General features: G+C 60.8%; 61 protein-coding genes (2 of these 61 only partly in view). 21 read left to right on the top strand and 40 right to left on the bottom strand.

Annotated elements, in window-relative coordinates:
• The 3 genes from lgt to rppH form a co-directional block, all read right to left on the bottom strand.
• Positions 1 to 190 carry the 5' end (the start) of a prolipoprotein diacylglyceryl transferase gene (gene lgt, locus AB5Y47_RS09835; RefSeq protein WP_043153049.1) on the bottom strand. The gene continues 635 nt to the left of window position 1, outside the view, so only the first 190 of its 825 coding nucleotides appear in the window; it begins with the start codon at positions 188 to 190; the stop codon falls past the left edge of the window.
• Between the two features lie 66 nt (positions 191 to 256).
• A complete protein-coding gene (gene ptsP, locus AB5Y47_RS09840) occupies positions 257 to 2,536 on the bottom strand; it encodes a phosphoenolpyruvate--protein phosphotransferase (protein ID WP_041214477.1) in 2,280 nt (759 codons plus the stop codon).
• Between the two features lie 13 nt (positions 2,537 to 2,549).
• Positions 2,550 to 3,077, bottom strand: a complete 528-nt coding sequence (rppH, locus tag AB5Y47_RS09845; RefSeq protein WP_010673089.1) for an RNA pyrophosphohydrolase — start codon at positions 3,075 to 3,077, stop codon at positions 2,550 to 2,552.
• Between the two features lie 731 nt (positions 3,078 to 3,808).
• Between rppH and mutH the strand changes: the two genes are divergently transcribed.
• Both mutH and AB5Y47_RS09855 read left to right on the top strand, forming a co-directional pair.
• Entirely contained in the window at positions 3,809 to 4,483 is a 675-nt protein-coding gene (mutH, locus tag AB5Y47_RS09850; RefSeq protein ID WP_042014896.1) for a DNA mismatch repair endonuclease MutH, read from the top strand.
• A gap of 83 nt (positions 4,484 to 4,566) precedes the next feature.
• Entirely contained in the window at positions 4,567 to 4,896 is a 330-nt protein-coding gene (locus AB5Y47_RS09855; protein ID WP_010673087.1) for an isoamylase early set domain-containing protein, read from the top strand.
• A 102-nt stretch (positions 4,897 to 4,998) separates the two neighbouring features.
• Here AB5Y47_RS09855 and rplS read toward each other — a convergent pair whose 3' ends face one another.
• The 5 genes from rplS to ffh all read right to left on the bottom strand — a co-directional run bounded on the left by rplS (position 4,999) and on the right by ffh (position 8,516).
• Positions 4,999 to 5,346, bottom strand: coding sequence for a 50S ribosomal protein L19 (gene rplS / locus AB5Y47_RS09860; protein ID WP_005313505.1), 348 nt, complete (start codon positions 5,344 to 5,346; stop codon positions 4,999 to 5,001).
• A gap of 32 nt (positions 5,347 to 5,378) precedes the next feature.
• Positions 5,379 to 6,128 carry a tRNA (guanosine(37)-N1)-methyltransferase TrmD gene (trmD, locus tag AB5Y47_RS09865; RefSeq protein ID WP_049636462.1) on the bottom strand — a complete coding sequence of 250 codons (750 nt, stop codon included), beginning with the start codon at positions 6,126 to 6,128 and terminating at the stop codon, positions 5,379 to 5,381.
• Positions 6,129 to 6,162: 34 nt separating this feature from the next.
• On the bottom strand, positions 6,163 to 6,684 hold the full coding sequence (gene rimM / locus AB5Y47_RS09870) for a ribosome maturation factor RimM (RefSeq protein ID WP_039039979.1): 522 nt from the start codon (positions 6,682 to 6,684) through the stop codon (positions 6,163 to 6,165).
• A 24-nt stretch (positions 6,685 to 6,708) separates the two neighbouring features.
• The gene (gene rpsP / locus AB5Y47_RS09875; RefSeq protein WP_010673084.1) at positions 6,709 to 6,957 is read right to left on the bottom strand and encodes a 30S ribosomal protein S16; all 249 of its coding nucleotides are present in this window, start codon (positions 6,955 to 6,957) and stop codon (positions 6,709 to 6,711) included.
• A gap of 179 nt (positions 6,958 to 7,136) precedes the next feature.
• Positions 7,137 to 8,516, bottom strand: coding sequence for a signal recognition particle protein (ffh, locus tag AB5Y47_RS09880; protein WP_010673083.1), 1,380 nt, complete (start codon positions 8,514 to 8,516; stop codon positions 7,137 to 7,139).
• Positions 8,517 to 8,801: 285 nt separating this feature from the next.
• On the opposite strand from ffh, the gene ccsA reads away from it, so the two are divergent.
• Entirely contained in the window at positions 8,802 to 9,593 is a 792-nt protein-coding gene (gene ccsA, locus AB5Y47_RS09885) for an inner membrane protein YpjD (RefSeq protein ID WP_039040017.1), read from the top strand.
• 39 nt (positions 9,594 to 9,632) lie between these two features.
• Positions 9,633 to 10,913, top strand: coding sequence for an HlyC/CorC family transporter (locus tag AB5Y47_RS09890; RefSeq protein WP_010673081.1), 1,281 nt, complete (start codon positions 9,633 to 9,635; stop codon positions 10,911 to 10,913).
• 30 nt (positions 10,914 to 10,943) lie between these two features.
• Here the strand turns inward: AB5Y47_RS09890 and AB5Y47_RS09895 are convergent, their stop codons facing one another.
• The gene (locus tag AB5Y47_RS09895) at positions 10,944 to 11,411 is read right to left on the bottom strand and encodes an Rrf2 family transcriptional regulator (protein ID WP_039039978.1); all 468 of its coding nucleotides are present in this window, start codon (positions 11,409 to 11,411) and stop codon (positions 10,944 to 10,946) included.
• A 111-nt stretch (positions 11,412 to 11,522) separates the two neighbouring features.
• Here AB5Y47_RS09895 and hmpA point away from each other — a divergent pair, with 111 nt between their 5' ends.
• On the top strand, positions 11,523 to 12,716 hold the full coding sequence (gene hmpA / locus AB5Y47_RS09900; protein WP_049636463.1) for an NO-inducible flavohemoprotein: 1,194 nt from the start codon (positions 11,523 to 11,525) through the stop codon (positions 12,714 to 12,716).
• A gap of 82 nt (positions 12,717 to 12,798) precedes the next feature.
• Here hmpA and AB5Y47_RS09905 read toward each other — a convergent pair whose 3' ends face one another.
• The 6 genes from AB5Y47_RS09905 to AB5Y47_RS09930 form a co-directional block, all read right to left on the bottom strand.
• Complete coding sequence (locus AB5Y47_RS09905) at positions 12,799 to 13,452, bottom strand: tetratricopeptide repeat protein (RefSeq protein WP_223931817.1); 654 nt, start codon at positions 13,450 to 13,452, stop codon at positions 12,799 to 12,801.
• A gap of 402 nt (positions 13,453 to 13,854) precedes the next feature.
• The gene (gene mdh, locus AB5Y47_RS09910; RefSeq protein ID WP_010673076.1) at positions 13,855 to 14,790 is read right to left on the bottom strand and encodes a malate dehydrogenase; all 936 of its coding nucleotides are present in this window, start codon (positions 14,788 to 14,790) and stop codon (positions 13,855 to 13,857) included.
• A gap of 242 nt (positions 14,791 to 15,032) precedes the next feature.
• Positions 15,033 to 15,695 carry an arginine ABC transporter permease ArtM gene (gene artM / locus AB5Y47_RS09915; protein ID WP_010673075.1) on the bottom strand — a complete coding sequence of 221 codons (663 nt, stop codon included), beginning with the start codon at positions 15,693 to 15,695 and terminating at the stop codon, positions 15,033 to 15,035.
• A gap of 2 nt (positions 15,696 to 15,697) precedes the next feature.
• Complete coding sequence (gene artQ, locus AB5Y47_RS09920; protein WP_042014905.1) at positions 15,698 to 16,348, bottom strand: arginine ABC transporter permease ArtQ; 651 nt, start codon at positions 16,346 to 16,348, stop codon at positions 15,698 to 15,700.
• 3 nt (positions 16,349 to 16,351) lie between these two features.
• Entirely contained in the window at positions 16,352 to 17,089 is a 738-nt protein-coding gene (locus AB5Y47_RS09925; protein ID WP_010673073.1) for an arginine ABC transporter substrate-binding protein, read from the bottom strand.
• A gap of 24 nt (positions 17,090 to 17,113) precedes the next feature.
• Entirely contained in the window at positions 17,114 to 17,854 is a 741-nt protein-coding gene (locus AB5Y47_RS09930; RefSeq protein ID WP_041214472.1) for an ATP-binding cassette domain-containing protein, read from the bottom strand.
• A gap of 200 nt (positions 17,855 to 18,054) precedes the next feature.
• Here AB5Y47_RS09930 and argR point away from each other — a divergent pair, with 200 nt between their 5' ends.
• Positions 18,055 to 18,525 (top strand): transcriptional regulator ArgR, encoded by a 471-nt coding sequence (gene argR / locus AB5Y47_RS09935; RefSeq protein WP_005308670.1) that lies wholly within the window; start codon positions 18,055 to 18,057, stop codon positions 18,523 to 18,525.
• 79 nt (positions 18,526 to 18,604) lie between these two features.
• On the opposite strand, the gene AB5Y47_RS09940 is transcribed toward argR, so the two are convergent.
• From AB5Y47_RS09940 to glnK, 5 genes are all read right to left on the bottom strand, one after another.
• Entirely contained in the window at positions 18,605 to 19,510 is a 906-nt protein-coding gene (locus AB5Y47_RS09940; protein ID WP_049636465.1) for a Dyp-type peroxidase, read from the bottom strand.
• A gap of 89 nt (positions 19,511 to 19,599) precedes the next feature.
• Complete coding sequence (locus AB5Y47_RS09945) at positions 19,600 to 20,634, bottom strand: ABC transporter ATP-binding protein (RefSeq protein ID WP_049636466.1); 1,035 nt, start codon at positions 20,632 to 20,634, stop codon at positions 19,600 to 19,602.
• Between the two features lie 40 nt (positions 20,635 to 20,674).
• The gene (locus AB5Y47_RS09950) at positions 20,675 to 22,300 is read right to left on the bottom strand and encodes an ABC transporter permease (protein WP_368220195.1); all 1,626 of its coding nucleotides are present in this window, start codon (positions 22,298 to 22,300) and stop codon (positions 20,675 to 20,677) included.
• A gap of 39 nt (positions 22,301 to 22,339) precedes the next feature.
• A complete protein-coding gene (locus tag AB5Y47_RS09955) occupies positions 22,340 to 23,347 on the bottom strand; it encodes a Fe(3+) ABC transporter substrate-binding protein (protein WP_039039971.1) in 1,008 nt (335 codons plus the stop codon).
• 228 nt (positions 23,348 to 23,575) lie between these two features.
• Complete coding sequence (glnK, locus tag AB5Y47_RS09960; protein ID WP_005332325.1) at positions 23,576 to 23,914, bottom strand: P-II family nitrogen regulator; 339 nt, start codon at positions 23,912 to 23,914, stop codon at positions 23,576 to 23,578.
• 201 nt (positions 23,915 to 24,115) lie between these two features.
• Here glnK and arfB point away from each other — a divergent pair, with 201 nt between their 5' ends.
• The gene (gene arfB / locus AB5Y47_RS09965; RefSeq protein ID WP_010673067.1) at positions 24,116 to 24,532 is read left to right on the top strand and encodes an alternative ribosome rescue aminoacyl-tRNA hydrolase ArfB; all 417 of its coding nucleotides are present in this window, start codon (positions 24,116 to 24,118) and stop codon (positions 24,530 to 24,532) included.
• A 26-nt stretch (positions 24,533 to 24,558) separates the two neighbouring features.
• Complete coding sequence (locus tag AB5Y47_RS09970; RefSeq protein ID WP_223953916.1) at positions 24,559 to 25,053, top strand: methylated-DNA--[protein]-cysteine S-methyltransferase; 495 nt, start codon at positions 24,559 to 24,561, stop codon at positions 25,051 to 25,053.
• 606 nt (positions 25,054 to 25,659) lie between these two features.
• On the opposite strand, the gene AB5Y47_RS09975 is transcribed toward AB5Y47_RS09970, so the two are convergent.
• The 7 genes from AB5Y47_RS09975 to AB5Y47_RS10005 form a co-directional block, all read right to left on the bottom strand.
• Positions 25,660 to 26,856 (bottom strand): NupC/NupG family nucleoside CNT transporter, encoded by a 1,197-nt coding sequence (locus tag AB5Y47_RS09975; protein WP_041214468.1) that lies wholly within the window; start codon positions 26,854 to 26,856, stop codon positions 25,660 to 25,662.
• 182 nt (positions 26,857 to 27,038) lie between these two features.
• The gene (locus AB5Y47_RS09980; RefSeq protein WP_039039969.1) at positions 27,039 to 27,974 is read right to left on the bottom strand and encodes a LysR family transcriptional regulator; all 936 of its coding nucleotides are present in this window, start codon (positions 27,972 to 27,974) and stop codon (positions 27,039 to 27,041) included.
• Between the two features lie 82 nt (positions 27,975 to 28,056).
• Positions 28,057 to 28,593, bottom strand: a complete 537-nt coding sequence (locus AB5Y47_RS09985) for a glutathione peroxidase (RefSeq protein WP_010673063.1) — start codon at positions 28,591 to 28,593, stop codon at positions 28,057 to 28,059.
• 59 nt (positions 28,594 to 28,652) lie between these two features.
• Complete coding sequence (locus tag AB5Y47_RS09990; protein ID WP_244812359.1) at positions 28,653 to 29,216, bottom strand: NnrU family protein; 564 nt, start codon at positions 29,214 to 29,216, stop codon at positions 28,653 to 28,655.
• Positions 29,217 to 29,477: 261 nt separating this feature from the next.
• Positions 29,478 to 30,611: a glycerate kinase gene (locus tag AB5Y47_RS09995; protein ID WP_368220196.1), complete on the bottom strand. Its 1,134-nt coding sequence runs from the start codon at positions 30,609 to 30,611 to the stop codon at positions 29,478 to 29,480.
• Positions 30,612 to 30,620: 9 nt separating this feature from the next.
• Positions 30,621 to 31,883: a GntP family permease gene (locus tag AB5Y47_RS10000; RefSeq protein ID WP_368220197.1), complete on the bottom strand. Its 1,263-nt coding sequence runs from the start codon at positions 31,881 to 31,883 to the stop codon at positions 30,621 to 30,623.
• 119 nt (positions 31,884 to 32,002) lie between these two features.
• Positions 32,003 to 33,118 (bottom strand): sugar diacid recognition domain-containing protein, encoded by a 1,116-nt coding sequence (locus AB5Y47_RS10005; RefSeq protein WP_039039965.1) that lies wholly within the window; start codon positions 33,116 to 33,118, stop codon positions 32,003 to 32,005.
• Between the two features lie 206 nt (positions 33,119 to 33,324).
• Between AB5Y47_RS10005 and AB5Y47_RS10010 the strand changes: the two genes are divergently transcribed.
• The 3 genes from AB5Y47_RS10010 (at position 33,325) to AB5Y47_RS10020 (ending at position 35,041) form a co-directional block, all read left to right on the top strand.
• A complete protein-coding gene (locus tag AB5Y47_RS10010) occupies positions 33,325 to 33,699 on the top strand; it encodes a YacL family protein (protein ID WP_039039964.1) in 375 nt (124 codons plus the stop codon).
• A gap of 49 nt (positions 33,700 to 33,748) precedes the next feature.
• Positions 33,749 to 34,039 carry a hypothetical protein gene (locus tag AB5Y47_RS10015; RefSeq protein WP_039039963.1) on the top strand — a complete coding sequence of 97 codons (291 nt, stop codon included), beginning with the start codon at positions 33,749 to 33,751 and terminating at the stop codon, positions 34,037 to 34,039.
• A 171-nt stretch (positions 34,040 to 34,210) separates the two neighbouring features.
• Positions 34,211 to 35,041, top strand: coding sequence for a lysostaphin resistance A-like protein (locus AB5Y47_RS10020; protein ID WP_368220198.1), 831 nt, complete (start codon positions 34,211 to 34,213; stop codon positions 35,039 to 35,041).
• 75 nt (positions 35,042 to 35,116) lie between these two features.
• Here AB5Y47_RS10020 and AB5Y47_RS10025 read toward each other — a convergent pair whose 3' ends face one another.
• From AB5Y47_RS10025 to AB5Y47_RS10045, 5 genes are all read right to left on the bottom strand, one after another.
• Complete coding sequence (locus AB5Y47_RS10025) at positions 35,117 to 35,536, bottom strand: DUF4426 domain-containing protein (protein WP_049636470.1); 420 nt, start codon at positions 35,534 to 35,536, stop codon at positions 35,117 to 35,119.
• Between the two features lie 18 nt (positions 35,537 to 35,554).
• A complete protein-coding gene (gene yggU, locus AB5Y47_RS10030; protein ID WP_010673054.1) occupies positions 35,555 to 35,854 on the bottom strand; it encodes a DUF167 family protein YggU in 300 nt (99 codons plus the stop codon).
• Positions 35,854 to 36,405 carry a YggT family protein gene (locus AB5Y47_RS10035; protein WP_010673053.1) on the bottom strand — a complete coding sequence of 184 codons (552 nt, stop codon included), beginning with the start codon at positions 36,403 to 36,405 and terminating at the stop codon, positions 35,854 to 35,856. The genes yggU and AB5Y47_RS10035 overlap by 1 nt, the downstream gene beginning before the upstream one ends.
• A gap of 23 nt (positions 36,406 to 36,428) precedes the next feature.
• On the bottom strand, positions 36,429 to 37,253 hold the full coding sequence (proC, locus tag AB5Y47_RS10040; protein ID WP_368220199.1) for a pyrroline-5-carboxylate reductase: 825 nt from the start codon (positions 37,251 to 37,253) through the stop codon (positions 36,429 to 36,431).
• A 125-nt stretch (positions 37,254 to 37,378) separates the two neighbouring features.
• Positions 37,379 to 38,080: a YggS family pyridoxal phosphate-dependent enzyme gene (locus tag AB5Y47_RS10045; protein ID WP_223953919.1), complete on the bottom strand. Its 702-nt coding sequence runs from the start codon at positions 38,078 to 38,080 to the stop codon at positions 37,379 to 37,381.
• A 39-nt stretch (positions 38,081 to 38,119) separates the two neighbouring features.
• Between AB5Y47_RS10045 and tapT the strand changes: the two genes are divergently transcribed.
• The 3 genes from tapT to yaaA are packed head-to-tail and all read left to right on the top strand — an operon-like array spanning position 38,120 to position 41,093.
• Positions 38,120 to 39,154 (top strand): type IVa pilus ATPase TapT, encoded by a 1,035-nt coding sequence (tapT, locus tag AB5Y47_RS10050; RefSeq protein WP_010673050.1) that lies wholly within the window; start codon positions 38,120 to 38,122, stop codon positions 39,152 to 39,154.
• A gap of 23 nt (positions 39,155 to 39,177) precedes the next feature.
• Complete coding sequence (locus tag AB5Y47_RS10055; RefSeq protein ID WP_041214461.1) at positions 39,178 to 40,287, top strand: PilT/PilU family type 4a pilus ATPase; 1,110 nt, start codon at positions 39,178 to 39,180, stop codon at positions 40,285 to 40,287.
• 32 nt (positions 40,288 to 40,319) lie between these two features.
• Positions 40,320 to 41,093, top strand: a complete 774-nt coding sequence (gene yaaA, locus AB5Y47_RS10060) for a peroxide stress protein YaaA (RefSeq protein ID WP_069652225.1) — start codon at positions 40,320 to 40,322, stop codon at positions 41,091 to 41,093.
• Between the two features lie 187 nt (positions 41,094 to 41,280).
• Here yaaA and srmB read toward each other — a convergent pair whose 3' ends face one another.
• Positions 41,281 to 42,501 (bottom strand): ATP-dependent RNA helicase SrmB, encoded by a 1,221-nt coding sequence (srmB, locus tag AB5Y47_RS10065; protein WP_171864936.1) that lies wholly within the window; start codon positions 42,499 to 42,501, stop codon positions 41,281 to 41,283.
• 127 nt (positions 42,502 to 42,628) lie between these two features.
• On the opposite strand from srmB, the gene AB5Y47_RS10070 reads away from it, so the two are divergent.
• Together AB5Y47_RS10070 and brnQ are read left to right on the top strand one after the other, a co-directional pair.
• Positions 42,629 to 43,339, top strand: coding sequence for a tRNA1(Val) (adenine(37)-N6)-methyltransferase (locus tag AB5Y47_RS10070; RefSeq protein ID WP_171864937.1), 711 nt, complete (start codon positions 42,629 to 42,631; stop codon positions 43,337 to 43,339).
• Positions 43,340 to 43,574: 235 nt separating this feature from the next.
• Complete coding sequence (brnQ, locus tag AB5Y47_RS10075; protein WP_050485178.1) at positions 43,575 to 44,837, top strand: branched-chain amino acid transport system II carrier protein; 1,263 nt, start codon at positions 43,575 to 43,577, stop codon at positions 44,835 to 44,837.
• A 90-nt stretch (positions 44,838 to 44,927) separates the two neighbouring features.
• On the opposite strand, the gene AB5Y47_RS10080 is transcribed toward brnQ, so the two are convergent.
• From AB5Y47_RS10080 to zur, 3 genes are read right to left on the bottom strand one after another with little or no spacing between them, the layout of a single operon-like run.
• The gene (locus tag AB5Y47_RS10080) at positions 44,928 to 45,155 is read right to left on the bottom strand and encodes a hypothetical protein (RefSeq protein WP_039039956.1); all 228 of its coding nucleotides are present in this window, start codon (positions 45,153 to 45,155) and stop codon (positions 44,928 to 44,930) included.
• A 5-nt stretch (positions 45,156 to 45,160) separates the two neighbouring features.
• Entirely contained in the window at positions 45,161 to 45,622 is a 462-nt protein-coding gene (locus AB5Y47_RS10085; RefSeq protein ID WP_010673043.1) for a chemotaxis protein CheX, read from the bottom strand.
• On the bottom strand, positions 45,612 to 46,070 hold the full coding sequence (zur, locus tag AB5Y47_RS10090) for a zinc uptake transcriptional repressor Zur (protein ID WP_039039955.1): 459 nt from the start codon (positions 46,068 to 46,070) through the stop codon (positions 45,612 to 45,614). The genes AB5Y47_RS10085 and zur overlap by 11 nt, the downstream gene beginning before the upstream one ends.
• A 136-nt stretch (positions 46,071 to 46,206) precedes the next feature.
• Between zur and dusA the strand changes: the two genes are divergently transcribed.
• Both dusA and AB5Y47_RS10100 read left to right on the top strand, forming a co-directional pair.
• Entirely contained in the window at positions 46,207 to 47,193 is a 987-nt protein-coding gene (dusA, locus tag AB5Y47_RS10095; RefSeq protein WP_266109758.1) for a tRNA dihydrouridine(20/20a) synthase DusA, read from the top strand.
• 2 nt (positions 47,194 to 47,195) lie between these two features.
• Entirely contained in the window at positions 47,196 to 47,345 is a 150-nt protein-coding gene (locus AB5Y47_RS10100; RefSeq protein WP_080944170.1) for a hypothetical protein, read from the top strand.
• Between the two features lie 83 nt (positions 47,346 to 47,428).
• Here AB5Y47_RS10100 and AB5Y47_RS10105 read toward each other — a convergent pair whose 3' ends face one another.
• Both AB5Y47_RS10105 and hupA read right to left on the bottom strand, forming a co-directional pair.
• Positions 47,429 to 47,854, bottom strand: coding sequence for a hypothetical protein (locus AB5Y47_RS10105; protein WP_029313758.1), 426 nt, complete (start codon positions 47,852 to 47,854; stop codon positions 47,429 to 47,431).
• Between the two features lie 113 nt (positions 47,855 to 47,967).
• Positions 47,968 to 48,240 carry a nucleoid-associated protein HU-alpha gene (gene hupA / locus AB5Y47_RS10110; RefSeq protein WP_005305063.1) on the bottom strand — a complete coding sequence of 91 codons (273 nt, stop codon included), beginning with the start codon at positions 48,238 to 48,240 and terminating at the stop codon, positions 47,968 to 47,970.
• Between the two features lie 338 nt (positions 48,241 to 48,578).
• Between hupA and AB5Y47_RS10115 the strand changes: the two genes are divergently transcribed.
• Together AB5Y47_RS10115 and AB5Y47_RS10120 are read left to right on the top strand one after the other, a co-directional pair.
• The gene (locus tag AB5Y47_RS10115) at positions 48,579 to 49,061 is read left to right on the top strand and encodes an Rsd/AlgQ family anti-sigma factor (protein ID WP_029313757.1); all 483 of its coding nucleotides are present in this window, start codon (positions 48,579 to 48,581) and stop codon (positions 49,059 to 49,061) included.
• A 102-nt stretch (positions 49,062 to 49,163) separates the two neighbouring features.
• Positions 49,164 to 49,550 carry a PilZ domain-containing protein gene (locus AB5Y47_RS10120; RefSeq protein ID WP_029313755.1) on the top strand — a complete coding sequence of 129 codons (387 nt, stop codon included), beginning with the start codon at positions 49,164 to 49,166 and terminating at the stop codon, positions 49,548 to 49,550.
• Positions 49,551 to 49,603: 53 nt separating this feature from the next.
• Here AB5Y47_RS10120 and radA read toward each other — a convergent pair whose 3' ends face one another.
• On the bottom strand, positions 49,604 to 50,968 hold the full coding sequence (gene radA / locus AB5Y47_RS10125; RefSeq protein ID WP_010673036.1) for a DNA repair protein RadA: 1,365 nt from the start codon (positions 50,966 to 50,968) through the stop codon (positions 49,604 to 49,606).
• A 100-nt stretch (positions 50,969 to 51,068) separates the two neighbouring features.
• Here radA and AB5Y47_RS10130 point away from each other — a divergent pair, with 100 nt between their 5' ends.
• Complete coding sequence (locus tag AB5Y47_RS10130) at positions 51,069 to 53,444, top strand: PilZ domain-containing protein (RefSeq protein WP_266109757.1); 2,376 nt, start codon at positions 51,069 to 51,071, stop codon at positions 53,442 to 53,444.
• 56 nt (positions 53,445 to 53,500) lie between these two features.
• Here AB5Y47_RS10130 and AB5Y47_RS10135 read toward each other — a convergent pair whose 3' ends face one another.
• Positions 53,501 to 54,188, bottom strand: the 3' portion of a protein-coding gene (locus tag AB5Y47_RS10135; RefSeq protein WP_041214455.1) for an alpha/beta fold hydrolase. The gene runs 218 nt beyond the window's last position; the window shows 688 of its 906 coding nt (coding positions 219-906); its start codon lies beyond the right edge, outside the window; it ends in the stop codon at positions 53,501 to 53,503.

A 54,188-nucleotide genomic window follows, 5' to 3' on the forward strand; every position in this document is an offset into this window, starting at 1 on the left:
AAAACAGCAGGTCGGATACCTCGTTGCGGGTCCAGCCGCTATTGGGTGCATCGGCACGGCGACCAGCCAGCCACATGGCGAAGGCAAAACCGAACAGGTACATGAGACCATACCAGCGTACCGATAATGGTCCCAAACTGAATGCTACGGGATCAATCTGCGAGAAAACCCAATATCCGTCGTGCTGCATAGGCGGCCCCAATCATAAGAAAAGCCGCATTCTCCGATCATTCTTACGCAGTAACAAGGTGGAATATCAATCGGGCAGCCTGACCTTGTGCCCAGCCCGCAGCAATCCGCCCAGACCGTGTTCTTCCAGATAGCGGGCAAACAGGCCGCGCAGCACGTGAGGATTGTCATGCTTGAGACCATCCGCCATCAGCGCCTTCAACTCACCAAGGTCGGATTGCCGCAGCACGTATTTGATACGGGAGATGTTGTGGGTATTCATGCTGAAACGGCGATAGCCCATGGCCAGCAGCAGTAGCACACCGACCGGATCGCCAGCCAGCTCGCCACAAACAGAGACCGGCTTGTGATAGCGCCGGGAGGCATCGACCAGCAGTTGCAAAGCGCGGATCACAGCGGGATGGAAGGCATCGTAGATGCTGGCGACACGGGCATTGTTGCGATCCACCGCCAGCAGGTACTGGGTCAGGTCGTTGCTGCCCACCGACCAGAAGTCGATGAGCGGCGCCATCTCCGGCAGGATGTACAGCGCGGAGGGGACTTCGATCATCACCCCGAGACTGGGGTAGCGGATCACCGCATCGCGGCTGGCCGCTTCTTCCGACACCTCGCGCCACGCCTGATCCAGCAGACGACGGGAGGCCTTGATTTCACTGACGCTGCTGATCATCGGCAGCATGATGGCCAGATTGTCCAGCCCTTCGCTGGCCCGCAACATGGCCTTGAGCTGAACCAGGAAGAGCTCGGGGTGATCCAGGGTGAGCCGGATCCCCCGCCAACCAAGGAAGGGATTTTCCTCCACGATGGGGAAATAGGGCAGTTGCTTGTCCCCCCCCACGTCCAGAGTCCGCATGCAAACCGGGCGATCCCGATAGGTTTCCAGGATCCCGCGATAGCGGGCAGTCTGCTCCCACTCCGAAGGGAAGCTGTCCTGCAGCATGAAGGGGATCTCGGTGCGATAGAGCCCGACCCCGTCCGCCAGATGATTGAGGGAGATCTCGGTATCCGCACTCAGCCCTGCGTTGAGCAGCAGAGAGACCTTGGTGCCGTCGGCAGTCTCGGAGGGCTGGTTGTCGACGCTGCGCACCAGGGTGTCGAGTGCCCGCTCCTCACTCAGCAGTTGCCGGTACTCGGTCAGGATCACTTGGTTGGGTTCGATGAAGAGATCGCCGCTGTAGCCATCGATGACCAGAGTGCGACCGCCGATGTCACCGAGAGGCAGATCCACCCCCATGATGGCCGCCACCCCCATGGCACGGGCCAGGATGGCGGCATGGGAGTTGGTCCCGCCCTTGAGCGACACCACACCGCTCAGAAATTCCCTCGGGATCTCCGCAAGGATGGTGGCCGTCACTTCATCGGCGACCAGCACCACGGGTTCGCCGATGGTGAGCTGCTCGGGTTCGTCCTGCACCAGCCGGCTGATGAGCCGCTGGGCGATGTCTTTCACATCGGTGGAACGCTCCCGCAGATAGGGATCCTTCATCCCCTTGAACTGCTCTATCAGCCGATCGCTGATGAGTTTGACCGCGGAGATGGCGGTCCAGTGTTCCTTGCTGACCTTGTTGCGGATGGGCTTGATGTAGCCGGGATCGTTCAACAGGTGCAGATAGATGTCGAAGATGGCGACCGAGTCCTGGCTGTAGCTCTCGCGAAAGCGCAGTGCCAAGCTCTCCAGATCGTGGCGCACTTCCTCCACCGCCAGCTCGAGACGGGCAAGCTGCTTGGCATGATCCTCGTCCTTGCGCGGCGTGATGGTATTGAGCGCCTTGCGCGGACGCCACACCCAGGCCTTGGCGATGGCGATGCCACTCGCCCCGGCAATACCGCGCAGCGGCTTGCTCCAGTCGGTCTTCTGCAGCCACCCCTTGGCCTGGGCCTGGGCGATGCGGGCAGCCAGCTGAGCCGCCAGGGTGACCATGAAGGACTCCTCCCCCTCATCGAAGAGGCGGCTCTCCTTCTGCTGCACGACCAGAATCCCCACCACCTGACGCTGATGCATGATGGGAGCGCCGAGGAAGGAGCGAAACGCCTCTTCCGCCACATCGGGCAGGAACTTAAAACTGGGGTGAGAGGGGGCATCGGCCAGGTTGATCAGCTCTTCACGCTGACCCACCAGGCCGACGATACCCTGCTCGAACGGCAGGGTGGCCTTGCCCACGGCCGATTCGGCCAGACCATCGGTCGCAGCCAGTCGATAGCGGCGCATGTCCGGCTCGGCCACATAGACGGAGCAGCAGTCCACCGTCATGGCGAGCCGGGTCTGGCTCACCAATGCTTGCAAGGCCTGTTCGAGGGTGTTGGCCTCGGCCATGCTTTCCACGATGCGTCTGAGTTCCGTCAGCAACTAGTTATGCTCCTTAACGCGAGCGGTTGCGCCGCCCATCTTTTCGGTTAGCCTGCACCACGGGGACTGGCATGGCCAGCGGGGCAAACTCTTTCATCACCCGGCGGTAAACCTCCCGCTTGAAGGAGACGACCTGACGAACCGGGTACCAGAAGCTGACCCAACGCCAATCATCAAATTCCGGGTGACCATGACAGCCAAACTGGATCCTGGACTCTTTGCCAGGATCGAGCTGCAACAAAAACCATTTCTGCTTCTGGCCAATACAGACCGGTGAACTGTCCCAGCGGACGAGTCGTTTGGGTAAGCGATACTTCAGCCAGTTGCGACTGGTCGCCAGTATGGTCACATCGTCCTGCTTGAGGCCTATCTCCTCATACAGCTCACGATACATGGCCTGTTCCGGCGATTCACCATCATCAACCCCCCCCTGCGGAAACTGCCAGGAGTGCTGCCCATAGCGCTTAGCCCACAATACTTGTCCGTCACGGTTACAGATCACGATGCCGACATTGGGACGAAATCCGTCACCATCTATCACGTGATCACCTTATAAAGGCTGAATCTATAACGAGATTGTTCCACATTCACCCCGTGGCGGCAAACAGGGACTGTCATCTTCCATTCATGAATAACTTGGCATTTCAAGCAAAGTTATAAACAAATTGAAGGTTCATGCTAGGCAAGTTGCCCACCCAGACTGTGCATAAACCTGTGATCAAGCAGGTATATACAGTAGTTTTATACTGTGGCATTGCACGGAAGCATATCATACCCGATTCACTTAAAAACAAAATATACATTTAAATACATAAGGTTATAGTTTGATTGCTGGATCAAGATCCATGTCTTTTGCCTAAGAGGATCCAGCCTGTCAATTGTGAACAAGTTCGACTGCTCAAAGATCCACCAAGACGGATTTATCCACAGATATGGCGCATTATCTGCACCGAAATGGCGCTGAAAATCGGCGTACTCTCACATTTATTTCTGGTGCCACGCTTCCTTTCACCACTTTACGCCAGTTATCCAAGATTTCTGTGGATAACTGTGTGCAACAGCTCGCACAAACCCTTGGACAACTCGTTAATGCGGGGATCCGGCGTGTCGATATACTGGATAAAGAAAGTAAATCCCTTTAAAATCATTTGGATATGTTGAATTTGGCCATCCATGTCTCCCTGTGTATAGTCGGGCGAGGATCGGTTATAAAATCAGCGATACCATGCAAGGATCCGTATTGCGATGTCTATTATCTCCAGAGGAGCCCTCATGCCTGCCAATCCCCAGTCAGAACAAGAGCTGCTCAGTCGAGCCTACGCCATGGCTGGCTTCACTCTGGCCCAGCTTGCCGCAACGGCGGGCATCCCCGTACCGCGGGATCTCAGACGTGACAAGGGCTGGACAGGGCAGTTGATCGAGTGGCAGCTGGGGGCCAGTGCAGGTAGCCGTCCCGAGCAGGATTTTCCGGATCTCGGTATCGAGCTCAAGACGATCCCCGTCGATCCTCAAGGGCGCCCGCTGGAAACCACCTTTGTCTGCGTGGCCCCCCTCATCGGGGTCAGCGGCCAGCGCTGGGAGGAGTCGAACGTGCGCAACAAGCTGTCGCGGGTGCTCTGGATCCCGGTGGAAGGCAGCCGCGACATCCCTGTCGGCGACCGTCGCGTCGGCATGCCGCTGCTATGGAGCCCGAATGAAGAGGAAGAAGGACTGCTGCGCCAGGACTGGGAAGAGCTGATGGACATGATAGTGCTGGGGGAAGTGGAGCAGATCAGCGCCCGCCACGGCCAAGTATTGCAGCTGCGCCCCAAGGCGGCCAACAGCAAGGCGCTGACCCGCGCCATCGGCCGCAATGGCCAACCCATCATGACGCTACCACGGGGCTTCTACCTCAAGATCGAGTTCACCCATCAACTCCTGCAGCGCCATTTTGCCCTCCCCCTTTGATCCTGCTTATCAACATCCTTGTCATAAAGTGATATAAAAATAACCAGCGCTACTTTCTTCGCAGCCAGTGACAAGGAGTCCATATGCCGATCAACAAGCAATTCCTCAAATCCCGTCCCGAGGTCAAGGTGACCTTTGCCGTCGAAAAGGAGGCCGCCGGTGATGCCGAGCAGGTCTTGCTGCTGGGTGAATTCAGCCAGTGGCAGCCCATTGAACTGAAGAGGATGAAAAACGGGGAGTTCAAGGCGACACTCAACCTGCCGACCGATGGCCCCAGCCATTTCGAGTATTGCTATCAGCTAGTGCAACCCGATGGTGAAACCCTTTATGACAACGACTGGGAGGCGGACGACTATGTGCCTGGCCCCTTCGGGCGTGACAACTCGGTGGTGCGGGTCAGCCAGCCCGGTTGAGCCAATACCCCGCACACGGATACAAAAAAGGCTCGCCATTGGCGAGCCTTTTCACTACCTGTCGAGCTTTTCGCCGACATACCGACACCAATTCGAATCGAATTAGTTGAGCTTCTCTTTGATACGAGCAGCTTTGCCGGACAGGTTGCGCAGGTAGTACAGTTTGGCGCGGCGAACATCACCACGACGCTTCAGTTCTACACTGTGGATCAGCGGAGAGTGAGTCTGGAATACACGCTCAACACCTTCGCCGTTGGAGATCTTGCGAACGGTGAAAGCAGAGTGCAGACCGCGGTTACGCTTGGCAATCACGATGCCTTCGAAAGCCTGCAGACGCTCTTTACCACCTTCTTTAACACGAACTTGAACACGTACGGTGTCGCCCTGGGCAAAAGCCGGGATGTCGGTACGCAGTTGCTCTTGTTCAAGCTGCTGAATAATCTTGCTCATTGTCTTTCCTTACCTAGGATAAACTGAAAACTCTACTTAACGCTGTCACGCACTTCGCGGACATACTCGGCAAGAAGTGATTCTTGCTCGTCAGTCAGAGCTAGGTTGTTAATAAGTTCCGGCCTTCTCTGCCAGGTTCGTCCGAGCGATTGCTTGAGTCGCCAGCGCCGAATCACTTCGTGATTGCCGCTTGTCAGCGCCTCGGGCACCGTCAGCCCATCCAACACCTCCGGCCGAGTATAGTGGGGATGATCCAGCAGCCCATCCGTGAAGGAGTCCTGCTCGGCACTGGCCTGATCACCCAAGACCCCCGGGACCAGACGCGAAACCGCATCGATCAGGGTCATGGCAGGCAACTCGCCACCACTTAACACGTAATCCCCGATAGACCACTCTTCGTCGACTTCGGTTTGTATCACGCGCTCATCGATACCTTCGTATCGACCGGCGACCAGAATCAGTTTCTGATTCATCGCCAACTCGGTCACGCCCGCTTGAGTCAGCTTGCGTCCCTGAGGAGAGAGATAGATGACTTTCGCCCCGTCTCCCGCCGCTTGCTTGGCTGCATGAATGGCATCACGCAGCGGCTGAACCATCATCAACATGCCGGGCCCACCACCATAAGGACGATCATCGACCGTACGGTGTTTGTCGTGGGTGAAGTCCCGAGGGTTCCAGCACTCAATCTGCAGCAGGCCACTCTTGACGGCCCGACCCGTTACCCCGTGCTCGGTAATGGCTCGGAACATTTCCGGGAAGAGGCTAATGACCCCAATCCACATAAGAAACCTCCGGCACCCGTGTTAGCGCGGGAAACTAGAAACCAGGATCCCAATCAACTTCGATTGTTCGAGCAGTCAGATCAATATTCTTGATCACCTGCTCTTCCAGGAACGGTATCAACCGCTCCTTTGCACCAAAGGCATCTTTTACATTGGCTTCAACCACCAACACATCGTTGGAGCCGGTTTCCATCAATTCGGTCACCTTGCCCAGGTCGTATCCCTTGGTGGTTACCACGGTGCAACCAATGAGGTCACGCCAGTAGAACTCCCCTTCGGGCAACGCAGGCAACAGATCGGCGGGGACGCCAATCTCGACGTTGGTCAATGCCAGGGCATCCTCACGCACATCGATACCATCGAGTTTGCAGATCAGACCCTTGTTGTGACGCTTCCAGGATGACACCCGGATTTCACGCCACGCCCCGTTCTGATTGATCAGCCAGGGGTTGTAATCGAAAATCGCTTCGGCAACATCGGTGAAGGAGTTCACTTTAAGCCAGCCCTTGATCCCGTAAACGGTTCCCAGGGTGCCCAGAACTACAGGTTTTTCCACCTTAACTCCCTACCGTTTGGCTGATTAAGCAGCTTTGGCAGCGTCTTTGATCAGCTTGGCAACGCGGTCAGAAACAGCGGCACCAGTAGCAACCCAATGCTCGATACGAGCCAGGTCCAGGTTCAGCTTTTCAGCGTTACCAGCAGCAACCGGGTTGAAGAAACCGACGCGCTCGATGAAACGACCGTCACGGGCGTTACGGCTGTCAGCAACTACTACCTGGTAGAACGGACGCTTTTTCGCGCCACCACGTTGTAAACGAATGGTTACCATATCGTCCTCATAAACATCTAATGAACAAGGCCTGCAAATACGCAGACCCTAGCTTAAAATAAGCCGCGTAATTCTACTTGGATTCGTAATAATTGCAACCAAGCCAGCTATTTTTTGCGCAGGAATTGGCATGAAAAAGGCTCACCAGGGTGAGCCTTTCTACCTGACCAGCAGGAAAATCAGAACGGACCGCGACCGCCACCACCGAATCCGGGGGGCAGCATGTTCTTCATCTGGCCCATCATCTTGCGCATGCCGCCCTTGCCGGACATTTTCTTCATCATGCGCTGCATCTCGGTGAACTGCTTGAGCAGCTTGTTCACATCCTGGACCTGCATGCCGGAGCCCGCAGCGATGCGGCGCTTGCGGGAGCCCTTGATGAGATCGGGATGGGCACGCTCTTTCGGCGTCATGGAGCTGATGATGGCCTCCATCCGCACGGTGAGCTTGTCATCCATCTGATCCTTGATGTTGTCCGGCAGGCCGGACATGCCAGGCAGCTTGTCGAGCATCCCCATCATGCCACCCATGTTGCGCATCTGGGCCAGCTGCTCACGGAAGTCTTCCAGATCGAAGCCCTTGCCACTCTTGACCTTGCTGGCCAGCTTGGCCGCCTTCTCTTTATCGACGTTGCGCTCCACCTCTTCGATGAGAGAGAGCACATCCCCCATACCGAGGATGCGGGAGGCGAGACGATCCGGATGGAACGGCTCCAGCGCGTCGGTCTTCTCGCCCATACCGATGAACTTGACCGGTTTGCCGGTGATGTGGCGCACCGACAGTGCGGCACCACCGCGGGCATCACCGTCTGCCTTGGTAAGGATCACACCGGTGAGCGGCAGCGCCTCGTTGAAGGCCTTGGCGGTATTGGCAGCATCCTGGCCTGTCATGGCATCCACCACGAACAGGGTTTCGACCGGCTTGATGGTGGCGTGCAGATCCTGGATCTCCGCCATCATTTCGCCATCGACGTGCAGACGACCGGCTGTATCGACGATCACCACGTCATAGAACTTCTTGCGCGCCTGATCGATGGCGGCAGTGGCAATGGCGATCGGTTTCTGGCTGGCATCACTCGGGAAGAAGTCGACACCGATGTCGCCCGCAAGGGTCTCAAGCTGCTTGATCGCCGCCGGACGGTAGACGTCCGCACTGACCACCAGCACCTTCTTCTTGCTGCGCTCCTTGAGCAGTTTGGCCAGTTTGCCGACCGTAGTGGTCTTACCGGCCCCCTGAAGACCTGCCATCAGGATGATGGCCGGCGGCTGGGCAGCCAGGTTGAGCTGTTCGTTGGCCTCCCCCATCACGGTGACCAGTTCGCCATGGACTATCTTGATGAAGGCCTGGCCCGGGCTCAGGGATTTGGCCACTTCCTGGCCCACGGCTCGTTCCTTGACGCGCGCCACAAAATCGCGCACCACCGGCAAGGCGACGTCCGCCTCGAGCAACGCCATGCGGACTTCGCGCAGGGTATCCTTGATATTCTCTTCGGTCAGACGGCCGCGGCCGCTGACGTTGCGCAGGGTGCGCGAGAGTCGTTCAGTCAAATTCTCAAACATGACGCTTTCCGGTTCTTGGCGTGACACTGGGGGCATTATACCCCGGTCAGCACTCTAGGGACGATTACTCGCCGCTTGCCGCGGCGGCCTGCCATCGAACGGGCAGGTCAACAAATGGAGGGCAGTATACCCCAGTCAACGCCGGAGGACGATTATTCGCCGCACGGTGACCATCAACGCCTACTTATATGTGGGCAGTTAGCCTCTGGCACAACTGGCGAGCATATCTTGTGCAAGGTATACTGCCCCTCTTATCCATAAAGCTTGTTTGACAACGACCTGGTTATGATCGTGATCTCTGTTCTGGCCCTGGCGTTTTACCTGCTGGCCATCATCGCCTCACTGCACCTGCTGCTCAGCGCCAAGCCCGTCGGGCAAGTATCGCTGTTCGCCTGTGTCGGCCTGGCCCTGACCGCCCATGGCATGGCGGTGGGCAGCGAAGTGCTGGCCACCCATTCCGGCCAGAATCTCAGCATGTTGAACGTGGCGTCCCTGGTCAGCCTTATCATCAGTTGCTTCATGACCTGCGTCACCCGACGCTTCAACGGCTGGATCCTGCTGCCCGTCGTCTACAGTTTTTCAGCCCTGCTGCTGGCAGCCAGCGCGCTCATTCCCGGGCGCTACATCACCCATCTGGAAGCGCACCCCCAGTTACTGCTGCACATAGGCCTCGCGCTGATGGCCTATTCGGTACTGATGATCGCCTGCTTGTTTGCCCTCCAGCTTGCCTGCCTGGACAGGCAACTGAAATCCAGAAAGATCAGCCACCTGCCAGCCATGCCACCCCTGATGACGGTGGAGAAGCGTCTGTTTCAGCTCATTTCCGCAGGTCTGCTGCTGCTGACTCTCTCCATCGCATCCGGCCTGTTCTTCCTGGAAGACATGTTTGCCCAGGGCAAGTCCCACAAGGCCATCCTCTCTATCCTGGCCTGGTGCGTCTACGCTCTGCTGCTCTGGGGTCACCATACCCGTGGCTGGCGCGGCCGCAAGGTCATCATGCTGAGCCTCATCGGCAGCTTCATCCTGACACTGGCCTATTTTGGCAGCCGTTTCGTCAAGGAAGTGCTGCTTAGCTGACACACGAACATTCCCCAACCATCCTTACAGGAGCCCTTCTTGGACAGTATCTCAACGAGTACATTGCTGATTGTTCTCGTTATCTTGATCCTTTTGTCAGCCTTCTTCTCCAGTTCCGAAACAGGTCTGATGTCGCTCAACCGCTACAAGCTGCGGCATCTGGCCCAGACCAAGCACAAGGCTGCCCGCCGGGTCGAGAAGCTGCTGGCCAGGCCGGACCGCCTGCTTGGCCTCATTCTCATCGGCAACAATCTGGTCAACATCCTGGCCTCCGCCATCGCGACCATCGTCTGCATCCGGCTGTTCGGGGATCTCGGCGTCGCCATTGCCACCTTCGGGCTGACCCTGGTGGTGCTGGTATTCGGGGAAGTCACCCCCAAGACACTGGCGGCCATGTTCCCCGAGCGGATAGCCTACCCTGCCTCTTGGATCCTCAAGGGGCTGATGGTGCCGTTCGCCCCCCTTGTCTGGCTCATCAACAGCATCACGAACCTGCTGCTGAAACTCTTGCGTCTCGAGCACAACAAGGATGATTCCCTCAATTCCGAAGAGCTGCGCACCATCGTCAACGAGGCGGGCAATCTCATTCCCAAGCACCACCAGGAGATGCTGATAAGCATCCTGGATCTCGACAAGATGACGGTGGAGAACATCATGGTCCCGCGCAGCGAGATCTCCGCCATCGACATCAATGACGACTGGAAGATCATACTGCGCCAGCTGGCCCACTGCGCCCACACCAAGATCCTGCTCTATCGCGACAACATCGATGACGTCGTCGGCTTCCTGCACTCACGGGATGCCCTGAGACTGGTCGCCCGGGATCAGTTCAGCAAGTCCAGCCTGCTGCGGGAAGTCGACCCCATCTATTTCATCCCCCAGGGGACCCCCCTCAACGTGCAGTTGGCCAAGTTCCAGCGCAACAAGGAGCGAATTGGCCTTATCGTCGACGAATATGGCGATATTCAGGGGCTGATCACCCTGGACGACATCCTGGAAGAGATTGTCGGTGACTTCACCACCTCCATGACACCGACCCCGAGTGACGAGATCCATCCCCAGCCGGACGGCTCCTTCCTGGTCGAAGGCTCCGCCAGCATCCGCGAGCTGAACAAGGAGATGGACTGGCACCTGCCCATGGACGGCCCACGGACCCTCAATGGCGCAATCCTGGAGTACCTTGAGGAGATCCCCCAACCCAACATCAGTGTCAGGCTGGCGGGCTACCCTATCGAGATTCTCGAAGTGGAGAACAACATGGTGAAGATGGCGAGGATCATGCCGCACCTGTACCGGGACGATTCAGGGTACGAGGATTGAAAAAAGGCTGCCAATGGCAGCCTTTTTGTTTCACTCGCTCTCGTCATCCGGCTCCAGCACCAGAGTGGGGATGAGCTCACCGAACACCTGCTGCAACTCGTCACGGTTTGCCAGCAAATCCTGCAGCGTATAACCATCCATCACCGCGAGGAAGGCGTTCATCGCCTCCTTCAAGGCACTCTTGAGCAGACAGACGGAGACGATATGGCAGACCGGGGAGCTGCAGTCGATCCCGTCCAGATTGCCTTCCAACGCCCGGATCACTTGCCCGATATTGATCTCGTCGGGGGAGCGCGCCATGCGGATGCCACCATTCTTGCCGCGTTGTGACTGCAGATAGCCCAGTTTTACCAACTGGTTCACCACCTTCACCATGTGGTTGCGGGATACGTCGTACAAGGCGGATACCTTGGCCACGCTCGACAGTTCCCCCTCCGGCAGGGTGGCCAGATAGAGCAGGGCTCTCAATCCAAAATCGGTATAGCTCGTTAGTCTCATAGTGCCTGTAGCGCCTAGCGCGAAGAATTGATGATTGATCCAGATCAATTAAACATTTAGGATGCAACTTAATAAATGACATTCCAGATGTTCAATTAGAAAGGACCTCCTATGTTAGACCAAGCCACCATCGCCGTCATCAAGAGCACCATTCCTTTGCTCGAATCGGCGGGCCCTGACCTCACACGGCACTTTTATCAGCGCATGTTCAGCCACAATCCCGAGTTGAAGGATGTCTTCAACCTGGCTCACCAGCGTAGCGGGGGGCAACCCTTGGCACTGTTCAGTGCGGTGGCGGCCTATGCCAGGAACATCGACAATCTGGGGGCCCTGGCCGGAGCCGTTGAACGCATCGCCCACAAACACACGGGTTTCCTGATCCAGCCGGAACAATATCACATTGTGGGTAGTCATCTCTTGGCCACGCTCAAAGAAATGGGTGGCAACGCTGTCACGGAGGAGGTCCTTACCGCCTGGGGCAAGGCGTACGGTGTGCTGGCCGACATCTTTATCGGCCGGGAGAGCGAGCTCTATCGGGAGAAGGCAAGCCAGGACGGTGGTTGGCAGGGAACCCGCTCTTTCATCATCAAGGAGAAGCGTCAGGAGAGTGAACTCATCACCTCTTTCGTCCTGGCCCCCCTCGATGGCAACCCCGTGTTGCGTTTCAAACCGGGGCAATATCTCAGTATCAAGCTGGTTCATCCCGCCCTCGAGCATCAGGAGATCCGCCAGTATTCCCTCTCGGACGCCCCCAATGGCCGCGACTACCGCATCAGCGTCAAGCGAGAACCCAGGGGTCAGGCCTCCAACCTGTTGCATGATCATCTTCACATCGGTGACACGCTCGACATCATGCCGCCGGCCGGCGACTTTTTCCTGCAAGAGGAGACAGACACGCCTGTGGTGCTGATCTCCGCCGGGGTCGGCCTCACCCCCATGCTGAGCATGCTCAACCACTTGCTGGCCGATGGCCCGGATATGGATATTCGCTGGCTTCACGCCTGCGAACATGGCGCCCACCACGCGTTCAGGGACGAGATCCGGGCAAAGAGCAGGCAACACGGGAAACTGGAGAGCCGGATCTGGTATCGGGAGCCGGGGGAGCAGGATGTCAAAGGAGAGGATTACGACTTCAGTGGCACTCTGGCACTGGAGCAGGTCACCGACCTCATTCCGGCCGACGCCCACTACTATTTCTGCGGCCCTGTCCCGTTCATGAAGGCAGTCAAAGCTCAGCTGGAGAATGTGGGCGTGCCTGCCGAGCGGATGCACTACGAGGTCTTCGGCCCCCATCAGGGCCTCTGATCCCTCCCCTGACCGGGAAAATGCACAAGGCCCACAAGCACAGCTTCGTGGGCCTTGTAATATCAAAGCGGGCTACCAGCACTCAGTGCATCGCCTTGGCACGGGCGATGGCATTGGCGGGCATCCGGTTGCCGAGCCGGCTGAGCAGGCTCGCCGCCTTCTGGTGCATGGCCTTGTCGCCGATGACGGCGCCGTGCAGCCAGTGATACGCCTCCTCGTAATCCAGGGGACTCCCCATGCCCTGCAGCAACATCTCCACCCACTCCATCTGTGCCCGCAAGAAGCCGAGGCTCGCGGCTTCCCGCATCAGGGTCTCGGCCCGCACCAGATCTTTCTGGACCAGGATCCCCTTCCAGTAATAGCGGCCAAGCTGTTCCAGCGCCGGTGCCAGCCCCTGGTTGGCGGCCTCCCACATGTACTGCACCCCGATCTGGGCGTCCGGCTTGGTGCAAACTCCCCAGGCCAGCATGTCCCCCCAGAGGAACTGATAGGCAGGGATCTTCATCACCGAGGCCCGCGCCTCGATATCCTGGGTGAGCTGGCACCTGTCCTGTTTCACCCGGGCCAGATGGCGCCCCTGCTCTATCCAGTTGAGCAGTTCGTCCTGGCGATAGAGCGGCACGGCCTGCAACTCTCCCGCAGCAGCGGATGCCTGCGTCGTCGCCCTGGGCAGCGGCGCCGGGGCCGGGGCAGATGCCACGGGGGCGGCAGCGGCCGGCACCGCGGTTGACGGCATGGGAGCTGTGGCCACACTGGCCGAGGACTCCGCAACCGGTGCTGGGACCGGGGCGGTCGATGGCAAGGCCGCCGAGGGCGTCGGTGCTGTGGCCGGACTGGCCGAGGGCTCCGCAACCGGTGTTGGGACCGGGGCGGTCGATGGCAAGGCCGCCGAGGGCGTCGGGACGGGAGCGGCCGTGACCGCCGTCGACTGGGGTTGCGCAGCGGCCGAGGTGGGCTCCGCACCCTGCAAAGGGAAGCTGCACACACCGATAATGGCGATGAGGGTTCTTGGTTTTATCATAGGGATCTCCTGCTGCCTTCTGTTATCGGCAGCCAGAGCCATCTCCTTAGCCCGCTACACCCAACCCCGAAAATGACAAAGGGGAGCCTGGGCTCCCCTTGCGGTCGACGTAGCAACTTACTTGACGAAGTCGACGCCCAGCTGGATGTCGGCCTTCAGGGTGGCCAGCATGCTGTCCATCGCTTCCTGCTCGAAGGCGCTCAGCTTGCCGTAGTCCAGCACGGTTTCGACACCGTTCTTGCCGAGCAGCACCGGCTGCGCGAAGAAGGTGGCGTGCTCTCCGTTGCCTTCCACATAGGCACACTCGATGACGTTGGCTTCCCCTTGCAGACCCTTGATGAGCGACAGACCGAAACGGCAGGCTGCCTGACCCATGGAGAGAGTGGCGGAACCGCCACCGGCCTTGGCTTCCACCACTTCGGTACCGGCATTCTGGATGCGCTTGGTCATGGCAGCCACTTCCTCAGCGGTGAAGCTGGCGCCTTCAACCTGGGAGAGCAGCGGCAGAATGGTCACGCCACTGTGACCGCCGATGACGTTGACGCGGACCTTGTCAACGTTCAGGCCCTTGGCTTCGGCCACGAAGGTCTCGCCACGGATCACATCCAGGGTGGTCACGCCGAACAGGCGACGCTTGTCATAGACACCGGCTTTCTTCAGCACTTCGGCGGCGATGGCGACCGTGGTGTTGACCGGGTTGGTGATGATGCCGATCAGTGCTTTCGGGCAGGAAGCGGCACACTTTTCCACCAGGTTCTTGACGATACCGGCGTTGATGTTGAACAGGTCGGAACGGTCCATGCCGGGCTTGCGCGCCACGCCGGCAGAGATCAGCACGACATCGGCGCCGACCAGAGCCGGGCTCGGATCTTCACCGCAGAAACCTTTTACTTTCACGTCAGTCGGGATGTGGCTCAGGTCCGCCGCCACGCCCGGAGTGACCGGGGCAATGTCATACAGGCTCAGTTCGGAACCGGCAGGCAGGCGGTTTTTCAACAGCAGAGCGAGGGCTTGGCCGATGCCACCGGCGGCACCCAGAACGGCAACTTTCATGATCAACTCCATGTCTAAGCGTAGGTTTAAGGTTGTTTCTAGTTGGGTTAACGCTGATTCTTATTGTGCGCCTCACCTTAAAGGATCCCCTCCTAAAAAACAATCTGATAACAGTTGTAATCACGGGTTCTGTGAGCCAGGGAACAAGCGGCGATGAAAGCGGAGAGGAATATGCGATAAATGGGAGGAAAGACACAGATTTCCTGTGCTCCCCTCACCATTAAGAGGTAAATGTGACTGCTTCAGGACTGGAAAGCCAGTGCTCGACGCTCACACCAGCGGAAACCAATTGTTAACAATCCATTCATGGTCAGATAGAGCGCTCCGGCCACAGTGAACACCGCCAGAGTGTCATAGGTCTGGGCATTGAGACGCTGGGCCAGCCCCATGATGTCCATGATGGTGATGGTACTGGCGAGCGAACTCCCCTTGAGCACCAGGATCACCTCGTTGGAATAGGCGGGGACCAGCCGACGGGCGGCATGGCGGGTCTTCATCCACAGGGTCTGTCCGGCCGAGAAGCCGAGCGCACGGCAGGCCTCCACCTCACCGGCGGGGATGGCGTCGAGCGCCCCCTTGAACAACCGGGTGGAGTAGGCTGCGGTATTGAAACCGAGCGCCAGCACGGCGCAGAACCAGGGTTGCTTGAGCAGCGGCCAGAGCGGCCCCGCCTTGAGCCATTCAAACTGGCCAGGCCCGTAGTAAATGAGAAAGATCTGGATGAGCAGCGGCGTACCGGTAAAGACCAGTACCCAGAGCTGCACCAGCTGGGTCGCCACCGGAATGCGACGCTCCAGCACCCAGGTCATGCCGGCCGCCATCAGCACGCCCAGCAACAAGCTGAACGCGGTGAGCTGCAGGGTGATCGCCAGCCCTCCCAGCAGGGTCATCAGGTAATCCTGCATGGTCAGCCTCCGTAACGGCGGGTATAGCGGGACGCCTGCTTCAAGCCGAATTCACTCACCAGACTGATGGCCAGATAGATGAGGGCGGCAGCGGCGTACCAGGTGAAGGGTTGATAGGTGCTGGCCGAAGCCATCTGTGCCTGACGCATCATCTCGTTCACCCCGATGAGAGAGACCAGGGCGGTGTCTTTCAACAGCACCAGCCACTGGTTGCCGAGCCCGGGCAGGGCGTGACGCCAGGCCTGGGGCAGCACGATGCGAAAGAAGGTGTGCCCCTTGCCTAGGCCGAGCGCCTGCGCCGCCAGCCGCTGCCCAGGGGGCACCGCATTGAGGGCGGCACGCAGGGTCTGGGTGGCGTAGCTCGCAAACAGCAGGGAGAGCGCCAGCACACCGCAGGCGAACGGGCTGAACTCCACATACTCCCCGGTGATGAGGAACAGCACCTGGGTCGAGCCGAAGTAGATGAAGAGCACCACCAGCAACTCGGGCAGACCACGGATCAAGGTGGTCAGGGTGGCCACGGGCCACACCAACGCACGCTGCTTGCTCAACTCAGCCGCACTGAATGCCAGTGCCAGCACCATGCCACCGACCAGGGATGCCAGGGCCAGCCCGAGGGTCATCCAGGCTGCATCCAACAACAGGCTCAACATGGCTTACTGCGCGAAGTACTTGTCATAGATCTTCTGATAGGTGCCGTTGGCCTTGATCTCGGCCAGCCCCTTGTTCAGCTGGGTCAGCAGCTCCTGGTTGCCCTTGGCCACCGCGATGCCAAAACCGGTACCGAAGTACTTGGCGTCGGTCACCGGGGTACCGACCACGGCGTATTCCTTGTGCTGCTTGAGCCAGTCCGCGGCCACCGCCGTATCGGCAAACACGCCGTCAGTGCGGCCATTCATCATGTCGAGGAAGGCGCTCTGGTAGCTGGCGTAGGGCACGGTCAGCAGACCCTTGCTCACCCAGTTGTCCACCAGATAGGACTGGTGAGAGGTGCCGTTCTGCACGCCGACTGTCTTGTCCACCAGATCGTCCGGCCCCTTGAAGGTCTCTTTCTTGGCGACGAACACCGCGGAGTTCTCGTAATAGATATCGGAGAAGTCGACCTGGGCAGCCCGCTCCGGGGTCACGTCCATGGCGGCGATGACGGCATCATAGCGACGGAACTTGAGGCTGGGGATCAGGCTGTCGAAGGCCTGGTTGTGGAAGCTGCACTCCAGCTTGGCCTGCTCGCAGACAGCGCGGGCCAGATCGATGTCAAACCCCTGGAACTCGTTCTTGTCATCCAGGTATTCGAACGGCGCATAGGTTGCCTCGGTGGCGAACTTGATCTCTTTGGCCAGCACAGAAGTGCTCAGCAGACCCATGGCGGCGATCAGCAACAGACTCTTTTTCATGACAGCTTCCTTATCGACTCAATATCAATGCATCAAGAATTCGGCAAACCGGCTGGTTTGCGGGGACTGGAAGATGGCGGCGGTGCCAGATTCGATGATCCGCCCCTTCTCCAGATAGATCACCTGACTGGCCACCTTGCGGGCGAACTCCACCTCGTGGGTCACCACTACCTGGGTGATGCCGGTCTGGCTCAGGGTGCGGATGATCTCCGCCACCTCTTTGGTAATTTCGGGATCCAGGGCAGCCGTCGGTTCGTCAAACAGCAGCACCTGGGGATCCATCATCAGGGTCCGGGCAATGGCGACCCGCTGCTGCTGGCCACCGGAAAGCCGTGCGGGCCAGGCGTCCCGTTTGTCGGCCAGTTGCAGCTGGGCCAGCAGATAGGCCCCTTTCTCGATGGCCGCCTCGCGGCTCATGCCGAGCACCTTGACGGGCGCTTCAATCAGATTCTCCATCACGGTGAGGTGCGGCCACAGATTGTACTGCTGGAACACCATGCCCACCTTGCGGCGCAGCGCCTGTGCCTGACGGTTGAATTCGGCAGTAGAGAGGCTGGACGGGAAAGAAAATTCACTGTCTGCGATGCGCAACACACCGGCATCCGGCGTGTCCAGCAAGTTCATCATGCGCAGCAGAGAGCTCTTGCCTGCCCCGCTCGGGCCCAGCAATACCAAGGTCTCGCCGGGAGCAGTCCGAAAGCTCACCTGCTGCAGTACCGGCACCTTGTGCCAGGATTTTTCGATGCCGATTAATTCGATACCCATACAGCCCAATTGAATAAGTTTTCAAAATTTCGTCCTGATTCTAGCGTCAGCATAAGTTGATGCAAGCTATATTTGAATCAATATGCAGAACAAGCGCCGCTTCCTTGCCAAAACAGGCATATGAATGCAAAATAGCAGCGCTGTTCGTATCTGCCGCCTGAGCGTGACAGGCGGTCACTCCCCTCATTCGTGAGTCCAAGATGAAACATAACGACAAGCAAGAAAAACTGGCCAAGGCCTTTAAAGCCTTGCTGAAAGAGGAGCGTTTCGGCTCCCAGGCAGAGATAGTGACTGCCCTGCAAGAGATGGGCTTCGAGAACATCAACCAGTCCAAGGTCTCGCGCATGCTGAGCCGCTTCGGCGCCGTTCGCACCCGCAATGCCAAGATGGAGATGGTCTACTGTCTGCCGGTGGAACTGGGCGTGCCCACCACCTCCAGCCCCCTCAAGAACCTGGTGCTGGATGTCGACCACAACGGCGCTCTGGTGGTGATCCACACCAGCCCCGGCGCAGCCCAGCTGATCGCCCGCCTGCTTGACTCCCTCGGCAAGGCCGAAGGGATCCTCGGCACCATCGCCGGTGATGACACCATCTTCATCACCCCGACCAGCGATACCGACATCGAGGAGCTCTACCTCTCCGCCCTCGAGCTGTTCGAGCAGACGCCCTGATCCGGTCGCCTTGGGCGATCCGCACAAAAATCCCGGCCTTGGCCGGGATTTTTTGTTTTGAGCGGTCGGTAGGCCGGGCTTATTTGCCCTCGGCCACCAGAAAATCGACGGAAGGGGCGAAGAAGGCCGCGCCGGTCACCGCCCGGGTGAAGCGCAGCAGGTGATCGAAGTGGCTCCCCTCCCCCTTGTACATACTGGCCAGCATGGCGTTGAAGTGCAGCGGCGTGCGGCAGCAGGAGATGAAGTAGAGCCCCTGCTCGCTCATGGTGCCCCAGGGCATGCTCTGGCGCAGGATCTCCATGGACTCCCCCTTCGGGGTCTTGAGGTTGACCCGCTTGATGTGGGAAGTGAGCGGCTTGTCGGCGGACTCGTATTCGATGTTGTCGACCTTGGTGCGACCTATGATGTCTTCCTGCTCCTTCAGGGCCAGCTTCTCCCAGTCGCTCATGGCGTGGACCCAGCGCTGCACGTGGATATAGGAGCCACCGGCGAACTCGCCGCCGTCCAGCAACGCCACCTCGGCGCGGTGCTCATCCTGCGGGTTCTCGGTGCCGTCGACGAAACCGGTCAGATCCCGGCAATCCTGGTTGCGAAAACCACGGACTTCCTCGGCCAATTCAACAAGCCCGGCCAGCAGGGCCATGACGCGATGACCGGCATGATGCAGCACGTCCACCCGATCAGCACGCAATTGTACGAAGAGATCGAACGGGGTATTGGGGGCCTCCTGACCGTTGGCGGATTGCGCCATGAAACCGCGGAACTGGGGCGGCCGGGCGACAGGATAGAGATCATCCCAGGCGTCGGCCCCGACGGCGACCAGACCGCTGAAGGCCGCATCGGGGAAGTCGGCGCTCACCGCCTCCCAGAGTGCTGGCAGGCTGGCCAGGCGGGAGGTCAGGGCAGCGGCGTCACCGGTGCGATTGAACATCAGATAGAGGGCGTGCAGATTCGGCTCTGCGCAGATCCCGGCTTGGGCTTTCATGTCTCTCTCCAAGTGCGTTGGCTATGGGCGTGGCGCGATTATAAACCAGCGCGCTTCCAGTTCATTGATTTCACGACAATACCACGCACTCAGGGCAAGGGGTCAAACAACACCAGGGCATGAGGCGCCACGGTCACCCGCGCGCGCTCCCCTTCCAGAGGCTCACCGATGCTGGCTTCCAGTTGCTGGCCGCCACACTCCACCAGTACCCGGCAGTGATGGCCCAGGAACTGTTGCTCACGCACCCGGAGCTCACCGTCATCCGCCGCCGTCAGCGCCAGTTGCTGGGGTCTGAGCATGAGCTGCAACCGCGCCCCCACCGCGCGGCCATGGGGCTCCTGACCGCAGATGGTCCCAAGGAGGGTCTGCACGCAGTGGCTGTCCACCACCTCGGCCGCCAGATAATTGACCCCGCCGAGAAACTCCGCCACGAAGCGGTTCCCGGGTCGGCGATAGAGCTGCTCCGGCTCCCCCACTTGCTCGATGCGACCGGCGCGAAACAGGGCCAGCCGATCGGCGAAGGCGAAGGCCTCTTCCTTGCTGTGGCTGACGAAGATGGCACCAATGCCCTGCTGTTTGAGCAGGGCGCGGATCTCGAGGATCAGCTTCATCCGCACCTGGGTGTCGATGTTGGAGAAGGGCTCGTCCAGCAGCATCAGGCGCGGCTTGCACACCAGGGCGCGGGCGATGGCCACCCGCTGCTGCTGGCCGCCGGAGAGCTGATGGGGATAGCGCTCCCCCAACCCCTGCAGATTGACCAGCGCCAGCGCCTCTTCCACCTGCTGCTGGCGGCTGCCGCGATCCTGCCCGGTCAGGCCGAAGCCGACGTTCTCGGCCACCGTCAGGTGAGGAAAGAGAGCGTAATCCTGGAAGATCATGCCGATATGGCGGGCCTCCGGCGGCACACTCACGCCGGGAGCATCGAGCAGGGTCTCTCCCAGCCGGATCTCCCCCTGGGCCAGGGGCAGCAGACCGGCCACCGCCTTGAGCAGCGTGGTCTTGCCACAGCCGCTGGCCCCCAGCAGACAGACTATCTCGTTGTCGGCCACCTGCAGGGAGAGCTGCTCCAGCACGGGGCGGCCATTGTAGTGACAGCTGACCTTCTCGATATTCAGGCAGGACAAGGTTCTTTTCCTCTCGCGTAGTGATGCCGGACGGGGCCGCTCAATGGCCTGGACCATCCAGGGTACGGTTGATCCACAGCAGGGGAATCAGCCCCACCAGCACGATGACGATGGCACCGAGCGCCCCCCGCTCCAGCATCTCGTCCGAGACGAACTGATAGACGTGGGTCGCCAGGGTTTCGAAGTTGAACGGCCGCAGCAGCAGGGCGGCGGGCAGCTCCTTCATGGATTCGATGAACACCAGCATGGCGCCGGCAAAGAGGCCGCGCCGTACCAGCGGCAGGTGAATGCGACGCAGCATGCCGCCCGCCCCCTGCCCCAGAGAGCGGGCCGCCATGTCGAGGCTGGGGGAGATCTTGCTCATGCTGCTCTCCACCGACCCGATGGCGATGGCCACGAAGCGCACCAGATAGCCGAACACGATGGCGGCGAGGGTGCCGGTCAGGAGCAGACCGGGGCCCGGCATCCCGAGCCACTCGGCCAGATCGTTGATGCCAAAATCAAGGGCCGTGAGCGGCACCAGCACGCCGATGGCCAGCACGGTCCCCGGCATGGCATAGCCCATGGCGGCGAGGCGCAGGGGCAGCAGGCTGCGAGTCCCCCCATCGAGGCGACGGAAGAAGCCGAGCAGCAGGGCAATGGCCATGGCCAGCAGGGCGGTCAGGGCCGAGATGGCGAGGCTGTTGCCCGCAAAGCGCACGAATTCGGGCGTCCACGACAGCGCGAAGTAACGCACCCCGTAATCGAACAGGATGACGAACGGCAGGGCGAACCCCGCCAGCACCAGGCCCCAGCACCAGAGCCCGGCCAGCACGCCCCTCAGGCCCCTGAGTGGGTAACGCAGGGGCTGCTCGAAGCCCATGGACTTCTGGAACACCTGCTGGCGCTGGCGGGAGCGGCGTTCCAGCGCGATGAGCAGCACCACCGCCAGCAGCATCAGACAGGAGAGCTTGGCGGCGGTCGCCAGGCTGCCGTAGCCGAGCCAGGTGTCGTAGATGGCGGTGGTCAGGGTGTTGATGGCAAAGAAGTGGACGGTGGCAAAGTCCGCCAGAGTTTCCATCGCGACCAGAGATGCCCCCACCATGATGGCCGGGCGGGCCAGGGGGAGGCTCAGGCGGCGAAAGCTCTGCCAGGGGGTGCAGCCGAGCAGACGGCTGGAGTGAATGAGGCTGACCGACTGCTCCAGGAAGGAGGCCCGTGCCAGCAGATAGACATAGGGGAAGAGCACCAGCGCCAGCACCCAGGCGGCGCCCCCGAGGGAGCGAATGGCCGGGAACCAGTAGTCGGCCGGTCCCTGCCAGCCAAACAGGGCACGCAGCCCCGCCTGCAGCGGGCCCGAGTAGTCGAGCAGGTCGGTATAGACGTAGGCAACGATATAGGAAGGCATCGCCATGGGCAGCATCAGCGCCCATTGCAGGGCGCGGCGCCCCGGCACCTCGCACATGGCCACCAGCCAGGCGGTGGGCACCCCGAACAGCAGGCTGAGGCAGACCACCCCCAGCACCAGACCGGACGTGTTTCGCAGATAGTCGGGCAGTACGGTATCGGCGAGGTGGGCAAACAGTTCCCCATCAGCCGAGAAGGCGGAGAAGACCAGGGCGAGTACCGGCAAACCCAGCAGCAGGGCGGTGGCCCAGCTGCCGGCAATCCATCCAAAATGTTTCATGAGTCCACAGAAGTTGATGGGGCCGTTGGCCCCATCTGATTACAAGTCGAATTTCACTTCATCCAGCAGTTGCAAGGCGTCCTTGCGGTGCTTGGCATAATCGCTGACCGGCATGGGGTCAGACTTGAACGTGCCCCAGGACTTGACCATGGCAGAAGGCTCGACCCCCGCCTTGACCGGGTACTCGGCATTCACATCCGCATACATGTGCTGGGCGGTATCCCCGGAGAGGAACTCCATCAGCTTCTGTGCTGCGTCCTTGTTCTTGGCATACTTGGTCATGGCCACGCCGCTCACGTTGACGTGGGCACCGCGATCACCCTGGTTCGGGAAGTTGATTTCCACCGCGTCGGCCCAGGACTTCTGCGCCGGGTCCTTCAACATGGCACCCAGGTAGTAGCTGTTGCCCAGGGAGACATCACAGATGCCGTCCTTGATCGCCTTGACCTGATCACGGTCGTTGCCCTGGGGCTTGCGCGCCAGGTTGGCCTTGACCCCTTCCAGCCAGGTCTTGGTGTCCGCCATGCCGTGATGGGCAATCATGGACGAAACCAGCGCCACATTGTACTCGTGCTTGCCGCTACGGGTACAAATTTTTCCTTTGAATTCAGGCTTGACCAGATCTTCGTAGCGAATGGTGTCGAGCTTGCCAAGACGCTCCTTGCTGGAGTAGATGGCACGCACCCGGGTGGTCAGGGCGAACCAGCGGTTGTCCGGATCGCGATAGATGGAGGGGATGTTCTCCTGCAGCGTCTTGCTGTCCACCGGCTGCACCAGGTCCTTGTCCACCAGCTCGGTCAGACGGCTGATGTCCACGGTCAGCATCAGATCGGCCGGAGAGAGCTTGCCTTCCCGTTCCAGACGCTCGTTCAGCCCCTCTTTGGCAAACACCACATTGACCTTGATCCCGGTCTCCTTCTCGAACTGCTGGATGATGGGCTTGATCAGCTCATCCTGACGGTTCGAATAGACGTTTACCTCCTGGGCGGCGAACGCCGACTGGGCGACAAGCGTGGAGAAAGCCAGTGCCAACATCTTCATTTTCATCATCCGTTCCTTGTCTGCGTAAAGAGTGATAACCATTTTCGTTTGCATTCTGCATGAATCGGGAGGAGAGGATCAAGGCGGTTTGCTGGGTTGGAACGATCTATTTAATCAGCGGCCAAACAAAAAGACCGGATGGAATCCCATCCGGTCTTTCGACGACCACCCCTTCACACTGTCGGCAGAACCTGCCCGGACCTTTGCCCGACCCGGCCGGGCAAAGGAGCGTACTCAGAGCGCCTCGTCGTCGCTCTCACCAGTACGAATACGCACCGCTTGCAGCAGGTCATAGACGAAAATCTTGCCGTCACCGATTTTGCCGGTATAGGCAGCCTTGCAGATGGCCTCGATCACCCCTTCGACGTTCTCGTCTGCGGTGGCGATCTCCAGCTTCACCTTCGGCAGAAAGTCGACCTGGTACTCGGCCCCCCGGTATAATTCGGTGTGCCCCTTCTGGCGACCAAAACCCTTCACTTCGGAGACGGTCAGGCCTTCCACCCCCAGGTTGGCGATGGCCTCGCGCACGTCGTCCAACTTGAAAGGTTTGATAATCGCAGTAATCAGCTTCATCTGGTTGCTCCCAATCCATGGTATGTCACGAATGGGTCATCAATTCTTGTGCCAAGTATTTTTATCGTTTATTTTCATATAGATAGACATGACACTCTGAGCCAGAAAGGCTCAGGATCACCAAGGAAGCGCATCTCGCCCCATAATGAGGCACCAAGCTGCACCAGACTCCCTTGATGCACCAAATGAGAGCATCACCCCATGTTAGTCATCTCCAACAGCGTGATCATCCCCTGGCATGAACTGCAATTCCAGACCATGCGGGCCCAGGGCAATGGCGGCCAGCACGTCAACAAGACCGACTCCGCCGTCTGGCTGCGCTTCGATTATCGCGACTCCCCCAGCCTGCCGCCGCTCTACAAGGAGGGACTGGAGCGGCTCAGCGACAGCCGGGTTCACGACGGCTTCATCCAGATCAGGGTCGAGACCCATCGCAGCCAGGACATGAATCGCAAGGAGGCCATGAGCCGCCTGACCGAGCTGCTGAAAAAAGCCGCGTGGCGCCCCAAGGCCCGCCACGCCACCAAGCCGACCCGCAGCTCCCAACGCAAGCGGGTCGATGCCAAGAAACGCAAGGGAGAGATCAAATCCACCCGCGGCAAGCCCGTGCTGGAGTGACCTGCCACAACCCCGAGGACAAGAGAATGCAGTACAGCTTTTGTGAATGTGCCAAGGGGCCCCTGCTCATCGCCATCGATGGGGCCGGGCTGCGCCACGTGGAATTCATGCAAGGGGAGCGCCCCGTCCTGCCGCAACCGGAGTGGCAGCGGGATGATGTCGCCCTGGCCCCCTTTGTCGAGCAATTTGCCGCCTACTTTGCCGGCCGCCTGCGGCGCTTCGATCTCCCCCTGGCCGCCACGGGCACACCATTCCAGCAGGCCGTGTGGCAGGCGTTGTGCGACATTCCCTACGGCGAGACCGTCAGCTACCTCCAGATTGCAGAGGCCATCGGCAACCCCAGGGCCGTGCGGGCAGTAGGCGCCGCCAACGGCCGCAATCCCCTCAGCATCATAGTGCCCTGCCACAGGGTCATAGGGCGCAGCGGTGAACTGACCGGCTACGGGGGAGGTATCCCCATCAAGCGCTGGTTGCTGGCACTGGAGCAAGAGACCGCAGACCACTTCGCGCTGACCCTATGAAGGGGCGCGCCTCCTGTCAAATGCGGGTTGCGGGTGCAGGCACCACAGACCACAGGCCACTCGCGCGGATCCTCTGACGAGCGGCATCTCCATCACATACGAGTTGCTGGTCCCAACAGCAGACCGCAGGCGGCGTTGCACTGCCCATGACGGACAGCATCTCCATCACATGCTGGTTGCTTGCCATCTGGCAGTATGGTTGCGTGATGTGTTGAGCCTGCACCGGGATAATCTGCCGCCGGATCCGCCCCATGGCAGGAGCATGCCCACCGCCCCGATTCATCTTTCCTTTGAGCCGTAAAGCAAAATAAATCACTGATTATTTATTTTATTTCAGCATCAATCATTTAAAAATCACATTGCAGCAGCATTTTGAAAATGAACACAGTATGAAGAATCGCCTCAGAAGCGCTTCAGAGAGCATCAGGCATCATGGCTTCACACTTGGATGGGACGGCTCATCCCTCATTCAGGTGGCACCCATGTGACGCTTCCAATCTGTCTTTTCCCCGCGCCTCCCCAGAGGCGCTTTTTTTGCCTGCAACCGGGTGCAAAAAAGCCCGCCGAAGCGGGCAATGACCGGAAGGTGCTGACTTCCAGGGTCTATCAGAGGGCGAGGAACAAGCCTGCCAGGGAGGCGCTCATCAGGTTTGCCAGCACCCCCGCCAGGATGGCACGCATGCCGTAGCGGGCGATGAAGGACTTGCGCTCCGGCACCATGGCCCCCAGGCCGCCGATGAGGATCGCCATGGAAGAGATATTGGCGAAACCGCACAGGGCGAAGGTGACGATGGCCTTGCTCGACTCGTTCAGGGTCTGATCCTGCACCAGGGCGATGAAGGCGACGAACTCGTTGATGACGATCTTGGTGCCGATCAGGGCACCAGCCGCCTGGGCCTGATCCCAGGGAACGCCAATGAGCCAGGAAACGGGGGCAAACAGCCAGCCCAGGATGATCTGGAAGCTCAGCTCCAGCCCCACCAGGTCGCCGGCCCAGCCCAGCAGGCCGTTGAGCAGGGCGATCACGCCGACGAAGGCCAGCAGGGTCGCCCCCACGGCGACGGCGATGTTGAGACCCGCCATGGCACCATCGGCGGCCGCTTCAATGACGTTGGTGGCGCGGGGGATCTCCACGTCTTCGTGGTGATCTTCCTCTTGCGCGGCGGGCGGCACCAGGATCTTGGCCATGGCAAGCCCGGCAGGGGCGGACATGAAGGCCGCCGCAATCAGGTATTTCAGCTCGACCCCGATGCTGGCGTAGCCCACCAGGGTGCCGCCAGCTACCGAGGCCAGTCCGCAGCTCATCACCGCAAAGAACTGGGAATCGGACATCCTGGAGAGATAGGGTTTGACCACCAGCGGCGCTTCCACCATGCCGACAAAGATGTTGGCGGTGGCAGAGAGGCTCTCGGCGCGGCCGGTGCCCAGCAATTTCTGCAGGCCGCCGCCGAGCAGGGCGATCACTTTGGGCATCAGGCCGATGTGATAGAGGATGGCGATCAGCGCGGAGAAGAAGATGATCACCGGCAGCACGTTGAAGGCGAAGATGAAGCCCAGCTTGAACTTGGCCAGATCCCCGAACAGGAAGGCAATCCCCTCCTGGCCGTAGCCGATGACGCTGCTGACGCTCTCGCTGACACCGTTCAAGACCTGCTGACCGGCGGGCAGCCAGAGCACCAGGGCGGCGAAGAGCACTTGCAGGCAGAGGGCAAAGCCCACTGTTCGCAACGGGATACGACGACGATTATCAGAGCAGAGTGCGGCCAGGGCCAGGATGCTCAGGATACCAAGCAGGGCAATCATGGGGATTCCATCCAGTGAGGCTGAAGATGGGCGCGGATTCTGCCCCCCTCCCCTCACCGCCGCAACCCCGCCGGGTTACAACCCTGTTAGCAAAAACGTTTGCACGATATCGGTTGCGCCAACTGACTGATTTGACACAACTTTGAAACCGCACTCACACCAGTGTTCTTGTATGGAAACGATTATTCCTCGGTGCCGGACAATTTCCCCCCGAGCCAGGGTGCGAGTCGCTGCGCCCAGTAGGGCCCGGGTCCGAAGCTCTCCTTGAGGAAGTCGATGAAGAGGCGGATCTTGGGATCCAGATGCTCTCGCCTGGCATAGACGGCGTGCACCGCCATCTTCTGGTTCGGTTGCCACTGGGGCAGCAGAGGGATGAGCTGACCAGATTGCAGCTCCTTGTCCAGCAGGTAGTTGGCCACATAGGCGATGCCGAGCCCGGCCAGGGCGGCGTCCCGCACCGCTTCCGCCAGATCCACCCGATAGTTGCCCGCCACCTGCACCGTCTGGCGCTCCTTGCCCTGGCGAAATGACCACTCGTGGTAGCGCCGCTCCCGGCTCTGGTAGGTGATGCAATTGTGATGGGCCAGATCCCTGGGGTGCAGTGGCGTGCCGTGACTCAGCAGATAATCCGGCGAGGCCACCAGCACGAAGCCGATGTCTGCCAGTCGCTGCCCGACCAGGGACTCGGGTTTGTCCTCGTAGGTGGTGATCCAGAGATCCAGCCCCTCATCCACCAGATTGGTGCGGTGATCGAACAGGGACACCTCCAGCTCCAGATCCGGATAACGTGCCTGAAACGCCTTGAGGCGCGGGATCACGTGCAACCGCCCGAAGGATTGACCAACCCCCAGATGGAGCACGCCGCTCACCTTGCCACGGCGCTCCGCCACCATGGATTCCGCTTCCAGTGCCACCGCCACCAGAGCGCGGCAGTGGCGGGCATACTCCAGACCCAGTTCGGTGAGCCCGAAACGGCGGGTAGTGCGCTGTACCAGCTGGGCGCCGAGCGCGGTTTCCAGCAGGGCGAGCTGCTTGCTGATGTGGGATTTGGAGACCCCGAGGCGGCGCGCAGCCGCCGAGATGCCCTGTTCACGAACCAGGGCATCGAAGATCACCATTTGGGGAAGACGTTGCAGCACGGTGTCACCGGAGTGGATGGCGGGCCCGCATTATTCCAGAGCGGCCCGCCATGGGGTAGGGTCAGTGCCCCAAGGCATCGATGATCTGCTGCTTGAGAGGATCATCCGACGGATTCTGGTTGGCGCCATAGCTCGCAATCAGCTTGCCGTCCCGCCCGACCAGGTACTTGTGGAAGTTCCAGTTGGGCGCGTCACCGTCGGCAGCCGCGGCCAGCCCCTTGAACAGCGGCACCGCATCCGAACCCCGCACCGCCACCCGGTTGAACATGGGGAAGGTCACCCCGTAGTCCCGGCGGCACACCTCGGCGGTTTTGTTCTCGTTGCCCGCCTCCTGCCAGAAATCGTTGGAGGGGAAGCCCAACACCATCAGTCCCTTCTCCTTGTAGCCCTGATAGAGGGCTTCCAGATCCCGGAACTGACCGCTGTAACCGCAGTAGGAGGCGGTGTTGACCACCAGCACCACCTTGCCCTCGGTCAACTGGCAGAGGTTGTGGCGCTGGGTGCTGTTGAGCTCCCGCATCTCCACGTTGAAGTAATCGGGGCAGGCGGCAGAGACCGCGCCCGAGCCGAGCATCAGCAGCAGGGTGAACCATTTCATCGACGTGACTCCCATTATTTTGTCCATCATACGCAAGACCCCGGAATCTGGTTCAGGGATCAGTGCAGGGGGATCCCGGTCAGCCAGCCGTGTCCCCAGAAGATAAGCAGAGCCGTGAGGGCCAGCCCCGCCCCCAGACTGATCCCCGTCCCCTGCCAGGTGGCGGCGGCACGGGGGTGACGACCCCACTCCCGCATCGAAATCCAGACGATGCTGATGAGAGCCCAGAGACCGAGCCCGCCAAACAGCACCAGAGAACGCGCCTCGCTGTTCACCACCAGATGGGCCCCCGACCAGAGCAGCACCCCGAGCAGCTGGGGGTGCACCAGCCAACGACGGAAATGGTTCGCCCCCTGCCCCGCACACAGCAGGACAAGGGCGATCGGCATGATCCCCATCACCAGGGTGGGCCCCCAGACAGGCAGAAAATAGAGGGGCATGGGACTGGCACTGCGCCAGCCTGCGAGGATGCAACCGATGGCGACGAACACCAGCAGCGAGAAGAGCCCCTTGTAGCGGTTCTCCCCCAGCCGCTCCCGCAGACGGGCGCGGTGCTGTGCCGCGAAACAGGGGTAAAGATGAGTCAGGGTGAACAACACCACCCCCAGGGTCAGCAGGATCATGGCTCGCACCTCGCATATTGCCCCCCGGAATGGGAAGCCCTCCCTCAGGCGGGCCTTGTTTCTCGTGGCTCCCTCACTGTCGGGAGATCACTATGCCGCAAAGCCCCTTCTCAGAATACAAAAACCATATGAAAGACAGCAGGATAATAAAAAAAGCCGACCCAAGGATCGGCAAGTGCGTCAGAGGTGCCACGCCGGGCCGCTCACTCTGCTGCACGGGGCAGGGTCAGGCCGATGCACCGCATCGGCCAGGAGAGAGGGTCATTTGCGCAGCAGGTAGAGAGCCGCCACGTTGCGGGCCGTGAGCTGCAGGTTGGTGGTGGCGGTGGCCAGCGCCTCCGGCAGGGACATGGCCCGATTGACCACGGCGAACACCGCATCGAGCCCATGCTCATGCACCACGCCGCAGTCATCGGTGAGGCATCCGGCGATGCCGATCACCGGCTTGCCGAACTGCTTGGCGCAGCGAGCCACCCCGATGGGCGTCTTGCCATGGATGGTCTGGCTGTCGATGCGGCCCTCGCCGGTGATGACCAGATCCGCATCGGCCACCGCCTCGGCCAGGTTCAGCGCCTCGATGACGATCCGGATGCCGGGTTTGAGCTCGGCCCCGAGCAGCCCCACCAGGGCTGCCCCCATGCCGCCTGCGGCCCCCGTTCCCGGGATCTCCTTCACCTGCTTGCCAAGCGCCTGCTCGATACAGTCCGCGTAACGGGCCAGATTGGCATCCAGCTCGGCCACCATCTCGGGAGTTGCCCCCTTCTGTGGACCGAACACGGCGGACGCCCCTTTCGGGCCGCACAGCGGATTGTCCACGTCGCAGGCCACCTCTATGGTGAGCCCGGCCAGACGGGGATCCAGCCCGCTCAGGTCAATGGTGGAAAGCTCGGCCAGACCAGCGCCGCCCAATGCGATGGGGCTGCCATCCGCCTTCAGGAGCTTGCCGCCGAGGGCCTGGATCATGCCGGCGCCGCCGTCATTGGTGGCGCTGCCGCCGATGCCGAGGATGAGGTGGTTCACCCCCATCTCCAGCGCGGCCAGGATCAGCTCGCCGGTGCCGACGCTCGAGGTAAGCCGCGGATTGCGCAGCTCGGGCGCAACCAGATGGAGGCCGGAGGCCGCCGCCATCTCGATCACGGCCCGTTTGCCATCCCCCAGCAGGCCCACGAAGCCCTGCACCCTGTTGCCGAGGGGGGCGGTCACCTCGACCGGCAGGATGCGACCACCGGTGGCATCCACCAGAGACTGCACCGTCCCCTCGCCGCCATCGGCCATGGGCAGCTTGACGTAGGCGGCATCCGGCAGCACCTGCTTGAAACCGGCCTCGATGGCATCGGCCACCGCCATGGCGCTCAGGCTCTCCTTGAATGAATCGGGGGCGATCACAATTTTCATATCAGTTCCTTAGGCGAGGCCAAACACGCCAAACATCAGGGTGGAGACAACGGCGATGGTCAGACCGACCGCGGTTTCGTAGGGGATGAGCTTGAGCCGCTCGCCGACGCCCATGTGGACGCTGCCGCCGGTGGCATGGAAGAAGGAGCCGTGGGGCATGTGGTCAAACACGGTGGCGCCGGCGTGGATCATGGCGGCCCCTGCCAGGCTGCTGATCCCCAGTTCAATCAGAGTGGCGCTGAACACGTTGGAGGCCACCACAGTCCCGGCCGTGGTCGAGGCGGTCGCCAGCGACATCAGGGCACCGGAGATGGGGGCCAGCAGATAGGAGGGCAGACCGGAAGCGGTCAGGCCGCTGATGAGCACATCTTTCAGGCCGGAGTTGGCGATGATGCCCGCCAGGGTACCCGTCCCCAGCAGCATGATGGCCACCGGCGCCATGCGGGCCAGGCCCGAGACGGCAAACTGGTTCACCTTGGTGAACTTGCCCATCATCATAGCCCCCACCAGGCCGCCGAGGGGCAGCGCAATGAGCGGGTCCACCACGATGCCGGCGATGGGACGCAGGGCCAGCAGCAGGATGGCGACCAGGGGCGCACTGATGGCGGCGGCAAAGCCGGGCAACTTGGCACCGTCAACGCTCACCACCTCGTCGGCGGCCACCTTGCTGCCCCGGTTGTTGAGGCGCTTGGCGAGCCAGTAGGCCATCACCAGACCGAACAGGCCGGGAATGATGCCCGCCGCCATCACCGAGGTGAGAGGCAGGTGGAAGGCATCGGCTGCCGCGATGGCGTTGGGGTTGGGAGACATGACGTTGCCCGCCTTGCCACCGCCTATCATCGCCAGCAGGATGGCCGCCTTGGAGAGATCGGCACGGCGGGCGATGGCCAGCGCAATGGGGGCGACCGTGATGACGGCCACGTCCACGAAGACGCCGACCGCGGTCAGGATCAGGGTGGCCAGCGCCAGGGCCAGCAGGGCGCGGGTTTCGCCGAGTTTCTTGACGATGGTCTCGGCGATGGTGGTGGCGGCGCCCGATTCGATGAGCACCCCGGCCAGCACACCCGCCGCCAGGATCCGCATCACCGCCGTGGTGATCCCCTGGGCGCCGCCGATCATCAGGGCGACGGTCTGGGTCAGGTCGGCGCCACCGATCAGGCCACCGGCCAGGGCACCGACAATCATGCCGTAAGCGGGCGGCACCTTCTTCAGGATGAGGAAGATGGCGATGGAAAGCGCGGCGAGTGCGCCGAGCGCGGAGACTGGGATCATGACGGGCACCTTGTTGTTGTAATGAGTGGCGCCATTATGGGGATCCCCGCCTGGAATGCTTTGGCCATAAAACCAAAAAAAGCATTTACCGGCCTTGTATTTTTGTTGGAAAAGACAAATCAGCTATCGAGACTGAGCCCGAGATAGAGCAGAAACTTGTCATCTAACTTGTTGAAATTCAAGCCGGTTATCTGCTCTATCCGGGTCAGTCGATAACGCAGGGTGTTGGGGTGAATGAACAGGGCTTCGGCACAGGGATGCAGATCACAATCCTGCAAGAAATATTGGCGCAGCGTCTTTTGCAGCGTTCCCTTTGTGTCCTCCTGCGCCAGCTTTTGCAGCGGAGCCCGTAGCTGATCCGCCTGCCAGGAGTCCGCCAGGGTGCCGAGCAGCACTGAAAGCCGGTAATCCTCGAAGAAATAGACCTGCTTGCGGGGCGACTGGCGCATGCCACGGCGCAAGGTGTCTCGCGCCGTCTGGTAGGAGAGCGCCAGCCCGGGGATGCCGGCGAAGTAATCACCCACCCCGATGCGAACCTTGAAATGGGGAATACGGGAGAGCAGCTGCCGGATCCGGCTGCGCTCCTGCGCCGACTGCCAGACGCCGTCGCTGAGCTGGGCGGGTTTGAGCACCACTATCTCGTCCAGGCCGTTGATGGCCACCAGGTTGTCCCGCTCCGGGTTTTCCAGCAGGTGAACCAGCTCCCTCACCTGGGCGGGCTCGGCCTCCTCCAGCGCCAGCACGGCCACCACCCGGGGCTGGGCGAGATCCAGCTCGAGGAAGCGGGCCACCTGTTGCAATTGATCGGCCCGCCCTTCGCCGCGAATGAGCTGCAACACCAGCTCCTCCTTGTGGCGCTTGTCCCACTGCAACTGCTCGGTGAGCGCCGCCTGTTCCAGGATGAGCTCGGCGGTCATGCGCACCAGCTCGGCGTAAGCACGCACGATGTCCGGATCCCCAGAGATGCCGATGACACCGAGCAGCTCCCCCTGATAGGCGATGGGCAGGTTGATGCCGGGCCTCACCCCCTTGAGCTCCCGGGCGGTGGCCTCGCTTATCTCCACCACCCGGTTCTCGGTCAGGGCCAGCACGGCCCCCTCGTGGCGCTGGTGCAGCCGCTCCGGATTGCCGGACGCAATGATGAGTCCCCGTTCATCCATGACGTTGACCGAGAACGAGAGGATCTTCATCGCCCGGCTGACTATCTGATGCGCGAGCGCGTCGTTGAGCTGCATTGCCTCTCCATACCATTCGTTGACAGGGTCCCCGGCGTGCGCCATCACCGGGATCACCCGTTAAAGATCCCACATCATCAAGACAAGCGCGGGGGGGATCGCTAGAATAGGCCACTTTACGCTATCAGTGCCCCACCATGGATCAAGGATCCGGCATCATGCCGCTTTGCGCCGTGGTGGTTTCACCCTCCGATATGGACTCCGCTATGGATTATGAATTTCGCCGCGACCCGTTCGGTGGCTATCGCGCCCGGTTCTCCATGGGCCATGAAGCCATCGGCCAGTGGTTGATCGACGAGGTGGGCAAGGACGAGGAGAAGCTCGACGAGCTGTTCGCCATCATCGACCAGCTCTCCAGCCGGGCCCGCACCGAATACCGGCTGCTGGGGGGCGACTACTCCCTGCTGCTGACCCACGAGGAAGCCGAGGTGAAGGCCAATGTCCTCAATATCGAGCAGGACGAGGATCTCGACGATCTCGCCTACTACGATGATGAACAGCTGGCCATGTGCGGGCTGGAAGATTTTGCCCAGGTACTCGGCTCCTGGCGCGCCTTTATCCGCAACGAGGATATGGGCTGATTACCCCCATTCGGGCGAGCATGCCCCTTGCAACCCAACAGGATTGACTATGTCTATTTACGATTTTGATGACGAACTGCCGGAAGACGAGCTGGATCAACCGAAGAAACCCGCCCAACCCAAGAAGAAGGGCAAGCAGGTGCTGAACACCCAGGTCAACCTGAGCCCGCGCGATGCCAGCCGCCTGAACGGCATGCACGTCGAGGCCATCACCACCCTGGATGACGTCAGTCTGCCGAAGAACGTCATCTTCAAGGCCGGTCTCATCGCCCTGGGCGAGCTGGAAGCCAGCAAACGCGCCGACATCATCGCCCGGGTCATCGCCGAGTCCGGTCGCTGATACAGGAAGGCCATCGCCTCTCTCGGTGGCATCTTGCCGCCGTCCAAGCCGGAGCCCAGCTCCGGCTTTTCATTGCGCGTCTTCTGCCGGCCAGTCTCGGCCACCCCCTTTTCCTTGAACCAGACCATGGGGATCGTTAAGGTGCGCCCTTCATTCATACAAGGAGACTCGATGTTACCACTCCCCGATATCCTCATCTGGCTCGTCCTGGGGCTGGCCGTACTCTGCTGCCTCGCCCGCCGGACCAGGCCCGGCATGCTCCTGTTGGGACTTGCCCTGCTTACCGCCCTCTGGCTTGAGCGACTCGCGCCCCTCGCCGCTCTTGTCAGCCTCGCCGGTCTGCTGCTGGCCTGGCGTACCCCCACCCTACCCCCACCCTGGCGCGGCGTCGTACTGACGCTGGTACTGCTGTGGTCCCTCGCCCTGACGCTGCATCTGGTGCCCGGCTTTGACAATCTCAGGGTGCTCGACAAGGTACAGGCGGGCCCGGCCAGCGTGCCCTTCACCCTCTACCTCAATCTGGACAAGCCGCTCATTTTCTTCGCCCTGCTGCTGGCCATCCCCGGCCTGCTCGGCTCGGGTGGAACGATGCGCTGGCGGCCGCTGGCCCTGCTCATCCTGCCGCTCGCGGCCCTGCTCATCACCGCCTGGCAACTGGGCGCCCTCAAACCCGAAGCGGGACTGCCACACTGGTGGTGGCTGTTCGCGTTCAACAACCTGCTGTTCACCTGTGTGGCAGAAGAAGCGCTGTTCCGGGGATGCATCCAGCAAGGGGTGGCAAGCCGAAGCACGCCCTGGGCAGGTCTCCTGGTCGCCAGCCTGCTGTTCGGCGCAGCCCATCTTGCCGGTGGCCCGTTGCTGGTGTTGTTCGCCGCGCTGGCGGGGGCCTGCTATGGCCTGGCGTTCCAGCTGAGCGGGCGCCTCAGTGTCGCCATCCTGCTCCACTTCCTGTTCAACTTCGCCCACCTGGCCCTGTTTACCTATCCCCTGGCCAGCCACTGACGTCGAGCACAGGTTCACCGGGCAAAAAAATGCCCCGCCCCCGTGGGGGCAGGGCATCTGCATTCACCCTGCAATCTAGTCGACGTAGAAGGTCTGCTGGAAGGTCAGCGTCTGCTGCTGCCCCTCCCCCATTATTTTCAGGGTGAACTGGTAGGTGTCCTCATTGCGATAGGGCAGCACTGCCAGGTAATAGATGGCATTCCCCTCTTTCACCTCCTGAAAATTCAGGGGGCGAAGGGTGCCGGTCAGATTGCGGGCTTCGCCGCTGATCCCCACCGCCTGTGCCACCCCCTGCTTGTTCTGCACCGCGATATTGACGATGCCGTTATAGCGGCTGCGCTCCAGGCCATAGGTCCTGGCTACCTCGGGGGTGAGGAAGCTGGAGTTGAACGCGCTGTAGTGCACTTTCCAGGGGCCCAGCTCCTGCATCTGCTCAGCCCGCAGCGGCAGCGTCATCAGGAGTGCCAGCAGGCAACTCATCCAGGCTGTTTTCATGATGTCATCCCTCTCGTATCAACCCTGATTATCGAGCAGAGCGGCAATCTCGGCGGGGATCTGCTTTGGCGCGTCGATGGCGACCGTCTTGTGCCGACCCAGCTCCCCCCGCAGGATGCGAACCTGCCCCTTGGCCACCTTGCACTGCTTGGCCAGGTACTTGATCAGGTGACTGTTGGCCTGACCATCCACCGGCGGTGCCGTGATGGCCACTTTCAACTCGTCACCGTGCAATCCGATGATCTGATCCCGGCTCGCCTTGGGCTGGATCATCAGATGCAACACCAGCTCGTCCCCTTCCAGCAGGACGGCGGGCATCAGATCATCCACCACAACTGGCCGAACAGATCCCCCATCAGGTAGTTGATGGCCTGCAGCGCGATGAAGGCGACCAGCACGGAGAGATCCAGCCCGCCCAGTGCAGGCAGGATGCGGCGAATGGGGGCCAGGAAGGGTTCAGTGAGCTGGTGCATCACGTATTCAATGGGGTTGCGACCCTGGCTTACCCAGCTCAGGATGGCGCGGATAAGCAGGATCCAGAAGATCATGGAACCCGCCTTCTTCAGCACGGTGAGCGTCGCAAACAGACAGAGAGTGAGCCAGTCCGCCTGCAGCACATTCATGCTCTTGAGCAGGACCAACTTGCCAAAGGCGATCAGCAGCGCCAGCAGCACAGAGGCCATATCCAGCCCGCCAAAACCCGGGATGACGCGGCGCAGGGGCACCACCAGCGGGTTGGTCAGCTTGACCACCATCTGGCTCATGGGGTTGTAGAAGTCGGCCCGCGCCCACTGCAGCCAGACCCGCAGCAGCACCACCATGAGGTAGAGATCAAAGACAGTGTTAATCAAAAAGTAAGCCGTGTTCATCCGGGCTCCTTGCTAAAAGGGATTCAGAAAAGGGTTTCCATTTCGCCGGCCCGGGTAACGGCCGCCTGCATGGCTCTTGCGGTCAGCGGCATCAGCCCCTGCTCCTGGAATGTCTTGACGGCCTCGGCCGTGGTCCCGCCCTTGCTGGTCACCTGCTCGCGCAGGGTCTGCAGCGACAGCTCGGGATTCTGCTCCACCATGGCGGCCGCCCCCAGGGCGGTTTGCTGCACCAGCAGGCGAGCCTGCTCCGGCGTAAAGCCCATGGCCTCGGCCTCCTCGGCAATCGCCTGCATGAACAGGAAGAAGTAGGCCGGGGCACTGCCCGCCGCCGCAATGACGCCGTTGATGCCGGCCTCCTCATCCACCCAGAGGGTCTTGCCCACGGATTGCATCATCTGTTCGGCCACCGCCCTATCGGCCTGCCCGATGGCGGGCGGTGCATAGAGCCCGGTCATCCCCAGCCCCAGCAAGGAGGGGGTGTTGGGCATGGTGCGAATGATGCGATCGTGACCGCCAGCCATCTCCTGCAAGCGTGCGACGCGAATGCCGGCAGCGATGGAGATGAGCAACTTGCCATCCAGCGAGCCAAGCTCGGCCACCAGCGCGCTCAGCATGCCCGCCATCAGCTGGGGCTTGACCGCCAGCACGATCACCTCGGCCTCCCGGGCCACCTCGGCGTTGTCCTGGGTGATACGGATGCCGAACTGGCTGGCCAGTTCGTCCAGCTTGGGGCGACTGGGATTGGCGGCGATGATACGCTCTGCCGGGTAACCCGCCTGGATGAGGCCGGCAATGATACTGCGGCTCATGTTGCCTGCCCCGATGAAGGCGAGGGTTCTCTGCTGCATCAAACACTCCTGTTACTGACATCGCAGCGGATGCCGACCCAGCCTGTGCGGGCTGACAGCATCACACGCGCCTGTTTACCTGAAAAAAAAGCACGACCGGGGGTGTTTCTCGCCCCGGCTCTTGCTCATGAATAGTCGCGGGCCCCGAAGATGGCGGTCCCGACCCGCACCATGGTACTGCCATGGGCAATGGCCGGCTCGAGATCCTCGGTCATCCCCATCGAAAGGGTGTCGACGCTCGGGTATTGTTGCGCAAGCTCGGTGAACAGAGCCTGCATGCGCGCCATCTGGGCCGCGAGCACCCCCTCGTCGCTGGTATGCTCGGGGATGGCCATCAGGCCGCGCAACCGCAGCCGCTCGCTCTGGGCCACCAGAGAGGCCAGGCGGAAAATCTCTTGCGCCGACGTACCGGATTTGCTGCTCTCTCCGCTAATATTGATTTGCAGACAGATATTTAGCGGCGCGAGCCCACCCGGTCTCTGATTGTTGAGGCGTTCGATGAGCTTGTCGCGATCGACACTTTGAACCCAGTCGAACCGCTCCGCCACCAGCTTGGACTTGTTCGATTGCAGCGGGCCGATAAAGTGCCACTCTATGTCTGTACAGGCGTTCTGCTCGCGCAAGGCATCAATCTTGAGCGCGGCCTCCTGGGCGTAGGATTCGCCAAAGCGCCGCTGACCGGCGGCATAGGCAGCCTGAATGTCCCCCAGCGGCTTGGTTTTGCTGACAGCAAGCAACTGGATGTGATCTGGGCTGCGGCCAACACGCCGTGCAGCCTCTACAATACGTTCCTTTACCTGAAGCAGGTGCTGGGCAATCTGGCTCATATTTCGTTCGTAATCTTGTGATGGGAGAATAACAAATCTATGGATATCACAGAGTTATTGGCATTCAGTGTAAAGCATAAGGCCTCGGATCTACACCTCTCGGCCGGGGTCCCCCCGATGATCAGGGTTGATGGGGAGGTTCGCAAGATCAATTTGCCCGCCCTGGATCACCGGGAAGTCCATGCTCTCATTTACGACATCATGAATGACCACCAGCGCAAGGAGCTGGAGGAGAACTTCGAGGTGGACTTCTCCTTCGAAGTACCCGGCATGGCACGCTTTCGGGTCAATGCCTTCCAGCAGGCGCGCGGCTCGGGCGCCGTGTTTCGTACCATCCCGAGCACCGTTCTGACCCTGGACGATCTGGGGGCGCCGGAGATATTTCGCAAGATAGCGGAGTACCCTCGCGGCCTGGTGCTGGTGACTGGACCCACCGGCTCGGGCAAATCCACCACCCTGGCCGCCATGGTCGATTACATCAATGACAACTTCCACCACCACATCCTCACCATCGAGGATCCCATCGAATTCGTGCACGAGAACAAGCGCTGCCTGGTGAACCAGCGGGAAGTACACCGCGACACCAAGAGCTTCAGCAACGCCCTGCGCTCGGCCCTGCGGGAAGACCCGGATATCATCCTGGTAGGTGAAATGCGGGACCTCGAAACCATCCGCCTCGCCATGACCGCCGCCGAAACCGGTCACCTGGTGTTTGGCACCCTGCACACCTCCTCGGCTGCCAAGACCATCGACCGCATCATCGACGTCTTCCCCGGCTCGGAGAAGGACATGGTGCGATCCATGCTCTCCGAATCCCTGCGAGCGGTCATCTCCCAGACCCTGCTCAAGCGTATCGGTGGCGGCCGGGTGGCGGCCCACGAGATCATGCTGGGGATCCCGGCGGTGCGAAACCTCATCCGGGAAGACAAGGTGGCCCAGCTCTATTCCGTCATCCAGACCGGGATGACCCACGGCATGCAGACCATGGACCAGAGCCTCAAGCAGCTGGTCAACCGGGGGGTCGTCGCCTCCCTCGATGCCAAGGCCAAGGCGGTCGATCCCAATACCATTTAAGCTCGCACACCCAAGGAGTCGCCATGAACATGGATGTTCTGCTCGCCGCACTGGTTGAACAAAAGGGCTCGGATCTCTTCATCACGGTCGATGCCCCCCCGACCCTCAAGGTCAACGGGCGTCTGGTGTCACTCGGGCCGGCTCCCCTCGACAAGACGACGGCGCTGGCGTTGATCAGGGAGAGCCTGGACGAGACCCACTTCGAGCGCTTCCTGCACACCCGCGAGGCCAACTACGCCATCCAGCGGGGCTCGCTGGGGCGCTTTCGGGTCAGCGCCTTCTGGCAACAGGATATGCCGGGCATGGTGCTGCGCCGCATCGAGACCCGCATCCCCACCTTTGACGAGCTGGTGCTGCCTCCCATCCTGCAGGAGGTCGCCATGGCCAAACGCGGGCTGGTGCTCTTCGTCGGCGCCACTGGCGCCGGCAAGTCCACCACCCAGGCGGCCATGATCGGCTTTCGCAACCAGCACGGTGACGGCCACATCCTGACGGTGGAGGATCCGGTGGAGTTCGTCCATCAGCACGATCGCTGTCTGGTGACCCAGCGGGAGGTGGGGATCGACACCGCATCCTTCGATGTCGCCCTCAAAAACTCCCTGCGCCAGGCCCCGGATGTCATCCTCATCGGTGAAATCCGCTCCCAGGAGACCATGGAATTCGCCATCCAGTTCGCCGAGACGGGGCACCTCTGCCTCGCCACCTTGCACGCCAACAATGCCAACCAGGCGCTGGATCGCATCCTGCATCTGGTCCCCCAGGAGAAGCACCGCCAGTTCCTGTTCGATCTCTCCTTCAACCTGCGCGCCATCGTCGCCCAGCAGCTGCTCCCCTCCGCTCACGGGCAGCGCCGGGTCGCCGCCTTCGAGATCCTGCTCAACACCCCGCTCGTCACCGACATCATCCGCAAGGGAGAGATGCACAGACTCAAGGAGGTGATGACCAAATCCGGCGAGCTCGGCATGCAGACATTCGATCAGGCACTGTTCGGCCTGTTCTGCGCCGGCCAAATTGGCTACAGTGAGGCCCTTGCCCATGCCGACTCCGCCAACGACCTGCGACTGCTCATCAAGCTGTCGGGTCGCGAGCAGCTGGGCGCAGGCACTCTCGACAACGTGACCCTGGATGAATGAGGGGTGTGCGTCACCGCTAGTAAAGGACAGTTATGCTGATTGTGGTTTCCCCGGCCAAGACGCTGGATTACGAGTCACCCCTGGTGACCTCCCGTTTCACCCAACCCGAACTGCTGGACCACTCCGCAGCACTGATCACCCGGGCTCGTCAACTGAGCCCGGACCAGATCGCCAGCCTGATGAAGATCAGCGACAAGCTCGCCGGCCTCAACGCCGCCCGCTTTGCCGAGTGGCAGCCTGACTTCACGCCGGCCAACGCCCGCCAGGCGCTGCTGGCCTTCAAGGGGGACGTCTACACCGGTCTGGCCGTAGAAGATTTCAGCGAGGCCGACCTCGACTTCGCCCAGGCCCACCTGCGCATGCTCTCCGGCCTTTATGGCGTGCTGCGGCCGCTTGACCTCATGATGCCCTACCGCCTGGAGATGGGGATCCGCCTCGACAACCAGCGCGGCAAGGACCTCTACCAGTTCTGGGGCGACATCATCACTGAGCACCTGAACAAGGCGCTGGCAGCCCAGAGGGACGACGTACTGATCAACCTCGCCTCCGACGAGTATTTCAAGTCGGTGCGCCCGAAAGCCCTGCAGGGGCGCATCATCACCCCGGTCTTCAAGGACGAGAAGAACGGCCAGTTCAAGATCATCAGCTTCTACGCCAAGAAGGCCCGCGGCATGATGGCACGCCATATCATCAAGCATCGGCTCACCCGGGTGGAACAGCTGACCGGTTTCAATGCCGACGGCTACTACTTTGTACCGGAAGAGTCCGACGCCAATACCCTGATGTTCAAGCGCGCTGAAAATTAATTACACATTCAAGGGAACCAAGTCGGAGATCCTCGGGTCTGACTCTGTGAATCCTCTGTTGTAAGCACTTTTTGTTGGCCGACGTCCTTGCGTCGGCTTTTTTCTGCGCCTCTCTCAGGCCACTCCCCAGGCAGCAGACAGCAAAACGGCCATCCTGGGATGGCCGTTTCAACTGTGCTCGGGGGCATTACTTCTTTTTCTTCTTTGCCGACTTCTTGGCATCCTTCGGCTTTTTCTTCTTCACCGGCACCCGCGCTTCCTTGTGTCTGGGGCGCAGCTCATCGATCACCCGGCGCTTGAGGCGCTCCTCGGTGTAGCGTTCGATCTTGGCGACCATGGCCATGTCGTGAGCTTCCACCAGGCTGATGGCGCAGCCACGGTTGCCGGCACGACCGGTACGACCGATGCGGTGCACATAGACATCCGCGCCGTAGGGCATGTCGTAGTTGATGACATGGCTGACGTTCGGCAGGTCGATGCCGCGGGCGGCCACGTCGGTGGCGATGAGGAAGGGCACCTCCCCTTCGTGGAACTTGCGGATAGACTCGATGCGCTTGGCCTGCTCCATCTCGCCACGGATCCAGGCGCAGGGCACGCCTGCCGCCTGCAACTGGCCGGAAAGCTCCGCCAGTCGCTCACGGGTCTTGACGAAGATGATGGCCTTCTGGGTTTCCGGGTTTTTCAGGATGTGCACCAGCAGAGCCAGCTTGTGGGCGGCATCATCGGCCAGGTGGATCCACTGGGTGATGGGGCGGCGCTCGCTGCGGGGCGGCTCGGCGTGCAGCTCAACCGGGTCTTTGAGGATCTCGCTCGCAAACTTCTCGAGGCCGGCCCCTTCCAGGGTGGCGGAGAAGAGCATGGTGTGCTTGCGGTAGCGCGCCTCTTCCACGATGCGGTCCACGTCCTTGATGAAGCCCATGTCCAGCATCCGGTCCGCTTCATCCAGCACCAGCACCTCGATGTCGTGGCTCTCGAACTCCTCTTTCTCGATGTACTCGAGCAGACGGCCCGGGGTGGCCACCACGATGTCGGTGGTCTTGGTCAGGGCAGGCAGCTGCTCTTCATGGCTGACACCACCGATGATGGTCTCGATGCTGAGATGGGTGTGCACCGCCAGGGCCTTGGCGTGAGCACTCACCTGCAGCGCGAGCTCGCGGGTCGGAGTCAGGATCAGCATGCGGCACGGACCCGGCTTGCGACGCGGGAAGTCCAGCAGGTGCTGCATCGCGGGCAGCAGGAAGGCGGCGGTCTTGCCGGTTCCGGTCGGCGCAGAAGCCAGAATATCGCGGCCGTCCAGGGCTGGCTCCAGCACCATCTGCTGGATGGTGGTGGGGCGGGTGAATCCCATCTCGGCCAAGGCCCGACTGAGGGCTGGATTCAGGTCGAAATCATCAAAGGACTGGCTCATGGCAATACTCGGTCATTAAGGAAGCGGCAGATTATAGGCGATTATGCCGCCGGCTCCTATGGTGACTGTGGCTTAGCCGCTATAATCGCCGGCCATTTTCCGCGGGCAGGCACAGGAGGAGGGCCGAATGGGGCGCAACAACGGTTTCACGTTCAAGCAATTTCACATCGATCACGACCGCTGCGCCATGAAGGTCGGTACGGACGGCATTCTGCTGGGAGCCTGGGCGCCGGTCGACAGCGCCCGCCGGGTGCTGGACATCGGCACCGGCAGCGGCCTCATCGCCCTGATGCTGGCCCAGCGCAGCACGAACGACTGCCACATAGACGGGGTGGAGCTGGATAAGGATGCAGCCATGCAGGCCCAGGAGAATGTGACGGCCTCCCCCTGGCGTGAGCGGGTCACCATCATAGAGAGCGCCATTCAGGATCACCTCGCCCCCCCTTACGATCTCATCGTCTCCAACCCGCCCTATTTCCCGGCAGGCCAGACACTTCGCGATCCAGCCAGGGCTCTGGCGCGACATACCGGGGGGCTCGACCCCAGGGGATTGCTGGCCGCCAGCGATCGCCTGCTGAGCCGTACCGGGCAACTGGCCCTGGTGCTGCCCACGGCGATGGCGGATGAAATTTTATGCATTTCGTCGAGTTATGATCTGTATGAGCGTTGTTATCTGGCTGTTACTACCAGAGAGGGGAAAGAGGCAAATCGTGTTTTATTGCTGCTTGGCAGAGGATTAAACAAGTGTGAGAGGGGTGAAATTGTGATCCATTCTGCCACGGGAGGCTATTCCGACAGATATATCCAACTAACCAGCCCCTTCTATTTGAAGATGTAAATTTTGCCTTGAACTATTTTTTCACATCATTATGCTGACTGCTAAATGAGCGCCCGCTCAAGACCAGTTCAAACCACTGGTCGCGATGAAAAAACCAGCGGGGCTCTTTTTTTTACCCCCGGAAAGTGCCGGTCACTGACAAATAAAAAACTATAACAAGCAATAGTTTACAAGACAGACGAGGTTGAACTTGACGAAATCACTCACATTGTCCGATGTACTCGGATTGGGCTTCATGACCTTTGCGTTCTATCTGGGCGCAGGCAACATCATCTTCCCGCCCCTGGCCGGCTTCATGGCGGGTGAGCACCTCTCCCTGGCCATGCTGGGCTTCCTGGTCACCGCCGTGGGCCTGCCCCTCATCACCATCATCGCCGTCGCCAAGGCTGGCAACGGCTGGGCCGGCATGACCAAGCTGCTGCCAGCCGGCGTGGCCACCGCACTGGCCGTCGCCATCTACATCATCATCGGCCCGGCCTTCGCCGCCCCCCGTACCGGCCTGGTGGCCTACGAGATGGGCCTCAAGCCCTTCCTTGGCGACATGGGACCATCCGGTCTGGCTGCCTATACAGTACTGTTCTTCGGCGTGGCCATCCTGGTCTCCCTGAACCAGGGCAAGCTGATGGATGCCATCGGCAAGTACCTGACCCCGCTGCTGATGCTGCTGCTGCTGACCCTGGCCATCGGTGTCTTCGTCGCACCGCAAGGAAGCATGCCTGCCGCATCCGGTGACTACCAAAGCACCCCCTTCGTGAAGGGCATTCTGGAAGGCTACAACACCATGGACACCCTGGCGTCCCTGATGTTCGGCGCCCTGATCGTCGACCTGCTGCGCCAGAAAGGCATCCATGACTACCAGAGCCAGTTCAAGTACCTGGCCATCGCGGGCATCATCTCCGCCATCGGTCTCTCCGTGGTCTATGTCTCCCTGTTCCAGCTGGGTAACACCGCTGCCGGCGTCGCCACCGACGTGAGCAACGGCGGTGCCATCGTCAACGCCTACGTGCTGAGCCTGTTCGGCCAACCGGGTCAGTTCATCCTGGCTGCCATCATCACCCTGGCCTGCTTCACCACGGCCGTCGGCCTCATCTCCGCCTGCTCCGACTTCTTCCACAACCTGACCGGCATGAGCTACAAGAAGCTGGTCGTGCTGCTGGGTGTCATCTGCGGCGTCGTGGCCAACGTGGGCCTGAGCCAGCTCATCAGCCTCTCCATTCCGGTGCTGGTCGCCATCTACCCGGTTGCCGTGGCGCTGGTACTGGTCACCTTCCTGAAGGGTTACTTCGGTCGCCCCCGCCTGGTGTTCCGCTCCGTGCTGCTGGTCGCCTTCCTGTTCGGCTGCCTGGACGGCCTGGGCGCCGCCGGCATGAAGATGGATGCTTTCGCCTTCCTGCCGCTGTTTGACAAGGGCCTGGCCTGGTTGCTGCCGACCCTGCTGGCCTGTGGCCTCGGTGTCATGGTGCGTGGCAATGGCAAGCTGGCTGCAGAAGCGGCCTGATAACAGATCTTGATCAAATGAAAGAGGCCAGCATTCGCTGGCCTCTTTTTTGTTGGTGCAATCTGGTTCATCCGTTGTGGAGAGCGCTCTTCAGAGGACGGTTGCTGGCTTGGGTTTGCCTGCAAGACCGTACCAGTGATGCTCAAACCGGCCCGCATGCCAGCGCAGGGTGCCCCAGGGCTGGTCAGCCTGCCAGCGCGGGAAGTTGATCTCCACGCGGTTGTCTTCGTACTTGTAGAGAGAGGTGCTGATCTCGATATCCGACAGGATAAGCAGCACCACCCCACCGATGACACTCCATTTCAGCATCTTCCACATGGCGATTACTCGAAGCAGATCTCGATGGTGGCACGGCCATACTCCGATTCGAACGGCATCATGATCTTGGCGCCGTCGGCCCGGTGAGTGATGGTGTGATTGGGACCGGAGACGATGACCGGGGTCGCCATGTCGAACTCATAGCCCTTCTCCCCCAGCATGCGTTTGGCGCCGCCCGTCACCATGTTGGTGATCTCGCCCACCATGTCGGTCACTTCCTCGTTGATGGTGGCCGGCGCCTCCCCCAGCATGCGACGCATGATCTCCAATGCCAGCCCCTTCTCGAAGCTGATGGAGAGGGAACCCCGGGTCTGCGGACCCACCATGCCAATCAGGCCGGAGACATCTCCCCGAGCCAGCTCGTCCGTCTTGCGCTTGGGCGCGCCCGGTTTGAGTTCCAGCTGTGCCATGGTGGAGAGCACGTTGAGCAGGGAGAGCAGGAACGGGTTTACAAAATCAGCCTTCATCTTGACTTCCTACGGTAGCGGAACAGCGGGCACATTGACCATGGGCTTCTATGGTCTTGTTGGTAATAGTAAAACCATGCTGATGAGCCTGCTCGGAAAAGGCGCCGTCGATGGCGGGATCGTGCAGCTCCACTACCTCACCGCAACGATCGCAGATCAGCAGTTGCATCGGGTGGGCATGGTCGAAGTGGCAGCAGAAGATGAAGGCGTTGAGCGACTCCACCTTGTGGGCAAAGCCCTGTTCGAGCAGGAAGTCGAGCGCCCGATAGACGGTAGGCGGTTTGGCATGAGCCTCGGTCTGCTGCAACTGGGCCAGCAAATCATAGGCACTGATGGCATTGCCGTGGGCGGCAAGCAGCCGGAACACCTGGCGCCGTGTCGGGGTGAAACGGATCCCTCGCTGCTCGCAGAGGCGTTCCGCTCGTTGTAGAAGTTGGTCTTGATTCATGTTCACGCAGATACCCTGTCAATTAGCCGGATACTATCACAGGGCCCCCAGTGCGCGGCGACAAAATTCATTTTCTGGGGCTGTCTCACGTTGTGATAGAATCCCGCCCCTTGTTTGGCCAACCCGGATGATTTTTATGCAGGCGCAGCGCTTTTCCATCGCCCCCATGCTGGACTGGACCGATCGGCATTGCCGTTATTTCCACCGTCTGATGACCCGCCAGACCCTGCTCTATACCGAGATGGTGACCACGGGCGCCATCATCCACGGCAAGGGCGACTATCTGGGCTACAGCGAGCAGGAACACCCTCTCTCCCTGCAACTGGGTGGCAGCAACCCGGCAGACCTGGCCCGCTGCGCCAGGCTCGCCGAGGAGCGCGGCTATGACGAGGTCAACCTCAACGTCGGCTGCCCTTCCGATCGGGTGCAAAACGGCCGCTTCGGCGCCTGCCTCATGGGCGAACCCGCGCTGGTGGCCGATTGCGTCAAGGCGATGCGCGACGTAGTCGACATTCCGGTCACCGTGAAGACCCGTATCGGCATCGACGAGCAAGACTCCTACGAGTTCTTGCAGGCCTTCATCGAGCAGGTAAGGGACGCCGGTTGCGATACCTTCATCGTCCATGCCCGCAAGGCCTGGTTGAGCGGCCTGAGTCCGAAAGAGAACCGCGAGATCCCGCCCCTCGATTATCCTCGCGTCTACCAGGTCAAGCAGGATTACCCGGAACTGACCATTGCCATCAACGGCGGGGTGACCAGTCTGGAACAGACTCTTGAACATCTGCAGCACCTCGACGGGGTCATGATGGGCCGCGAAGCTTACCAGAATCCCTACATTCTGGCCCAGGTGGACAATCTGGTGTTCGGCGAGAACCATGCCGTGCCAAGCCGCCACGAGGTGGTGCGGATGATGCTGCCCTACATCGAACAGGAGCTGGCCAAGGGCAACTACCTCTCCCACATGACCCGCCACATGCTGGGGTTGTTCCAGAACATGCAGGGGGCGCGCGCCTGGCGTCGCCATCTGAGCGAGAATGCCTGCAAGCCGGGGGCCGACATTCAAGTGGTGCTGGACGCCATGGCCAAGGTGCCGGAGTTCGCGCCAGCCGACGCGGTGGAGTGATCATGTACCGCTTCACCGGATCCTGGCTGCACAAGGCCTTGGTGCGTCTGTGCGCCGGCCTGCTCACCATTCTCGGCATCAAGCTCAGCGCCTTCTATTTCATCGGGCTGCTGATAGTGCTGGGGCTGCACCGGGACCAGATCCTGGGCTAAGCGCCCCACGCTCCCGAACAAGAAAAAGCCGGCGCCCCTGCGCCGGCTTTTTTGTCACCACGGAGGTGACCCGACAGTCTGGCTTACTCTTCCTGAACCATGAACTGGAGTTCAGGGGGAGAAGAGGTCAGCACATCGGCGCAGTAATCCCAGGTCGAGATGCGGTAGTGCTGCAAATCTTCATCCAGGTGCAGTCCATCGGATTCCTGATGGAACCAGCTGGCGAAACGGGACGGGGTGATGAGCTGGATCTGCTCCTCGATGACGTGGCTGTCACGCCCCTCCGCCAGATCGCAATCCTCCATCACCCGCACTGCGAAGATGTGGCGAAAACTCACCCGGCACAGGGGCAACGGAGGCAGATCGATGCTGCGAGCACGCCCCAGCATGACGGTCAGGGTGTCGCTCCAGATATCCTGATGCAGTTCGGCCACGACCAGGCCGGGAGGGAGTTGACGAGAGGGTGCCCAGGGGACGGCTACCTGCCGAATGGCATTTTTCTGTTCCATATCCACCTCGCTACAGCGCATGCCATATTCTGAGTGTATCTGAAACAAATTTTGACGAAGATGGCAAGAAAAAACCCGGCACAAGCCGGGTTTCATTTGATTACAAGACGATCTTATTTGACGGCGTCTTTCAGCGCCTTGCCAGCCACGAAGGACGGCACATTGGCGGCTGCAATCTGGATCTCTTTACCGGTTTGCGGGTTGCGACCGGTACGGCCCGCGCGATGGTTGACCTTGAAGGTACCAAAACCCACCAACTGAACGGCATCGCCCTCTTTCAGGCTCTGGGTAATACCATTGATGATCTCTTCCAGAGCGACTTTGGCCTGAGCTTTGCTCAGGTCTGCTTTGGCGGCAATTGCATCGACAAGTTGAGCTTTGTTCATAACATTTCCTTTATGATCGGGCATTTAGCACCGGGCCACTCTATTCAAAAAAAAACACTCAGGCAAAGGCTTTATCAGCCGGATTGGCTTGAATGCTGGGGTTTTCATCAAGATCTGCGGAAATAGTCACATATATCGCCCCCTTGTCCCCTGGATGGGCGACAGGATGCGAAGTACCGGTGGGGAGAGGCATGCAAATCCCCGCCTGATGTAACAATATCCCTACACTCCTATTGACGGTCAACTGGATTTTCCCTAGTTATAGGAGTGTCGTCAGTCGATGAGAATGACCGGAGGCGTGCGACCCGAGAGCCGCATGCCATGCCCATGGAGGGACTATGTTAACTGAACTGGAAAAAACCAAGCGCGCACTGGCAGGCAAGCACAGAGCAATAGATGACTGGCTGGATGCCAGACAGGCGTTGCTGGTCGAGTACATGCGACTGGCAGGCCTCATGCCCGCCAAGTGCAAGCAACGCACCCTCCCAGGTCACGTCGAACTGCAACGTTTTTGCGAACAACTGGTCGATTACGTCAGCGCAGGCCATTTCGAGATCTACAACCATGTCGTCACCGCCTTTGAGCAAGCCAGCGGGGACAAACTGGAGCTGGCCAAGCGCATCTACCCCCATATCCGTGCCTGTACCGAATTCGCGCTGGAGTTCAACGACAAGTACAGCAACGCCGACGAAGCCCAGTTGCTGCAACTGGACGAGGATCTGAACCAGCTCGGCCCCGTGCTGGAGGACAGGTTCAAACAGGAGGATCGGCTGGTCAAGGCGCTGCAGGTGGTGGAATCCCTCAGCCATCAGCAGGTCTGATATTCAATATCGGAGCCAGCTCAATATCCTGGCGTGCCAGCTGGATTACACTCTGCAACATGAAGGATGAGCATCTTGCTCCCACGCAGACCGGAGACGACCATGGCCGAGCGCCGCCACTTTACTCGGATTTTCTATTTGACCGCCGCCAAGCTCACCCAGGGTGAACACCAGTGGCGCACCCAGCTGGTCGATGTCTCCCTGCAGGGAGCCCTGCTGCTCAGACCCGAGGATTGGGTCGCCAGCGAGGATAAGGAGTACGAAATCTGCTTCGTGCTCGGGGGCAGCGACATCGAGATCAAGATGCAGGTCGAGCTGACCCACGAAGCCAGCAAGAAGCTGGGGTTTTACTGCCACCACATCGACATCGACAGCGCCACTCACCTCAAGCGGATGATCGAGCTGAACATCGGAGAGGAGCAACTGCTCCATCGCGAGCTGGAGCAGTTGCTGCAAGAGCACCGAGACCACGTCCCCCCCGAATCCTGAGCAGGCAGGCAGAAAAACAAAGGAGCGTCCATACGCTCCTTTTTCATGGTCGGTTACAGGGCCTCGAGGGCATCGGAGAGTTTCTTCACCGGCACCACCTCCATCCCCTCGATAGGATGTTTGGGCGCATTGGCATGCGGGACGATGGCTCGGCGGAAACCGTGCTTGGCCGCCTCCTGCAGTCGCTCCTGACCCGAGGGCACGGGCCGTATCTCGCCGGAGAGCCCCACTTCGCCAAAGACCACCAGATCCTTGGGCAGGGCCTGATCCCGGAAGCTCGACACCATGGCCAGCAGCAGCGCCAGATCCGCACTGGTCTCCTCGACTTTGACGCCACCCACCACGTTGATGAACACATCCTGATCCGCCATCTGCAACCCGCCGTGACGATGCAGCACCGCCAGCAGCATGGCGAGACGGTTGTGGTCCATCCCCACCGCCACCCGGCGCGGATTGGAGAGCTGGGAGTAATCCACCAGCGCCTGCAACTCCACCAGCAGGGGGCGCGTGCCTTCCCAGATCACCATGACGATGGAGCCCGGAGCCTGCTCCTCCCCGCGGCTGAGGAAAATCGCGGAAGGGTTGCTCACCTCCTTCATTCCCTGCCCGGTCATGGCGAAGACCCCCAGTTCGTTGACCGCACCGAAGCGGTTCTTGTGGGAGCGCAGGGTGCGAAAACGCGAGTCGTGCCCGCCATCCAGCAGCACGGAGCAGTCGATGCAGTGCTCCAGCACCTTGGGACCCGCCAAGGTGCCGTCTTTGGTGACGTGGCCCACCATGAAGATGGCCACATGATTCTGCTTGGCATAGCGTGTCAGCAGCGCCGCCGACTCCCGCACCTGAGAGACGGACCCCGGCGCAGACTGCACATCCGCCACGTGCATCACCTGGATGGAGTCGATGACCATGATCTGAGGCTGCTCCTGCTGGGCGATGAGGCAGATCTGCTCGACACTGGTCTCGGACAACATGCGCAGCTTGTCCGTGGGCAGACCCAGCCGACCGGCCCGCATCGCCACCTGTTGCAGTGACTCCTCACCGGTCACATAGAGGGTCTTCATGCGCTGCGCCAGGCCGCACATGGTCTGCAGCAACAGGGTCGATTTGCCGGCCCCGGGGTTGCCGCCGATGAGAATGGCCGAACCGGGGACCACGCCGCCACCGAGTACGCGGTCCAGCTCCTTGAAGCCCGAGCTGAAACGGGGGATCTCCGTGGTGGCGATCTCCGCCAGGGTCTGCACCTGGCTGCCGACGGCGCCCGCATAACCGGTATAGCGAGCGCTCTTGCCGGGTGTCGTCACCCCCAGTCGCACCTCGGTGATGGTGTTCCATTCCTTGCACTCGCTGCACTGGCCTTGCCAGCGGGTGAAGTCGGCTCCACATTCGGAACAAACATAGGCGGTTTTGTTTTTGGCCATGGATAACTCGGGGACAGGATGAATTCCTGCTTGATATACTTGTTTGCGACCGGCAGATCAAACCCAGAATCGGAAAAGTGACTTTCCGCGGCAGGAATACATGGATTCAGAACAACCACTACATCTGATAGAACAACTTGTCCCCCTGCTCCGGGAAAAGGACTTCGACGAAATCTTCAACCGTCTGACCCAGAACGAAAATACCAACAGTCGGTTCCTGCTGAAGATGGAACTCAAACGCAAGTGCACCCCCTGCCGGCGCGTCATCGACATGCGCAACGAGCTGGGCGCCCTCTGTCAGGTGCATGAGTTCGACGGGGTGACCCACTTCATGCCCGCCGAGGCCATCGAGCTGTTTCAATCCCAGTGCTACCTCTACCGGGACAGCTACACCCTGGGGGTCTACGAGGCGCTGCAAGCCTGGTACAAACTCAACCAGGGGCGCAGCGACAATCTGGCGCTGCCCATCAGCCCGTTTCGTCCGTTCGATGTCAGCGCCATCCCCTTCGCCAGCCATTACGGGCGACAGGAAGAGCGCATGCACTTCAGCTCTCCCATGGTGCTCCAGCTCGCCAACGGCGAGAAGATCCTCGCCAAGAGCTCCGACATCTCCCTCGGCGGCATCCGGGTATCCGTGCCCTATCTGCCCGACTACCAGACAGGCGACCTGATAGCCGTCTTCTTCACCGGACTGGAACGCGATCATCCCCATCCCCTGCTGCGTGACCCGGTCAGCTACCAGATCCTGGGGGAGGAGAGAAAAGAGGACAAATTCTGGCTCAGGCTGCTCAAGAACGGCGAGCATCCGGTGTTCGACGAGTTCCTGCGCGACTTCATCGAGCGCAACCGCAGCCGCTATCGCGTCAGCGTCGACTACCTGCTCTCCGCCGCCGTCATCAAGGGGTATGAGCAGTTCTATCTGCCGCGCATGACCGGCATGCCCCTCTATTTCGGCAAGGGCAGCGTCCCCGCCCTCGAGATCGCCCTGCGCACCGAGAACAACCAGCACATTCTCGAATACTGGCGCGACGCCAAGAACCGCGACATGCTCGCCAGCCTCTTCACTGCGGCCCGCATGCCCTCGTTGCTCCCAGGCAAAGAGGGGCTGCGCGAGACGCTGATCTACAGCTTTACCCATGCGGTACGAAGCCACCTCTACTTCTTCTCCGCGACCCGGGAGGAGCTGGAACAAAGCGGACTGACCGCGCTCTTCTTCCAGATCGGAGCCCGCCGCCCCAGCTGGCGGGTGTACAAGTTCAGCATGGAAGCCTGCACCCTGCGGGAGGCCGACCTCGACAACCCCCAGGGCGGGGCGAGCCAGTTGCAGGACAGGCTGCTGCGCGAGCGCCTGGCCCAGCTCGGTTACGTGGGCATGCTGCAGGAGATAAACCTGGACAACCAGCGCGACGAGTTCCAGCGAGAGACCAGCCAGGAGCCGCTCAACGCCAACGCCTTGCAGCGCTTTGGCCATGACATCCATGCCGCCCCCTTCGAGATAGAGACGCTGCACTATGTGCAACTGCGCAAGGAGGCGCGCTACATGCACAAGACGGCCATCGTCTTGCATCACAAGGAGCGATCCTGGGTCGGCTGGACCCGAGACATCTCTGCCCACGGCATGCAAATCGAGCTGGAGGAGCCGTTCGACGGGGAGAAGGGAGACATCATCACGGTGGCCCTGCCCCGCTTGCAGGAGCTCGCCAGGAACATGGACCTGCAACGCCTGCCCTATCGGCTGGTCAGCCTCAACCTGAGCAGAACCGTGCTGCATCTGTGCATCGAGGGGACGGCCGAGCGCCATACCGGCCACCAGTTCTTCAGCCTGCTTATCGAAAGCAACCAGAACAAGCTCAAGACCACCCGGGAGTTCAATCGCTATCGCGGCATGGCCAGGGCGCTGCGCAACCTCTACACCCACCACCTGTTCAACACCCCCGTCTATGTGAACAAGCTCAAGGCCGCCCCGAAACTGGCCGCGGCCGGCCTCTCGCCACAGCCACGCAGCCTTTCCCGTCTGCTGCGCATCTGTGCCGAGCAGGATCAGCAGTTGAACCTGTATCCCCTGTTCCAGGGGGCACTGCTCAAGGCCCTGCTGCTCAATCCCCTGCGCGCCATCGAGCGGGAAGACAAGCCGGAAGAGGAGGAGGTCTACATCGCCGCCCTCCACTCTCAGGGGGGAACCCCCCTGTTTCGCAGCCACCTGGCCAGCAGCTTCAGCTCACCGGATCAAAAGCGCCGCTTCATCGAGCTGGCCCGGCAACAGGGAGAGTTCTATTCGGTACTGGTGGGTATTTCGCGCACCGGCCGCCCGGACACCAGCTTCATCGCGGGTGAACTGGACTACATCGCCAAGTTCGCCATTCACAAGGCCAAGAAGCTGGAAGAGGAGCTCTGGAGTGTCGTGGGCGTGGGTGAACTGACCGATACCACCGAGGCGACCCTGTTCCGCCTTGGCATACCATCCGGGTCCCGCTAGCCAGCAGGGCAGGAAGACAACAAAAAACGGGCACGCAAGTGCCCGTTTTTTGTCTATCAGGCAGCCTGGGGGTTGCGCAGCCAGGCGAGGATGTCGGGGAAGTGATCCTCCTGTGCCTGGGGGGCCGTCAACATGTTGATGTGGTCGTAATCGAGGCGGTTGCCGTTGTCCCGCCCAAGGCGGGTGTGGCGGGCGGCCGAGCCCATCTCGTCGCTGAAGCGGCGCACGTCGACGGGGTGGCCAAGGACCTTGTCCGCCTTGGCGGAGATCATCCAGAGAGGGGGCCAGTTGACCCGGCTCGCCGCCTCGTCATAGGCGAAGCCGTCAAAGGGATCCTGCCAGGGCCCGCACTTGACCCAGGGGATGGTCTCCTGCAAGTAGCGCAGAGGCTCATCATCGGCCCCTATCTTCAAACGGCGGGCGGCCAGAAACCCCCGGCGGCGCGCCAGCCAGGGGGCAAGCCGGTTCCAGATCAGATCCACCTTCAACCAGCGCTCCGGGTTCTGCACCGAGACCCCCCGCTTGGTGCCGAAGAACACCAGGCTGGCAACCTGCTCCGCCAGCTCGGGGAAGCGCACCAGGGTCGAGGCCATGATGACGCCGCCCCAGGAGTGGGCCATCCAGTGCACCCGGGCACCGGCATGGCGGGCCGATACCCAGCGCTGCAGGGCGGGCAGATCCTCGGTGATCAGCTCATGCTGACCGTGGCCGGCCCGCTCGGCGATGGTCGGAGTGCTCAGACCC

It is taken from the genome of Aeromonas sp. R7-2, from assembly GCF_040908105.1.
Classification (GTDB): Bacteria; Pseudomonadota; Gammaproteobacteria; order Enterobacterales; family Aeromonadaceae; genus Aeromonas; species Aeromonas caviae.

Excerpts from the sequence above, each read along its gene's own strand:
- mutH (WP_042014896.1), top strand. The coding sequence starts at position 3,809 with ATGCCTGCCAATCCCCAGTCAGAACAAGAGCTGCTCAGTCGAGCCTAC.
- AB5Y47_RS09855 (WP_010673087.1), top strand. The coding sequence starts at position 4,567 with ATGCCGATCAACAAGCAATTCCTCAAATCCCGTCCCGAGGTCAAGGTG.
- rplS (WP_005313505.1), bottom strand. The coding sequence starts at position 5,346 with ATGAGCAAGATTATTCAGCAGCTTGAACAAGAGCAACTGCGTACCGAC.
- trmD (WP_049636462.1), bottom strand. The coding sequence starts at position 6,128 with ATGTGGATTGGGGTCATTAGCCTCTTCCCGGAAATGTTCCGAGCCATT.
- rpsP (WP_010673084.1), bottom strand. The coding sequence starts at position 6,957 with ATGGTAACCATTCGTTTACAACGTGGTGGCGCGAAAAAGCGTCCGTTC.
- ffh (WP_010673083.1), bottom strand. The coding sequence starts at position 8,516 with ATGTTTGAGAATTTGACTGAACGACTCTCGCGCACCCTGCGCAACGTC.
- ccsA (WP_039040017.1), top strand. The coding sequence starts at position 8,802 with ATGATCGTGATCTCTGTTCTGGCCCTGGCGTTTTACCTGCTGGCCATC.
- AB5Y47_RS09895 (WP_039039978.1), bottom strand. The coding sequence starts at position 11,411 with ATGAGACTAACGAGCTATACCGATTTTGGATTGAGAGCCCTGCTCTAT.
- hmpA (WP_049636463.1), top strand. The coding sequence starts at position 11,523 with ATGTTAGACCAAGCCACCATCGCCGTCATCAAGAGCACCATTCCTTTG.
- AB5Y47_RS09905 (WP_223931817.1), bottom strand. The coding sequence starts at position 13,452 with ATGCCGTCAACCGCGGTGCCGGCCGCTGCCGCCCCCGTGGCATCTGCC.
- mdh (WP_010673076.1), bottom strand. The coding sequence starts at position 14,790 with ATGAAAGTTGCCGTTCTGGGTGCCGCCGGTGGCATCGGCCAAGCCCTC.
- artM (WP_010673075.1), bottom strand. The coding sequence starts at position 15,695 with ATGCAGGATTACCTGATGACCCTGCTGGGAGGGCTGGCGATCACCCTG.
- artQ (WP_042014905.1), bottom strand. The coding sequence starts at position 16,348 with ATGTTGAGCCTGTTGTTGGATGCAGCCTGGATGACCCTCGGGCTGGCC.
- AB5Y47_RS09925 (WP_010673073.1), bottom strand. The coding sequence starts at position 17,089 with ATGAAAAAGAGTCTGTTGCTGATCGCCGCCATGGGTCTGCTGAGCACT.
- AB5Y47_RS09930 (WP_041214472.1), bottom strand. The coding sequence starts at position 17,854 with ATGGGTATCGAATTAATCGGCATCGAAAAATCCTGGCACAAGGTGCCG.
- argR (WP_005308670.1), top strand. The coding sequence starts at position 18,055 with ATGAAACATAACGACAAGCAAGAAAAACTGGCCAAGGCCTTTAAAGCC.
- AB5Y47_RS09940 (WP_049636465.1), bottom strand. The coding sequence starts at position 19,510 with ATGAAAGCCCAAGCCGGGATCTGCGCAGAGCCGAATCTGCACGCCCTC.
- AB5Y47_RS09950 (WP_368220195.1), bottom strand. The coding sequence starts at position 22,300 with ATGAAACATTTTGGATGGATTGCCGGCAGCTGGGCCACCGCCCTGCTG.
- AB5Y47_RS09955 (WP_039039971.1), bottom strand. The coding sequence starts at position 23,347 with ATGAAAATGAAGATGTTGGCACTGGCTTTCTCCACGCTTGTCGCCCAG.
- glnK (WP_005332325.1), bottom strand. The coding sequence starts at position 23,914 with ATGAAGCTGATTACTGCGATTATCAAACCTTTCAAGTTGGACGACGTG.
- arfB (WP_010673067.1), top strand. The coding sequence starts at position 24,116 with ATGTTAGTCATCTCCAACAGCGTGATCATCCCCTGGCATGAACTGCAA.
- AB5Y47_RS09970 (WP_223953916.1), top strand. The coding sequence starts at position 24,559 with ATGCAGTACAGCTTTTGTGAATGTGCCAAGGGGCCCCTGCTCATCGCC.
- AB5Y47_RS09975 (WP_041214468.1), bottom strand. The coding sequence starts at position 26,856 with ATGATTGCCCTGCTTGGTATCCTGAGCATCCTGGCCCTGGCCGCACTC.
- AB5Y47_RS09980 (WP_039039969.1), bottom strand. The coding sequence starts at position 27,974 with ATGGTGATCTTCGATGCCCTGGTTCGTGAACAGGGCATCTCGGCGGCT.
- AB5Y47_RS09985 (WP_010673063.1), bottom strand. The coding sequence starts at position 28,593 with ATGAAATGGTTCACCCTGCTGCTGATGCTCGGCTCGGGCGCGGTCTCT.
- AB5Y47_RS09990 (WP_244812359.1), bottom strand. The coding sequence starts at position 29,216 with ATGATCCTGCTGACCCTGGGGGTGGTGTTGTTCACCCTGACTCATCTT.
- AB5Y47_RS09995 (WP_368220196.1), bottom strand. The coding sequence starts at position 30,611 with ATGAAAATTGTGATCGCCCCCGATTCATTCAAGGAGAGCCTGAGCGCC.
- AB5Y47_RS10000 (WP_368220197.1), bottom strand. The coding sequence starts at position 31,883 with ATGATCCCAGTCTCCGCGCTCGGCGCACTCGCCGCGCTTTCCATCGCC.
- AB5Y47_RS10005 (WP_039039965.1), bottom strand. The coding sequence starts at position 33,118 with ATGCAGCTCAACGACGCGCTCGCGCATCAGATAGTCAGCCGGGCGATG.
- AB5Y47_RS10010 (WP_039039964.1), top strand. The coding sequence starts at position 33,325 with ATGGATTATGAATTTCGCCGCGACCCGTTCGGTGGCTATCGCGCCCGG.
- AB5Y47_RS10015 (WP_039039963.1), top strand. The coding sequence starts at position 33,749 with ATGTCTATTTACGATTTTGATGACGAACTGCCGGAAGACGAGCTGGAT.
- AB5Y47_RS10020 (WP_368220198.1), top strand. The coding sequence starts at position 34,211 with ATGTTACCACTCCCCGATATCCTCATCTGGCTCGTCCTGGGGCTGGCC.
- AB5Y47_RS10025 (WP_049636470.1), bottom strand. The coding sequence starts at position 35,536 with ATGAAAACAGCCTGGATGAGTTGCCTGCTGGCACTCCTGATGACGCTG.
- yggU (WP_010673054.1), bottom strand. The coding sequence starts at position 35,854 with ATGCCCGCCGTCCTGCTGGAAGGGGACGAGCTGGTGTTGCATCTGATG.
- AB5Y47_RS10035 (WP_010673053.1), bottom strand. The coding sequence starts at position 36,405 with ATGAACACGGCTTACTTTTTGATTAACACTGTCTTTGATCTCTACCTC.
- proC (WP_368220199.1), bottom strand. The coding sequence starts at position 37,253 with ATGCAGCAGAGAACCCTCGCCTTCATCGGGGCAGGCAACATGAGCCGC.
- AB5Y47_RS10045 (WP_223953919.1), bottom strand. The coding sequence starts at position 38,080 with ATGAGCCAGATTGCCCAGCACCTGCTTCAGGTAAAGGAACGTATTGTA.
- tapT (WP_010673050.1), top strand. The coding sequence starts at position 38,120 with ATGGATATCACAGAGTTATTGGCATTCAGTGTAAAGCATAAGGCCTCG.
- AB5Y47_RS10055 (WP_041214461.1), top strand. The coding sequence starts at position 39,178 with ATGAACATGGATGTTCTGCTCGCCGCACTGGTTGAACAAAAGGGCTCG.
- yaaA (WP_069652225.1), top strand. The coding sequence starts at position 40,320 with ATGCTGATTGTGGTTTCCCCGGCCAAGACGCTGGATTACGAGTCACCC.
- srmB (WP_171864936.1), bottom strand. The coding sequence starts at position 42,501 with ATGAGCCAGTCCTTTGATGATTTCGACCTGAATCCAGCCCTCAGTCGG.
- AB5Y47_RS10070 (WP_171864937.1), top strand. The coding sequence starts at position 42,629 with ATGGGGCGCAACAACGGTTTCACGTTCAAGCAATTTCACATCGATCAC.
- brnQ (WP_050485178.1), top strand. The coding sequence starts at position 43,575 with ATGACCTTTGCGTTCTATCTGGGCGCAGGCAACATCATCTTCCCGCCC.
- AB5Y47_RS10080 (WP_039039956.1), bottom strand. The coding sequence starts at position 45,155 with ATGTGGAAGATGCTGAAATGGAGTGTCATCGGTGGGGTGGTGCTGCTT.
- AB5Y47_RS10085 (WP_010673043.1), bottom strand. The coding sequence starts at position 45,622 with ATGAAGGCTGATTTTGTAAACCCGTTCCTGCTCTCCCTGCTCAACGTG.
- zur (WP_039039955.1), bottom strand. The coding sequence starts at position 46,070 with ATGAATCAAGACCAACTTCTACAACGAGCGGAACGCCTCTGCGAGCAG.
- dusA (WP_266109758.1), top strand. The coding sequence starts at position 46,207 with ATGCAGGCGCAGCGCTTTTCCATCGCCCCCATGCTGGACTGGACCGAT.
- AB5Y47_RS10100 (WP_080944170.1), top strand. The coding sequence starts at position 47,196 with ATGTACCGCTTCACCGGATCCTGGCTGCACAAGGCCTTGGTGCGTCTG.
- AB5Y47_RS10105 (WP_029313758.1), bottom strand. The coding sequence starts at position 47,854 with ATGGAACAGAAAAATGCCATTCGGCAGGTAGCCGTCCCCTGGGCACCC.
- hupA (WP_005305063.1), bottom strand. The coding sequence starts at position 48,240 with ATGAACAAAGCTCAACTTGTCGATGCAATTGCCGCCAAAGCAGACCTG.
- AB5Y47_RS10115 (WP_029313757.1), top strand. The coding sequence starts at position 48,579 with ATGTTAACTGAACTGGAAAAAACCAAGCGCGCACTGGCAGGCAAGCAC.
- AB5Y47_RS10120 (WP_029313755.1), top strand. The coding sequence starts at position 49,164 with ATGGCCGAGCGCCGCCACTTTACTCGGATTTTCTATTTGACCGCCGCC.
- radA (WP_010673036.1), bottom strand. The coding sequence starts at position 50,968 with ATGGCCAAAAACAAAACCGCCTATGTTTGTTCCGAATGTGGAGCCGAC.
- AB5Y47_RS10130 (WP_266109757.1), top strand. The coding sequence starts at position 51,069 with ATGGATTCAGAACAACCACTACATCTGATAGAACAACTTGTCCCCCTG.